This is a genomic window from Thermomonospora catenispora (genome assembly GCF_006363815.1).
Lineage (GTDB): Bacteria > Actinomycetota > Actinomycetes > Streptosporangiales > Streptosporangiaceae > Thermomonospora > Thermomonospora catenispora.
Genome location: NZ_RRYT01000030.1, coordinates 1 through 55,084, shown reverse-complemented (window position 1 = coordinate 55,084; position 55,084 = coordinate 1). Strand labels below are relative to the sequence as shown.

The 55,084-nt window shown below is 71.3% G+C and carries 42 protein-coding genes and 1 pseudogene; 14 read left to right on the top strand and 29 right to left on the bottom strand.

Annotation, left to right across the window (positions count from 1 at the left end):
- Positions 1-289 (bottom strand): annotated as a pseudogene (locus EIO00_RS24860) (hypothetical protein); the annotation flags it as partial.
- Positions 290-512: 223 nt separating this feature from the next.
- Between EIO00_RS24860 and lexA the strand changes: the two are divergent.
- Positions 513-1,214 (top strand): transcriptional repressor LexA, encoded by a 702-nt coding sequence (lexA, locus tag EIO00_RS19690; protein ID WP_175596285.1) that lies wholly within the window; start codon positions 513-515, stop codon positions 1,212-1,214.
- A 303-nt stretch (positions 1,215-1,517) separates the two neighbouring features.
- Here lexA and EIO00_RS19685 read toward each other — a convergent pair whose 3' ends face one another.
- Both EIO00_RS19685 and leuS read right to left on the bottom strand, forming a co-directional pair.
- Entirely contained in the window at positions 1,518-3,107 is a 1,590-nt protein-coding gene (locus tag EIO00_RS19685) for an amidohydrolase family protein (protein ID WP_140181112.1), read from the bottom strand.
- Positions 3,108-3,440: 333 nt separating this feature from the next.
- A complete protein-coding gene (leuS, locus tag EIO00_RS19680) occupies positions 3,441-5,945 on the bottom strand; it encodes a leucine--tRNA ligase (RefSeq protein WP_140181110.1) in 2,505 nt (834 codons plus the stop codon).
- Between the two features lie 421 nt (positions 5,946-6,366).
- Here leuS and EIO00_RS19675 point away from each other — a divergent pair, with 421 nt between their 5' ends.
- Positions 6,367-7,923 (top strand): long-chain-fatty-acid--CoA ligase, encoded by a 1,557-nt coding sequence (locus tag EIO00_RS19675; RefSeq protein ID WP_140181108.1) that lies wholly within the window; start codon positions 6,367-6,369, stop codon positions 7,921-7,923.
- Between the two features lie 537 nt (positions 7,924-8,460).
- Here EIO00_RS19675 and EIO00_RS19670 read toward each other — a convergent pair.
- The 3 genes from EIO00_RS19670 to EIO00_RS19660 all read right to left on the bottom strand — a co-directional run bounded on the left by EIO00_RS19670 (position 8,461) and on the right by EIO00_RS19660 (position 11,695).
- A complete protein-coding gene (locus EIO00_RS19670) occupies positions 8,461-9,705 on the bottom strand; it encodes a cytochrome P450 (protein WP_175596284.1) in 1,245 nt (414 codons plus the stop codon).
- 108 nt (positions 9,706-9,813) lie between these two features.
- Positions 9,814-10,674, bottom strand: coding sequence for an alpha/beta fold hydrolase (locus EIO00_RS19665; RefSeq protein ID WP_140181106.1), 861 nt, complete (start codon positions 10,672-10,674; stop codon positions 9,814-9,816).
- Positions 10,675-10,855: 181 nt separating this feature from the next.
- Entirely contained in the window at positions 10,856-11,695 is an 840-nt protein-coding gene (locus EIO00_RS19660) for a class I SAM-dependent methyltransferase (protein ID WP_161602758.1), read from the bottom strand.
- A gap of 198 nt (positions 11,696-11,893) precedes the next feature.
- Here EIO00_RS19660 and EIO00_RS19655 point away from each other — a divergent pair, with 198 nt between their 5' ends.
- The 3 genes from EIO00_RS19655 (at position 11,894) to EIO00_RS19645 (ending at position 14,355) form a co-directional block, all read left to right on the top strand.
- Complete coding sequence (locus EIO00_RS19655; RefSeq protein ID WP_140181103.1) at positions 11,894-12,313, top strand: CBS domain-containing protein; 420 nt, start codon at positions 11,894-11,896, stop codon at positions 12,311-12,313.
- Between the two features lie 450 nt (positions 12,314-12,763).
- On the top strand, positions 12,764-13,462 hold the full coding sequence (locus tag EIO00_RS19650; protein ID WP_140181101.1) for an RNA polymerase sigma factor: 699 nt from the start codon (positions 12,764-12,766) through the stop codon (positions 13,460-13,462).
- On the top strand, positions 13,459-14,355 hold the full coding sequence (locus EIO00_RS19645; protein WP_140181099.1) for a hypothetical protein: 897 nt from the start codon (positions 13,459-13,461) through the stop codon (positions 14,353-14,355). Before EIO00_RS19650 ends, EIO00_RS19645 begins: the two co-directional genes overlap by 4 nt.
- A gap of 280 nt (positions 14,356-14,635) precedes the next feature.
- Here the strand turns inward: EIO00_RS19645 and EIO00_RS19640 are convergent, their stop codons facing one another.
- The 3 genes from EIO00_RS19640 to EIO00_RS19630 form a co-directional block, all read right to left on the bottom strand.
- Positions 14,636-15,898, bottom strand: a complete 1,263-nt coding sequence (locus tag EIO00_RS19640) for a class I SAM-dependent methyltransferase (RefSeq protein WP_140181097.1) — start codon at positions 15,896-15,898, stop codon at positions 14,636-14,638.
- Positions 15,899-15,950: 52 nt separating this feature from the next.
- Entirely contained in the window at positions 15,951-17,318 is a 1,368-nt protein-coding gene (locus tag EIO00_RS19635; protein WP_140181095.1) for an FAD-binding oxidoreductase, read from the bottom strand.
- Positions 17,319-17,671: 353 nt separating this feature from the next.
- A complete protein-coding gene (locus EIO00_RS19630; protein ID WP_140181093.1) occupies positions 17,672-18,199 on the bottom strand; it encodes a DUF1707 and DUF4870 domain-containing protein in 528 nt (175 codons plus the stop codon).
- Positions 18,200-18,622: 423 nt separating this feature from the next.
- Between EIO00_RS19630 and EIO00_RS19625 the strand changes: the two genes are divergently transcribed.
- Entirely contained in the window at positions 18,623-18,991 is a 369-nt protein-coding gene (locus tag EIO00_RS19625) for a hypothetical protein (RefSeq protein ID WP_140181091.1), read from the top strand.
- Between the two features lie 345 nt (positions 18,992-19,336).
- Here the strand turns inward: EIO00_RS19625 and EIO00_RS19620 are convergent, their stop codons facing one another.
- Together EIO00_RS19620 and EIO00_RS19615 are read right to left on the bottom strand one after the other, a co-directional pair.
- Positions 19,337-20,398: a DUF4192 domain-containing protein gene (locus EIO00_RS19620; protein WP_140181089.1), complete on the bottom strand. Its 1,062-nt coding sequence runs from the start codon at positions 20,396-20,398 to the stop codon at positions 19,337-19,339.
- A gap of 495 nt (positions 20,399-20,893) precedes the next feature.
- Entirely contained in the window at positions 20,894-23,338 is a 2,445-nt protein-coding gene (locus EIO00_RS19615) for a penicillin acylase family protein (RefSeq protein ID WP_241661475.1), read from the bottom strand.
- A gap of 356 nt (positions 23,339-23,694) precedes the next feature.
- On the opposite strand from EIO00_RS19615, the gene EIO00_RS19610 reads away from it, so the two are divergent.
- Together EIO00_RS19610 and EIO00_RS19605 are read left to right on the top strand one after the other, a co-directional pair.
- The gene (locus tag EIO00_RS19610) at positions 23,695-25,899 is read left to right on the top strand and encodes an ATP-dependent DNA helicase (protein ID WP_241661474.1); all 2,205 of its coding nucleotides are present in this window, start codon (positions 23,695-23,697) and stop codon (positions 25,897-25,899) included.
- Positions 25,900-26,112: 213 nt separating this feature from the next.
- Positions 26,113-27,327: a pyridoxal phosphate-dependent aminotransferase gene (locus tag EIO00_RS19605; protein ID WP_140181086.1), complete on the top strand. Its 1,215-nt coding sequence runs from the start codon at positions 26,113-26,115 to the stop codon at positions 27,325-27,327.
- A gap of 27 nt (positions 27,328-27,354) precedes the next feature.
- Here EIO00_RS19605 and EIO00_RS19600 read toward each other — a convergent pair whose 3' ends face one another.
- Genes EIO00_RS19600 through EIO00_RS19540 form a run of 13 tightly spaced genes read right to left on the bottom strand, consistent with a single transcriptional unit; the run spans position 27,355 to position 40,081 of the window.
- Entirely contained in the window at positions 27,355-28,095 is a 741-nt protein-coding gene (locus EIO00_RS19600; RefSeq protein ID WP_140181084.1) for a hypothetical protein, read from the bottom strand.
- Between the two features lie 21 nt (positions 28,096-28,116).
- Positions 28,117-28,671, bottom strand: a complete 555-nt coding sequence (locus EIO00_RS19595) for a hypothetical protein (RefSeq protein WP_241661473.1) — start codon at positions 28,669-28,671, stop codon at positions 28,117-28,119.
- 21 nt (positions 28,672-28,692) lie between these two features.
- Positions 28,693-29,634 carry a hypothetical protein gene (locus EIO00_RS25395; protein ID WP_140181082.1) on the bottom strand — a complete coding sequence of 314 codons (942 nt, stop codon included), beginning with the start codon at positions 29,632-29,634 and terminating at the stop codon, positions 28,693-28,695.
- A 17-nt stretch (positions 29,635-29,651) separates the two neighbouring features.
- Positions 29,652-30,188, bottom strand: a complete 537-nt coding sequence (locus EIO00_RS19585; protein ID WP_140181080.1) for a hypothetical protein — start codon at positions 30,186-30,188, stop codon at positions 29,652-29,654.
- On the bottom strand, positions 30,185-31,438 hold the full coding sequence (locus EIO00_RS19580) for an MCE family protein (RefSeq protein ID WP_140181078.1): 1,254 nt from the start codon (positions 31,436-31,438) through the stop codon (positions 30,185-30,187). Before EIO00_RS19580 ends, EIO00_RS19585 begins: the two co-directional genes overlap by 4 nt.
- Positions 31,438-32,757, bottom strand: a complete 1,320-nt coding sequence (locus EIO00_RS19575; RefSeq protein WP_175596283.1) for an MCE family protein — start codon at positions 32,755-32,757, stop codon at positions 31,438-31,440. Before EIO00_RS19575 ends, EIO00_RS19580 begins: the two co-directional genes overlap by 1 nt.
- The gene (locus EIO00_RS19570) at positions 32,754-33,926 is read right to left on the bottom strand and encodes an MCE family protein (RefSeq protein WP_140181076.1); all 1,173 of its coding nucleotides are present in this window, start codon (positions 33,924-33,926) and stop codon (positions 32,754-32,756) included. The genes EIO00_RS19575 and EIO00_RS19570 overlap by 4 nt, the downstream gene beginning before the upstream one ends.
- 8 nt (positions 33,927-33,934) lie before the next feature.
- Positions 33,935-34,963 carry an MCE family protein gene (locus tag EIO00_RS19565; protein ID WP_140181074.1) on the bottom strand — a complete coding sequence of 343 codons (1,029 nt, stop codon included), beginning with the start codon at positions 34,961-34,963 and terminating at the stop codon, positions 33,935-33,937.
- Positions 34,963-36,033 (bottom strand): MCE family protein, encoded by a 1,071-nt coding sequence (locus tag EIO00_RS19560; RefSeq protein ID WP_140181072.1) that lies wholly within the window; start codon positions 36,031-36,033, stop codon positions 34,963-34,965. The genes EIO00_RS19565 and EIO00_RS19560 overlap by 1 nt, the downstream gene beginning before the upstream one ends.
- Positions 36,030-37,313, bottom strand: coding sequence for an MCE family protein (locus EIO00_RS19555; protein ID WP_140181070.1), 1,284 nt, complete (start codon positions 37,311-37,313; stop codon positions 36,030-36,032). The genes EIO00_RS19560 and EIO00_RS19555 overlap by 4 nt, the downstream gene beginning before the upstream one ends.
- A complete protein-coding gene (locus tag EIO00_RS19550) occupies positions 37,313-38,152 on the bottom strand; it encodes an MlaE family ABC transporter permease (RefSeq protein WP_140181068.1) in 840 nt (279 codons plus the stop codon). The genes EIO00_RS19555 and EIO00_RS19550 overlap by 1 nt, the downstream gene beginning before the upstream one ends.
- Before the next feature lie 7 nt (positions 38,153-38,159).
- Positions 38,160-38,948, bottom strand: coding sequence for an MlaE family ABC transporter permease (locus EIO00_RS19545; protein ID WP_140181066.1), 789 nt, complete (start codon positions 38,946-38,948; stop codon positions 38,160-38,162).
- On the bottom strand, positions 38,945-40,081 hold the full coding sequence (locus EIO00_RS19540; RefSeq protein ID WP_140181064.1) for an ABC transporter ATP-binding protein: 1,137 nt from the start codon (positions 40,079-40,081) through the stop codon (positions 38,945-38,947). The genes EIO00_RS19545 and EIO00_RS19540 overlap by 4 nt, the downstream gene beginning before the upstream one ends.
- 544 nt (positions 40,082-40,625) lie before the next feature.
- Between EIO00_RS19540 and EIO00_RS19535 the strand changes: the two genes are divergently transcribed.
- Positions 40,626-40,832: a DUF397 domain-containing protein gene (locus EIO00_RS19535; RefSeq protein ID WP_140181062.1), complete on the top strand. Its 207-nt coding sequence runs from the start codon at positions 40,626-40,628 to the stop codon at positions 40,830-40,832.
- Between the two features lie 185 nt (positions 40,833-41,017).
- Here EIO00_RS19535 and EIO00_RS19530 read toward each other — a convergent pair whose 3' ends face one another.
- From EIO00_RS19530 to EIO00_RS19510, 5 genes are all read right to left on the bottom strand, one after another.
- Positions 41,018-41,656, bottom strand: a complete 639-nt coding sequence (locus tag EIO00_RS19530) for a hypothetical protein (RefSeq protein WP_206664196.1) — start codon at positions 41,654-41,656, stop codon at positions 41,018-41,020.
- Positions 41,657-42,071: 415 nt separating this feature from the next.
- The gene (locus EIO00_RS19525) at positions 42,072-44,135 is read right to left on the bottom strand and encodes a DUF6801 domain-containing protein (protein WP_140181060.1); all 2,064 of its coding nucleotides are present in this window, start codon (positions 44,133-44,135) and stop codon (positions 42,072-42,074) included.
- Positions 44,136-45,074: 939 nt separating this feature from the next.
- Positions 45,075-45,338, bottom strand: a complete 264-nt coding sequence (locus EIO00_RS19520) for a hypothetical protein (RefSeq protein ID WP_140181058.1) — start codon at positions 45,336-45,338, stop codon at positions 45,075-45,077.
- Positions 45,339-45,648: 310 nt separating this feature from the next.
- Entirely contained in the window at positions 45,649-46,230 is a 582-nt protein-coding gene (locus EIO00_RS19515; RefSeq protein ID WP_140181056.1) for a hypothetical protein, read from the bottom strand.
- A 318-nt stretch (positions 46,231-46,548) separates the two neighbouring features.
- A complete protein-coding gene (locus EIO00_RS19510; protein WP_140181054.1) occupies positions 46,549-47,130 on the bottom strand; it encodes a hypothetical protein in 582 nt (193 codons plus the stop codon).
- A 1,486-nt stretch (positions 47,131-48,616) separates the two neighbouring features.
- On the opposite strand from EIO00_RS19510, the gene EIO00_RS19505 reads away from it, so the two are divergent.
- The 5 genes from EIO00_RS19505 to EIO00_RS19485 all read left to right on the top strand — a co-directional run bounded on the left by EIO00_RS19505 (position 48,617) and on the right by EIO00_RS19485 (position 54,980).
- On the top strand, positions 48,617-49,855 hold the full coding sequence (locus EIO00_RS19505) for a PucR family transcriptional regulator (protein ID WP_140181052.1): 1,239 nt from the start codon (positions 48,617-48,619) through the stop codon (positions 49,853-49,855).
- A gap of 310 nt (positions 49,856-50,165) precedes the next feature.
- Positions 50,166-51,395: a PucR-like N-terminal domain-containing protein gene (locus tag EIO00_RS25690; protein ID WP_140181050.1), complete on the top strand. Its 1,230-nt coding sequence runs from the start codon at positions 50,166-50,168 to the stop codon at positions 51,393-51,395.
- 151 nt (positions 51,396-51,546) lie between these two features.
- On the top strand, positions 51,547-52,782 hold the full coding sequence (locus EIO00_RS19495; protein ID WP_140181048.1) for a COG1361 family protein: 1,236 nt from the start codon (positions 51,547-51,549) through the stop codon (positions 52,780-52,782).
- 561 nt (positions 52,783-53,343) lie between these two features.
- Entirely contained in the window at positions 53,344-53,994 is a 651-nt protein-coding gene (locus EIO00_RS19490) for a TetR/AcrR family transcriptional regulator (protein ID WP_241661472.1), read from the top strand.
- Positions 53,991-54,980 (top strand): AurF N-oxygenase family protein, encoded by a 990-nt coding sequence (locus EIO00_RS19485; protein WP_140181046.1) that lies wholly within the window; start codon positions 53,991-53,993, stop codon positions 54,978-54,980. Before EIO00_RS19490 ends, EIO00_RS19485 begins: the two co-directional genes overlap by 4 nt.
- Positions 54,981-55,084: the final 104 nt, after the last annotated feature.

Below are 55,084 nucleotides of genomic sequence, written 5' to 3'. Positions count from 1 at the left end.
CGCACGAGCCGCGGGCGCCGGCGCCCTCCCCGTCGCGGGCGGGGGGCGGCGTCGGCGCCGCATGGGGCGCGGCGGGGCGACGGCGCGGCGACGCCTGGTCCGGGCCGCCCTGGGACGCGGCGGGGTCGGCGCCGCGTGGGGCGCGGCGGGAGGGGGCGCAGCTCTGGGAGGAGGAGGAAGAAGAGGAGGAAGAGGCGGAAGAGGCGGCGTCGCCGCCGGGGAGGAGGACGAGGTGCTTGCGGGTGCGCATCGAACGGCCGGTGGGCGTGATCCGGGTCAGGCTCGCCATGCGTGGCCTCCGATCGAGGGATTCGAATGCCAGTTCGATCGAACGGATGTACGATATGTAGCGCAGGGCGTCGAAAGAGGCGAGAGGAACACGCCGGTTTCTTCGAACAATTGTTTGATCATCAGCGGGATCCGCGCTAACGTGCCTGCCAGGAGCGAGGTCCCCGTACGGGTGGCGTGCCGGTCAGTCGGGCACGCCCGGCGCCCAGGAGGCGGTCAGAGCGATGAGCAAGGTCCGGGAGATGCCCGACGGGCCGATGGACGAGAGCGGTCTCACCCCGCGCCAGCGGATGGTGCTCGAGGTGATCCGGGACTCGGTGCAGCGGCGCGGCTATCCCCCGTCGATGCGGGAGATCGGTGAAGCCGTCGGGCTGACCAGCACCTCCAGCGTGTCCCACCAGCTGCGGACCCTGCAGCGCAAGGGCTTCCTGCGGCGCGATCCCAACCGCCCGCGCGCCGTGGAGGTCCGCATGCCCGGTGCCGCACCGGACCGTTTCCGGGGCACCGCTTCGCAGTCCGTAGAGGACTCTACCGGGCGGGAGGAGGTTCCCGCCCCCGCCTTGGTGCCCTTGGTGGGGCGGATCGCCGCCGGCGGGCCCATCTTGGCCGAGGAGAGCGTGGAGGACGTGTTCACCCTCCCCCGGCAGCTGGTCGGCGAGGGCACCCACTTCCTGCTCAAGGTCTCCGGCGACTCGATGATCGACGCCGCCATCGCCGACGGCGACTGGGTGGTGGTGCGGCAGCAGCCGGTCGCCGAGAACGGCGACATCGTCGCCGCCATGATCGACGGCGAGGCCACCGTCAAGACCTTCAAGCGCAAGGACGGCCACGTCTGGCTGATGCCGCAGAACGCCGCCTACGACCCCATCCCCGGGGACGAGGCCTCCATCCTGGGCCGCGTGGTCGCCGTCCTCCGCAAGATCTGACCCCGCCGCCCCGGCGCTCCGGGCGGGCCGTGGAGGGCGCGGATCCGCCCCTCGCGCATCGCCCCGCCCCGGCCGCTTCCGGCCCCGGCCCCCGACCCGGCCGCTTCCGAGAACGGACCCCGGCGGGGGCCTGAGGCCGTCGCTCACGCGTCCGCCGCCCCGGCGCGCCCAAGGCGTCCGGCCCGGCGGATGCGAGTCCGCCCTTCGCGCCGTCGCCGCGCATCGCCCGCGCCCCAGAGGGCGGGATCCGGGCGATGCGCGGCGGCGAGGGACGTCGCCGCGCCGGCGGCGCGGCGGTGACGGTCAGGAGGCGGGCGGGGCCTCCCAGGCCCGCAGGTAGGCCTCGGCGGCCCAGGCCAGGTCGTCGACGATCTCCCGGCCGGCGAGGATGCGCATGTCCTCGATCCAGTCCGGGATCAGCCCGTAGTTGGCGACGCCGTCCACATTGACGTCCCAGGTGCGCTCCCCGGTGCGCAGCCGGTCCAGCGTCACGCTGCCGTCATGGCTGGTGAACGGGTAGCGGACGGGGTTGGCCGCGTTGCCGGCGCGCGGCGGCGGCAGGGGTCCCAGCCCGTTGGCGTCCATGCCGTAGCCGTAGCCGAACAGGCGGGAGGGGTCGCGGACGGCCTTGGCGGCTCGCCAGTTCCGCACGAACTCCTCCGAGCCGTGCCCGTAGGAGGCGACCATGCCGCCCAGCCGGTAGATGCGCGGATAGAAGCCGGGGTCGGTCCAGCTGTGGGAGGAGATGACGCGGGGGTAGCCGGCCTGCTCGAGGATGTCGAGGGTGCGGGCGACCGCGCGCACGCTCATGTGGTCGATCTCGATCCACATGTTCCGCCGCATCATGCCGCGGAGCATGTGCTCGCCCAGGTCGGTCAGTCCCAGCTTGTTGCAGTGGGGGGCGGGCGGATAGAGGGGGAACGCGCCGCCGGGGTCGATCCAGCTCAGCTCCTTGGGGAGGGTGCCGCCGGTGACGGTGTTGTCGTGTTCGGCGGTGGTGCAGGTCTCGGCCTGCCAGAACTTCCCGGTGCCGAGCTTGTTCCCGGCGTTGACGATCAGTCCCTGCACGCCTCCGTCGAAACGCACCCCGCACAGCGCGTTGTCGAACTTGTGGCACAGGAACATGCTGCGCACGCCGAGCGCGTGCAGCTCGTCGAGGCCCCGGTCGATGTCGGCCTCGGTGCATCCGGGAGTCCCGTTCACGATGCGGCAGCCGAACGGCTCGGAGGTCTCCACGCCGAGCACCATCGCCAGCTTGCCCTGGGCGATCGCCTGACGGGCCTCCTCGGGCGAGCGGACGATCCGCAGCCAGCCCTTTCCGGGTCCGCCGTGCAGGGAGTCGATGTAGTCCTGGAGCTCGTGGGCGCGGCGGATCTGCAACCGGATGCTGGTCATCTCGTCGCAGGAGGTGCGCTTGAGCGGATAGACCTCGCACAGCTGCCGGTTGGCGACCATGTGGTTGACCAGGATGCGCTGGCCGCCGCGCCAGGCCCGCTCGACCCACTCGTGGTAGGCGGTCTGGTGGGTGAGGGAGTTCCAGGCGGGCCAGTCCTTGAAGGTCGGCCAGCCCTTGGGGTCGTGGGTGCCGAACGGCGAGCCGTTGCGCAGGAAGTTCTCAAAGAACGCCAGCTCGCCGCCCGGGTAATGGTCGATGCAGTCGTGCAGGGCCTTCTGGATGCCGTCCGGGTCGAACGGCTTGCCGCACAGCAGCATGCCGCCGAAGGACTCGTGCGAGTGCAGATGACTGTGCGCGTCGAGGAATCCGCGCACCGGCCCGGGGCCGTCCTGGGCGGCGGTCGGGCGGGACGCGGCGGCCTCGGCCGCGATGATGAGGGAACACAGCAGCAGGGCGACGGCTCCGAGCCGGGCCGCCGCCGTGCGGGGAACGGGCATGATCACCTCCGCGGGCCTCTGCCGCGATGGTGACTCCGATCACACCGCCGACCCATGGCCGCCGCGGACAATGATCGTCCCTCGCATTGGCCGTTGCGGCCACCGGGGCCGAGCGCACGCTCCGCCGCCCGAGACTTCCGCCCCGCCCGGCCCCGCAGCCCGGACAGGCGCCCCTCACGCGGGCCTGAGAACGCCGACGGACCCGCCGCCGGGAAGGACGGCCCAAGAAGCACGCCGACGGCCCCTCAGCCCGGACAGGCGCCCCTCATGCGGACCTGAGAACGCCGACGGGCCCCCCGCGCGCCGCGGCGGGCCCGTCCGGGACGCGTCCGGTCAGGCCGGGACGATGTTGACGATCTTGGGGGCGCGGACGATGACCTTGCGGATGTCCGCCCCGCCCAGCGCCGCCTTCACCTTCTCCGAGGCCAGCGCCAGCTTCTCCAGCTCCTCCTCGGTGACGTCCGGGGAGACCTGCAGCCGGTCGCGGACCTTGCCGGCGACCTGGACCACGCAGGTGACCTGCTCCTCCACCAGCAGGGACGGGTCGGCCGACGGCCAGCCGGCGCGGATCACCGGGGCCTGGCGGCCCAGCAGCTCCCACGCCTCCTCGGCGGTGTAGGGGGCGAACAGCGACAGCAGGATCGCGATGGTCTCGGCCGCCTCCCGCACGGCCGGGTCGGCGGGGCCGGGGCCGGAGTCGATGGCCTTGCGGGTGGCCGACACCAGTTCCATGATCCGGGCGATGGCGACGTTGAAGCGCTGCGCCTCCACCATCGCGGTGGTCTCGTGGATGACCCGGTGGGTGATGCGGCGCAGGGCCGCGTCGCCGGTCGTCGGGTCGGCGCCGACCGGGGCGGCGGTCTCCACGGCGATCCGGTGCACCCGGGCCAGGAACTTGGTCATCGCCTGCGGGGAGACGTCGGCCCAGTCGATGTCGTCCTCGGGCGGCCCGGAGAACAGCATCGCCAGCCGCACCACGTCCACGCCGTACTCGGCGATCTGGTCGCCCAGGTCGACCAGGTTGCCGGTGGACTTCGACATCGCCTTGCCGTTCAGGATCACCTGGCCCTGGTTCAGCAGCCGGCGGAACGGCTCGGTGAAGTCCACCATCCCCATGTCGTGGAGCACCTTGGTGAAGAACCGGCTGTACAGCAGGTGCAGGATGGCGTGCTCGACACCGCCGGTGTACTGGTCGACCGGCATCCACTTGCGGACCTGCTCGGGGTCGAACGGCCCCTCGGTGTAGTCCGGCGAGCAGTACCGGAAGTAGTACCAGGAGGAGTCGACGAACGTGTCCATGGTGTCGGTGTCGCGCCTGGCGGCGCCGCCGCACTTGGGGCAGGACACCTTCACCCAGTCCTCGGCGGCGGCCAGCGGCGAGGTTCCCTTGGGGGCCAGGTCCGCGCCGCGCAGGTCGGGCAGCCGCACCGGCAGGTCCTCGTCGGGGACGGGGACCTCCCCGCAGGAGGGGCAGTGGATGATCGGGATCGGGCAGCCCCAGAACCGCTGCCGGGACACCAGCCAGTCGCGCAGCCGGTAGTTGACCGCGGCCTTGCCCAGGCCCTTCTCCTCCAGGATCTCGATGGCCTTGGCGATGGCGTCGGCCTTGTTCAGCCCGTTCAGCGGACCGGAGTTGATCAGGCGGCCGTCGCCGGTGGTGGCGACGCCGGTCTCGGCCGGATCCCCCTCGCCGGTGTCGACCACGACCCGCACCGGCAGCCCGAAGGCGCGGGCGAAGTCCAGGTCGCGCTGGTCGTGCGCGGGCACCGCCATGATCGCGCCGTGCCCGTACTCGGCCAGCACGTAGTCCGACGCCCACACCGGGATGCGCTCGCCGTTCAGCGGGTTGATCGCGTACCGGCCCAGGAAGACGCCGGTCTTCTCCTTCTCGGTGGACAGCCGGTCGATCTCGCTCTCGCGGGAGACCTGCTCGCGGTAGGCCTCGAACGCCGCCCGCTGCTCGGGGGCGCAGATCTCATCGGCCAGCGGCGCGTCCGCGGCGACCACGAAGAACGTGGCCCCGTACAGGGTGTCGGGCCGGGTGGTGAAGACGGTGACCGGCTCCTTGCGCCCCTCGATGGTGAACTGCACGTCGGCGCCGGTGGAGCGGCCGATCCAGTTGCGCTGCATCAGCAGCACCCGGTCCGGCCAGTTGCCCTCCAGCTGCTCCATGTCGTCCAGCAGCCGGTCGGCGTAGGCGGTGATGCGGAAGTACCACTGGGTCAGGGAGCGCCGCTCGACCAGGGCGCCGCAGCGCTCGCAGTGCCCGCCGACGACCTGCTCGTTGGCCAGCACGGTCTGATCGTTGGGGCACCAGTTGACCCGGCCGTCCTTACGGTAGGCCAGCCCCCGCTCGTAGAAGCGCAGGAACAGCCACTGCGTCCACTTGTAGTACTCCGGGTCGGAGGTGTGCAGCCGCCGCGACCAGTCGAAGGAGGGGGCGTAGCGCCGGAACGACTCGGCCTGGGTCTCGATGTTGGCGTAGGTCCAGGTGGCCGGGTGCTCGTTGCGCTTGATGGCGGCGTTCTCGGCGGGCAGGCCGAAGGAGTCCCAGCCGATGGGGTGCAGCACGTTGTAGCCGCGCTGGAACCAGTAGCGGGCCGGCACGTCGCCGATGGCGAACGCCTCGGCGTGCCCCATGTGGAGGTCACCGGAGGGGTAGGGGAACATGTCGAGCGCATAGCGCCGCTCGCGGGGATCGTCGTCGGACTCCTCGGCCCGGTAGGGGTCCATCTCCGCCCAGCGGGCCTGCCACTTGTCCTGCACCGCCCGCGGGTCGTAGGAGTCGGGGGCCGTGACCCCGCCTCCGGCCTCGCGGGTGCTCTCGTCGGTGCTCACGTTCACCAACTCCGGTCTTCGAGATATGGACGTAGGAACGTCGTGCGGAACTGCCTGGGGATCGCCGCCGATCCGGCCCCTTACATGACAAGACCCCTCACGCAGGAGGGGTCGCCGCGCAGACTCGTGGAGTCAGCGCGGCGGGCCGAGAAGCAGGCGCGCTCGCATAGCAACAAGGGTAGCGCAGCGGCAAGCCGGGCGCTCAAGACTCGTCCGCGGCGACCGGCGGCCGGATTGTGCCGCCGTCACGTCCCGCCCGCCCCGCGGCGGGAATCCTGCACAAGGAGGGGCGAGGAAGTGGTCTGGGTCACCAACAGAGGACTATGTGCAGGTAGCGTCAATATCACCCGGTAGGTCAGGATGTTCCCCACATTCGCCGTGTGAGCCCACGCACATGGCGGGCCATTTCGCGAGGAGTACCATGCTCAACCTCTCCATCCTTCTCGAGGACGCCGCACGGGAGACCCCGGACCGGGAGGCCGTGGTCTTCGGCGACATGCGGCTGTCGTACGCGTTCATCGACGCCGTGGCCAACCAGGTGGCGAACCTGCTGGTCTCGCGGGGCATCAAGCCGGGCGACAAGGTCGCGCTCTCCTCGCCCAACCTCCCCTACTTCCCGATGGTGTACTACGGGGCGCTCAAGGCGGGCGCCGTGCTGGTCCCGCTGAACGTGCTGCTCAAGCCGCGCGAGATCGCCTACCACCTGAACGACTCGGAGGCCAAGGCGTACTTCTGCTTCCAGGGCACGCCCGAGCTGCCCCTGGGCGAGCGGGGATGGGCCGGTTTCCAGGAGGCGGAGGGCTGCGAGCACTTCTTCCTGCTGCCGGCCGGGCTGGACGTCACCGAGTCGCCCATCGAGGGCGCCGAGCTGTTCTGGGCGGCCCTGCAGGGTCAGCCGAACACCTTCGAGACGGTGGTGACCCGCCCCGAGGACACCGCCGTGGTGCTCTACACCAGCGGCACGACCGGTCAGCCCAAGGGCGCGGAGCTGACGCACAGCAACCTGCTGACCAACATCATGGTCGCCGACACGCTGTTCGAGCGGTACCCGCACGACGTCTTCATGGCCACGCTGCCGCTGTTCCACATCTTCGGGCAGACGTGCGTGATGAACGTCGGCTTCTACCGGCGGGCCACGCTGGTGCTGATGCCGCGCTTCGAGCCCAAGGCGGCCATCGAGCTGATGGTCAAGGAGAAGATCAACCACTTCGCCGGCGTGCCCACCATGTGGTGGTCGCTGCTGACCGACGACACCTCCCCCGAGGACGTGGCGACGATCCGGGAGAACCTGCGGGTGGCGGTGTCCGGCGGCGCGTCGCTGCCGATGGAGGTCCTCAAGGGGGTCAAGGAGAAGTTCGGCGTCGACGTCCTGGAGGGCTACGGCCTGTCGGAGACCTCCCCGGTCTGCTCCTTCAACCGTCCCGACCGGCCCACCAAGCCGGGCTCGATCGGCCTGCCGGTCTGGGGCGTGGAGATGAAGCTCATCGACCCCGAGTCCGAGGACGAGTGGAAGTTCATCGAGGGCGAGGGGCCCGGGGAGATCGTGGTGCGCGGCCCCAACGTGATGAAGGGCTACTACAAGCGCCCCGACGCCACCGCGTGGGCCATCAAGAACGGCTGGTTCCGCACCGGGGACATCGCCCGCCGCGACGAGGAGGGCTACTACTACATCATCGACCGGTCGAAGGACATGATCATCCGCGGCGGGTACAACGTGTACCCGCGGGAGATCGAAGAGGTCCTCATGACCCACCCCGACGTGTCGCTGGCCGCGGTGGTGGGCGTGCCGCACGAGTCCCACGGCGAGGAGATCAAGGCGTTCATCATCCGCAAGCCCGGCGCCACCGTGACCGAGGAGGAGCTGGTGGAGTGGGGCAAGAAGCAGTTCGCCAGCTACAAGTACCCGCGGATCGTGGAGTTCCGCGACGAGCTGCCGATGACCGCCACCGGCAAGATCCTCAAGCGCGAGCTGCGCTGACCCGCCGGTCCTCCGCGGCGCGGCCCCGGCGGGCCCGGGGAGCCGCTCGCCGGCCGCGCCGCGGCGCCGCTCCGGTGGGACGGCCACGAGGAACATGAGGAAGCGGCGGGCGAGGGTCGGCCTCGCCCGCCGCTTCGCCTTCTCACGCCCCGTCCCCCTCCGCGGGGTCGGCGCTGCACGCGGCCTCCGGCGCACCGCGGCGCCGGGACCGGCCGGACACGGCCGGGAGCGATCGGGACCGGTCGGGCGACGCCGATCGTTCCCGGGGTTCTCGACGCTCTCGGTCGGTCGCCCTCGACCGGACCGGCGTCCCCGGAGGGCATCGCCCGGCCCGGTGCCGCCCGCCCGGCGCCGGGCGACGCCCGGGCGCGCCCGCCGGTGCACCGCCGAGAGCGGGGAGGCGGAGGCGGCGCGGGGGCGTTCCCGTCCACGGCGCCCGGCCCGCGGGACGTCTGGAACGTTCCCGGGCCGGGCGCCCGTCCGCCGGTGGGCGGACCCGGTGGGACTCGGGACGGGGCGCGTCCCACCGGGAGCCGGTCACAAGTCGTACGGCAGGCGCTTGATGCCGTTGACGAAGTTGGACAGCAGCCGCTCCGGCTCCCCGGTCGCGCGGATGCCGGGCACCTGCTTGAACAGCTCCCGGAACATCACGGTGATCTCGCGGCGGGCCAGGTGGGCGCCCAGGCAGAAGTGCGGGCCGGGGCCGCCGAAGCCCACGTGCGGGTTGGGCGAGCGGAGGATGTCGAACTTCTCGGGGTCGTCGAAGACCGACTCGTCGCGGTTGGCCGACCAGTAGTACAGCAGCAGCTTGTCGCCGGCCTTGATCTCGTGCCCGTTGAGGGTGGTGTCGCGGGTGGCGGTGCGGCGCATCCAGATGACCGGGGAGGCGTAGCGGACGATCTCCTCGACCGCCCCGGCGATGCGCCCCTCGAAGTCCTCGGTCAGCAGCGCCCGCTGGTCGGGGTGGGTGGTGAACAGGTGCAGGCCGTGCGCGATGGCGTTGCGCGTGGTCTCGTTGCCGGCCACCACCAGCAGGATGAAGAACGAGCCCAGCTCCTGGTCGGTCAGCGACTCGCCGTCGATGTTGGCGTTGACCAGGGCGGAGGTGAGGTCGCCGGTGGGGTTGGCGCGGCGCTGCCGGCCGAGCTCCTCGACGATGTCCTTGAGCGTCTGCCCGGCGTTCAGCAGCCCGGCGGCGACGGACTCGAAGTCGTCGATGTTCACGAACTCCGGGTCGGCGCCGGCCAGGATGACGTTGCTGCAGTCCAGCACCGTCTGGTAGTGCTCGTCGGGGATGCCCATCAGCTCGCAGATGATGGTGAGCGGGAGCCGGGCGGCGATGTCGGAGACGAAGTCCCCGGTCCCCTCGCCGTCGCGGACGCGGCCGACGATCCGCGCGGCGACCTCCTCCACGTGGTCTTGGAACCGCTGGATCATCCGCGGGGAGAAGGCCCGCGAGACGATCCGGCGGATCTTGGCGTGCCGGGGATCGTCCATGTTGATCATGGAGCCGAAGTACTCGTTCAGGTCGTCCGGCATGTCGGGGATGCTGATCGCGCCGCGCCCGGAGCAGAAGTCCTGCGGGCGGCGGGACGCCTCGACCACGTCGGCGTGCCGGGTGAGCGCGTAGTAGCCGGGCCCGGGCTCCATGATCGTGACGGGCTCGTCGTAGTGCGGCAGGTCGGGCTCGTGCCGCAGGGCGCGGAACGCCTCGGCCCGCCACTCCAGCGGACGCTCCCAGAACTCCCAGCTGGTGAGGTTGATGTCGGCTGCCTTGATCACGCGGAGACCCCCACTAGAACCCAATTCGGTTTACACGAAGTGTGCCAAAGTAAAGCACCGCGCACCACCCTTCGCCCGCCCTCCGTCCGCTTTCCGCCCGTCTTCCGCTCACCCGAGCCACCGCAGGACGCGTTCGCCGACCTCCTCGGGCCGCTCCAGGTGCAGGAAGTGGCCCGCGTCCTCGATCAGCTCAACGCGCGACCCCGGCGGCAGGTGCCGCAGCAGATCGGCCTCCTCCCCGAGGATCTCGACGCCCAGGCAGCCGTCGTCAGTCCCGTGCAGGTACAGGATCGGCCGCGCCGCGACCTTCTCGGCCGCCGCCTGCGCCGCCGCGTAGGCGGGCAGGTGCCGGGAGGGGTCCAGCATGGCGCGGTAGTAGCCCACCGCGGCGGCGACGTTGGCGGGGCCGGCCAGGCAGTTCATGGCGTACGCCACGTCCTCGGCGGCGTCGTAGCCGGGCGACCAGTCCCGCCACAGCCCCGCCACGAAGGCCCGGTCGAGCGCGGCCTCGGCCAGCGGCGTCTGGAACAGGAAGATGTAGAACGACCGCTTGAGCTGCGCGTAGGAGAGGAACCCCGCGGCCAGCGCCGGGATCGGGGGCAGCGCCAGCGTCACCGCCCGCCGCCAGCGCTCCGGCTGCTGGGCCAGGGCGGCGTACGCGGCGGCGGCGCCCCAGTCGTGTCCGATGAGCACCGCGTCCGGGCCGCCGCCGAGCGCCTCGTGCAGCGCGTTGACGTCCGTCCCCAGCGCCCCGGTCTGGTACGCCCCGTCCGCCGGCACCGAGGTGGGGGCATAGCCGCGCATGAAGGGGGCGACCGCGCGGTATCCGGCCTCGGCCAGCCTCGGCAGCAGGTGCCGCCAGGTGTGCGCCGAGTCGGGGAATCCGTGCAGGCACAGCGCCAGCGGGCCGTCCTGCGGCCCCTCGGCCAGGTATCCGAACTCCAGGCCGTTCGCGGTGATGGTGTGCACGCTCGCCTCCCGTCGGTGGTCGGTCGGAGCCGACGGTACGCCGACCGAGCGCCGTTCGGTAGATGTCGGCGACGCGGTCGGCCCCACCCTGAACGGATCAGGCCGGCCGCTTCGCGACCGGTCGGCGACGCGGACGCGTCGGCGCGGTCGCCGGCTCCGCCCCGATGCGTGCGATCACGGCCTAGGACGGGCTCTGGGGAAGGCGGGCGGTGGTGAACCTGGCCTCGGTGTGGAGCACGAGCGCGCCGTCGGAGGCGCGCGCCGTCTCCATGACCTCGTAGGCGGCGGCGCGGGCCTCTTCGAGACGGTCTGCGGGGAGCCGTTCGAGCGCTGCGCGTCCCCCGTGCGAGCCGATCCACCGCCACCACTGGTCGGGTCCGGTGAATCGGGTCCGGAAGGTGACGTTGCGGTGCTCGATGCCGGTGAAGCCGCCCTCGACGAGCACCGCGGTGAGGGCCTCGGCGGAGCGGAACCGCTCGACCCGGCGTTTGGGCCCGTCGCCCCCGTCGCGAGGGATGAACCGCCCGATCGTCTTCATCACCTGCTCGTGCACGCCCTGGGCGACGAACGTGCTGATCGCCAGCCTGCCGCCGGGGCGCAGCGCGCGGGCCCAGGCGGCGACCCCGGCGGCCGGGTCGGGCAGGAAGAAGATCACGAACCCGGCGGTGACCAGGTCGAACGAACCGGGCTCGACCTCCGGGTCGGCGGCGTCGCCGATCCGCACCTTCACCTGGCTCAGGCCCCGAGCGCGGGCCTGGGCGGCGGTGGCCTCGACCATCGCCGGGGCCAGGTCCAGGCCGAGCGCCTCGCCCTGCGGGCCGACCGCCTCCGCCAGCGGGAACAGGCAGTGCCCGCGTCCGCAGCCGACGTCCAGGGCCCGTTCGCCCGCCCGGGGCGCCGCGCGTCGTACCAGCTCCCGACCCATCGGGGCGAAGAACTCCGGCCCGATCTGCTCATAGTCGGCGGCGGACCGGCCGAAGATCCCGGCGATGGCCGCCTTCGCGTCCTGGGGGGTTGTCATGATCGCAGCATGACACGCCGTCTCGGCCGGCGGCGACGGCGATTGCCACCGGCGGACGCCGGGGCCCATGCGGGTGATCGCGCGGCCGAGACCGGCCATCGGCCGGCAAGCACATCACCACAAATGTCCAAAACAGTGAATTACGCCCTATTTGCCGGGAACGCTCGCCGCGACCATCGACCCAGGGGGGTTTCATCGATGACCAAGGCACGCGAAGTGATGCACACCGGAGTGGAGTGCATCCCCATCCACGAGACGCTCGACCGCGCCGCCCAGAAGATGCGCGACCTGGACGTCGGCGCCCTGCCCATCTGTGGCGACGACGACAGGCTGCACGGCATCATCACCGACCGGGACATCGTGGTGAAGTGCATCGCGGCCGGCCACGACCCCTCCCGGGTGACCGCCGGCGAGCTCGCCGAGGGCACCCCGCGGTGGGTCGACGCCGACGCCGACGTCGAGCAGGTGCTCGACGAGATGTCCTCCCACCAGATCAAGCGCATCCCGGTGATCGAGAACAAGCGGCTGGTCGGCATGATCAGCGAGGCCGACCTGGGCCGGACGCTGTCCGACGAGCAGATCGCCAGGTTCGTGGAGAAGGTCTACACCCGTCGCTGACCCCCTCCACCCGAGGGCCGGGATCACGCCTCCCAGCGGACCCCTCCCGGCCCTCCCTCCTGTCCGCCCCGCCCCGGTCCCGGCGCGCCCGGGCGATCATCGGCGCCGTCGCGGGCGATCCGCACGGGCGGACTCCGCAGGACCCCACGGGTGATCCGCACGGGCGGGCTCCGCAGGCCTCCCGGGCGGACTCCGCAGGCGACCCGCGCAGGCGGTCTGCGCGAAGGGACGACGGCCGACCCCGAGGCCCGCGGCCGGCGGTCCGCGGTCCTGTCAAGCCGTCGCCCTCTTCGCGCGCGAACGACGGTCAAATGCACGGTAATGGCACTGCGCGCCAATACTCGACATCGCCGATAAAAATCGGAACATAAACCACAAAAAGTGATTCAGGCTGCGCGGATCAATCGAATGATCACCCCACGCTCCGCCGCAGCCTGCATCATCTACCTCATGGACGGCGCGCGGGACCGCTTTCCTGTGGCCGAGCCTTCCCGAGAACGCCCCGCGCCCTCCGGAGCGTCGCGCCCCGGGGCCGAGCCCGAGGCCCTCGAGGAGGCCCTGCAGGCGGCGCTCAAGGGAGACGAGCTGGCGTTCCGTGCCGTCTATCGGGACATGCAGCCGCGGCTGCTGCGGTATCTGCGGGCGCTGGTGGGCGAGGACGCCGACGACGTCGCCTCCGACGCGTGGCTGCAGATCGCCCGCGACCTGGGATCGTTCCGCGGCGACTACGACCGGTTCCGCGGCTGGAGCACCCGGATCGCCCGCAACCGGGCGTTGGACCATCTGCGCAGGGCCGGCCGGCGGCCCGGGACGAGCCTGCCGATGGAGGAGCTGCCCGAGCCGGCCAGCGAGCACGACACCGAGAGCGCGGCGCTGGAGCGGCTGTCCACCGAGGACGCCGTCGCGATGATCGCCCGGCTGCCGCAGGACCAGGCCGAGGCGGTGCTGCTGCGGGTGGTGATCGGGCTGGACGCCAAAGGGGCCGGCCGGGTGCTGGGCAAGCGCGCCGGGAGCGTGCGGACCGCCGCCTACCGGGGGCTGCGCCGGCTGGCCGAGCATTTGGAGCAGATGAGCGGAGGTGAACGAGCGGCGAACGGACCCGAAAAGTGCGATGCGAATCGGGCACACGACGCAGAAGGAACAAAATGAATGCACACGGCCGCCGGATCGACCGCGGGAGCGCCGAGGAGCTGCTCGACGCCGTGACGGCGTGCGCGCGCGGCGGTCCGCGGGCCGATGACGCCGGGGAGGAGGCCGCCGACCCGCTGCGCCGGCTGCTGCTGGCGGCCGCCGCCGGCGACGACCGGGTCGACCCGGCCGGGGAGGAGGCCGCCGTGCGGGCGTTCCGGGAGGCGACCGCCGCCCGCGCCGCCGCCAGGGCGAGCCGCCGCCGCGTCACGGTGCGTTCCCTGCTGTCGGTGAAGGTCGGAGTCGTGTTGTTCGTCGCCTCGGTGGGGGTCGGCTGGACGGCGGGCGCCCCGGGACTGCCGTTGATCGACGACGGTCCCGCCGCGCCCGTCACGACCGTCTCGGCGTCCGCGTCCACGAGCCCGCGCCGCGACCGAGACCGGCCGACGCCCACGACGTTCCGAAGCCCCCTCCCGCCCCGGACGGTGCGGTTGTGCCGCGCCTACACGGCCGCCGCCGCGACCGACCCGCGGGCCGCCCACGACCCCCGGTTCGCCCCGCTGGCCGCCCAGGCCGGCGGGCCCGACCGGATCGCCGCGTTCTGCGCCGGCGCGCTGGAGGCCGCCTCCCGCGGCCCCGTCCCGTCCGGCGCCTCCCCGAGCGGCGGCCCTCCGACCGCGGACTCCCCGTCCGATCATCCCGGGCCGGCCTCCGGCCGGGCGCGGGGCCGGCCCGGCTCCCCCACCGCCCGGCCGCACACCCCCGTCCTCCCGTCTCAGGCGAACCGGCCGCCCGACCGTCCGGGGCGTCCCCAGGGCCCGCCGCACTCCGTCGGGGGCGCCGCCGCCGGCGACGAGGATCCCCCGCCCGTGCACGACACCGCCACCCTCCCGGAGGAGGACCCCGGCCCGTGACGCCCGCCCCACCGCGTCCGCACTCCGCGGGAGCCCCGGTCGGGCCGGCCGAGAACCGGGCCGAGGCGAGAGGCGGACCAGGCGGGACCGGGGCGCAGGCCGGGCTGGACCTGGACGGGCCCGGCCCGGGCGGGACCGGGGCGGCGTCTCCGCCCGGAGAACGGCCGCGGACCACGGGCGCACGGCGCCCGCGGAACGGGCCGGTGCCGGTCCCCCGGCCGGCGGGACCGGCACCGGCCCGAGCTGATCAGACCCTCCTCACCGGGTCGGCGCCCCGTGCTCAGGAGCCCCAGTCGGGGCGCAGCGGCATCCGGGCGTCGCCGTCGTCGGTGAGCTTGACGCCGAGGATCTGGTGGAGCTGGATCCAGTTGCGCTCGAACCCCAGCCGGCAGCCGGCCATGTACAGCCGCCAGACCCGGGCGGTGCCCTCGCCGACCTCGGCGACCGCCTCGTCCCAGTGCTCGTCGAGGTTGCGGCACCAGGCCGCCAGGGTGCGGGCGTAGTGCTCGCGCAGGTTCTCCTGGTGGCGGATCTCGAAACCGGCGTCGTTCATCTGGGTCTGGATGTAGCCGGGGCCCTCCAGCTCCCCGTCGGGGAAGACGTACCGGTTGATGAACCCGCCCTTCTTCATGGCCGGCTGGGTGTTGTCGGGCCGGGTGATGCAGTGGTTGAGCATCCGCCCGCCCGGCTTGAGCTTGTCGTACAGGAACGAGAAGTACGACGGCAGGTTGGCCTTGCCGATGTGCTCGGTCAGGCCGATGGAGCTGATGGCGTCGAAGCCGCTCTCGGTCACGTCCCGATAGTCCATGTGCCGGACCTCGGCCAGGTCCGACAGCCCGGCCTCGGCGATCGCCTTCTGCGCCCACTCGGCCTGCTGCTTGGAGAGGGTGACGCCCAGCGCCCGCACGCCGTAGTGCTTGGCGGCGTGCATCACCATGCCGCCCCAACCGCAGCCCACGTCCAGCAGCCGCATGCCGGGCTCAAGACCCAGCTTCTTGGCGACCAGCTCGTGCTTGTGCTCCTGCGCCTCCTCCAGCGTGGCGTCCTCACTCGGGAAGCAGGCGCAGGTGTAGGTCATCGACGGTCCCAGCACCCACTCGTAGAAGGTGTTGGACACGTCGTAGTGGTGCGAGATCGCCTTGGCGTCGCGCCGTTTGGTGTGCCGGAACCAGGAGGTGCGGCCGGTGCGGACCTCCTGCGGCGGCGGGTCCAGGCGGCGGGAGGCGGCCCCGCGCAGCAGCGGGTCGTCCAGGACGGCGCCCAGCAGCCGCAGCCGGTCCAGGGCCGTCAGCGAGTCCATCAGGTGCGACATCTCACGCAGCAGCGTGTACATGTCGCCGTGGGCGTCCAGATGGCCCGCCACATAGGCGCGGGCCAGCCCCAGCGCGCCCGGGGAGTGCACCAGGTACGAGATCGCGTACGGGGATCTGACGTGGATCTTCAGTTCGGCGTCGGGGAGGCCGGCCCGGGATCCGTCGTAGGCGGTCAGCTCCACGGGAGAGCCCTCCCCCACCAGCCGCTCGAAGATCTTCGCCAGCGTCATCGCCTCTCTCCTCTCCGGCCCCGGCGCGGGACCACACCCCCTGATGTGCGGTTCAGCGTCCCCGCACGCACTTGTCGTAGAGATCGAGCAGGCGCGCGTCGGGGTCGTAGGTGCTCTTCAGCCGCCGATAGGTTTCCCCGTCGTAGTGCCGCCAGAACTCCTCACGCGAATAGAACGCCGTCGAATACAGCGACTTGTGACCGTCCAAAGCGGCCACCTTCCGCTCGATCAGGCGGTTGTGGTATTCGGGCATCTGACCGGGGGCCAGCGGAACGGTGCCCCAGAATCCGACGTTGACGTAGGTCTCGCCGGGCTTGAGCGGGTACAGCGGCCACCGCTCCTTCGCCCGCAGCGGGCACAGCCAGATCGGCCGCATCCGGATCTTCTCGTGGAAGAAGTCCAGGAATTCCGGAAGTCGGTCGACCGGGACCTCGATGTCCTGGATGACGTCCTCGCGGGGCGGCCGGCCGGTCCACCGGTCGAACCGGGCCTTGAAGCCGTACCGCTTCTCATAGGCCACGAGCCTGCGGTACACGTCGGACCGCTTGGCGCGGGCGGGCCACAGCCGGCGGATCAGGGGGTGCTGCACGCCGAGCGCGGCCGAGCACCAGAACCAGTCGGTGTCCCACCGCCAGATGTAGTCGCGGACGGTGAGGAAGTCGATCGACCGCTGCTGGATGGAGCGGTAGTAGATCAGCCGGCCGGTGTAGTCCGACACGTACGGGGCGGTGTCGGTGAACGTGCCGATCGTCAGGTACATCTCGCGCGGCCCGAACACCGTGCCGTCCAGGAAGTCGACCGGGTCGTCCTCGTGGACGCGGCTCTCGCACAGCTCGGCGATCGCGGAGGCGCACTTCTCGGCATCGTCGAACCGCAGGTGCCGCAACCGCACGTACGGCTTGACCGGCTCCAGCTCGATCGTGAGCTTGAGGGTGTAGCCGAGCGTCCCGTAGGAGTTGGGGAAGCCCCAGTACAGGTCGGCGTGCTCGTTGTCCCTGCGGACGGTGATCACCTCGCCCGCGCCGGTGATGACCTGCATCTCCCGCACCGACTCGTGCGGCAGGCCGTTGCGGAACGAGGTGGACTCGATGCCCAGGCCGGTGACCGCCCCGCCCAGCGTGATCGTCTTGAGCTGCGGCACCACCAGCGGCATCAGCCCGTGCGGCAGGGTGGCGTCGACCAGGTCCTCGTAGGTGGTCATGCCCTGCACTTCGGCGACGCGTTCCTCGGGGTCCACCGACAGCACCCGGTTGAAGCCGGACACGTCCAGGCCCGGCGTGGAGACGGGTTCGCGGAAACGAAAGAGATTGGACGTTCGTTTGGCGAGGCGTATCGGGGTGCCCGGTGGGATGCTCCGGTAGGACCTCTGCAGTGCTTCGACCGCTCGGTCGTGGTCGTCGTGGACCGCCAGGTTCGTCATCGCGCCCCTTCCCGTGACCAAGTAAACCGATCATCCCATGTCTGTTCCAGACGTCCCACCCGTTGCGGTCGTCACAGCGGCGGCGCCGGGATGCTTGGAGAAAGCTTGGCCGGCGGCCGGTCGAGGCCGGAGGGAGCGGTCGGAGACCGGGGTCGTGGGCGCGATCGGGCGGGGGGCGCCGACCGCGTTCAGGAGCGTCCGGGAGTGTTCGGGAGTGTTCGGGGACATTCAGGGGCGGCCCGGCTGCGCCGCGCCGGGCCGCGTGCGCGGACGATCGTCCGGGGCGCCTGATCGGGGTCGCCCGCCTCGGGGCGTCCGGCCCGGGGCACCTGGTCGGGGCCGCCCGGCCCGGGTCACTTGACCAGGCGCAAGATCCACGGGTAGCAGAAGTCCCGGCCGCCGAGGGCGAAGACCGCCCCGATCACCGCCGGGATCCAGGCCACCGTGTAGAGGATGCCGCCCAGCCCGAACGTCACGAGCGTCACCAGGAACAGCGTCAGCTGGAAGTTGACCGCCTCGGCCGCCTGGCGGCGCACGTACTCCGACCGCCGCCCGGCCAGCAGCATGATCACCAGCGGCGGGATGATCACCGGCGCGAGCCCCGTGCCGTGCGCGGCCGCCGCCCACAGCCGGGCCTCCTCGTCGGGGAGCCGCTCGGGCGCCTGCCGCGGCGAGGTCTGCGGCTGCGGCGCGTTCAAGTCCGCCGTCACCGCCGCCAGATCGCCCCGGGTCTTGGCGGTCATCGCCAGATGCATCCGCATCTCGAATTCGTCGTGCTCCAGCCGCCCTTCCGCGTACGCCTCCTTGAGCAGCTCGAGCACCGGGTCCCGCTCCGAGTCCGCGACTCTCAGCTGGACGCCCCCGCGTTCACCGTCATCCATGCCTCCATCCTCCGTCCCCCTCTTCCGCGCCGCCATCAGGGAAGTCCCTGACCCGTCCCCCATTTCCCCCGTGCCGGGGATACACCCGATCCCCGCCTCTTTCTCCGTCCGCCGCCCGCCCGTCCCCCGCCCGTCGCCCGTCCGCTCACCGGGGCCCGCCGGCGGCGCCGCGGCGTGTTCCGCGACCCCGGGCCGGTGCGCGGCCCGCTCCCGCTCGGAACTCTTCTCCGAGGTCGGGAAGGAGTGCGGAACGCGCGTCGGCCGGGCGTCACCGGGTGCCGGCGGAGCGCCGACGAGCTGTCGGCGGCTGTCGGCGGAGCGCGGGAACCCGACGGCGGGGGCGGTCGTTGACGGGGGTACCGGACAGTGCACACCCCCTACGGGGGATCGGGGTCACCCCCGTACGAACGGCAGGGCAGTCGGATGAGGTTCCGTGACCGATTCGGCCTCCGCAAGTTGCGCGGCCCCAGGATCAACCGGCTCGACCGGGAGGCGACGGACGCCGACATCGAGGCGCTGATCGAGTTCGCGCGCAGCCGGCAGGGAGTGGAGTTCTTCGTCGAGCCGGAGACCTTCGCCACCGCCACCACCGCGGTCGCGGTCGCCGCCGACGGCGAGTGGACCCGCCGCCGCGTGGGATCCCCGCAGGTCATCCACAAGGTCGCCCGTGATCTGCGGCTCCCGGTGTACGACGTGCAGCTCGTCGGTTATCCGGCGCGGATGCGGGCCTGGAACGAACGCAACCGCGACCGGCGGCTCGATCCCGGCACGCCCGGCGAAGCCGTCTCCTGACCCGTCCGTGCTCGCGCGGACGGGTCCCGCCCGTGAGAGCGCGGCGCTCGGACCGGACCGGCGCGGCCCGGAGGTCCATGGTGCGTCCGCGTCGCCCCCCGGTCGACGCGGACGCACCGGTCCCCGCATCGGCTTCGTGCGGCCCTGTGCCGGCATCGCGTCGGCGCCGCGTCGGCACTGTGCAGGCTCTGCACCGCCCCTGTGCCGGCCCCGTGCCGGCTCTGCTCGGCTCCGATCCGGGGCTCCGCGCCGGCTCTCTCTGCTCCCGGTCGGCTCCGGTCCGGCTCCATGCCGGTTCCGCACCGGCCCCGTGCCTGGGATCCGCCGCCCGGTCGGCGGCCGGGCTCAGGGCGGGGCGGGCTCCTCCTGGTCGGCGTAGGCGGCGGCGAGCTGCTCGGGGGTCATGTGCAGGCGGGCACGGCCCGGCGGGATGGCCGCATGGACCACCTGGCGGAACAGCAGGGCCAGGGAGTAGCCGGGGTCGGCCTCCAACGCCCGGTCGAGGGCCACGTTGGCCAGCCCGCCGTCGCCCCGGCAGTAGGCCGCGTACGCCAGCAGGCAGGCGGGGGCCGGGACGTAGGGGGTCTCCACGCGCTGAACGACGTGGCGCCACAGGGCGATGTCGCCGGTCGGGTCCTCGACGTTCACGCGGACCCAGACCTCGTCGCGCACCCGCAGGTCGGTCAGCAGGACCCCCAGCCGGGCGGTCTCCTCGTCGGTGGGGGGCGCGCCCGCCGGAGCGGCGGTCAGCCGGGAGGTCAGGGAGACGGCCTCGGCGATCAGGTCGGCGCGGACCTTGGCGAGCGGGCGGCCGGCGGTCATCTGGCCGATGAGCCGCCGCTCGGCTCGGTCGGTGGCGGCGCGGATGCGGCCGTCGGCGTCGGGGAGGCGGCGGACGCTCCGTGCCAGGGCGTCGCGGTCGGGGTGGGCGACGCGGCCGGCGTAGGCGGCCTGGGCGGCCACGACGCTGGAGGAGATGTCGTAGGGGGTGCCGTCCGGCGAGCAGCAGGCGGGGTCGTCGCACAGATACGACCACCAGCGGCCGTCGTGGACCCGCAGGGCCTCCCGGACGGAGACGCCGCGGGCGTGGAGGACGCGCCGGGTGCGGTCCATGACCGGGGTGACGTGGGCGGCGTCGCCGTAGCCGAGGAGCAGGGCGTCCCGGTAGGCGTTCCGGGTGAGCGCCTCGGCCACGCGGTCCGCGACGGCCTGCGCCAGGTCGGGGTCGCCGGGCCGCGGTAAATCGAGCCGGAGGGCGCAGGTGTCCCGGTCGGGGCCAGCGCAGCCCACGGCGACGAGGCTGTGCGCCGGATGGAAGCCCAGCAGGTAGGGCACGGCGGAGACGGCGTCCTGGGGCGACCGGATCGTCAGGGTGAGCCGGTCGGCGCGTGCGGTGGAGTCGTTCATGCCCTCGAGCCTGGCAACGCCGGCCGCAGAGCAGAACACATGCGGTCGATTGTGGACGACCGTTCACCACTGCGGTCGATCCGCCGCGACTCCGCCGCGACCCGCCTGCCCGGCGTCTCCGTGGTCCGCTGCCCGGCGCCCACCGCAGAGCAGCACCCGACGCCGCGGCGATCCGCCGGCCGACCCGTCGCGCCGCTCCCCGCACTCCCCGCCCCGCCCGTCAGGCCCCGTGCCCGGCGGCGTCCGGGGAGCGCCCGCGCCTGCGGGGCCGACGGTGCGTCGAGGGGCCGCCCTCGGCGTCCGGGGCGTGCCGCGCGGCGGCGGTGTCGAGCAGGTCGGTCAGCTTGTCCGCCCCGGCGCCCGGAGTGTGCCGCGGTTCCGCACTGGATCCGTGCAGGTTGGAAGGGATCCGCCCTCGGCGTCCGGGGCGTGCCGGCGTTCGCCGCCGTGCACGCCCCGGACGCGTTCGCGGGCCTCAAGGGGCGGGACGTGCGGTCACGGCGTCAGCGTGAGGGTGTGCTCGGCCGCGCGGCGCACCGATGCGGGATCGGAGCGCATCGGGATCGTGCGGCCGGTGGCCCACAGCTCCGCCTGGTCGTGGTAGTTGCCGTGGAAGGCGTGTCCCGACGCCCCGGTCAGGTTGATCCACCGCGAGCGGTCCATGTCGGCCAGGTCCACCACCATCCGCATGGACGGCACCCAGGTGACCTCGTACCCCTTCTGGGCGTCCCAGCCGGTGGCGTTCACGATCGACGAGCCGCCCGACAGCTTCAGCGGGCCGCGGTTGAACAGCCACTCGATGGGCGCGATCCCCGAGGTGCCGAACGTGCTGTTGGTGAGCGTCAGCGTGTGCAGCTCGCCCCACTTCCATTCGCGCGCCCGGGAGCCCAGCCGCTCGGTCAGCTCGGCGTGGGCGTCGGCCACGGCGCGGCGCAGGATGTCGTCCCGGGTCTCCTTGGCCGGGGTGCGCACGTCGTCCCACCAGGGGTCCTCGGGCCGGTCCAGCAGCGCCCGGACGACCTCGAACCACCGATCGCCGCCGTCGGGGCGCGCCCCCTCGGGCAGCTCGTCGTTGAACGTCCGCAGCAGCAGGTGCCGCCAGACGGCGTTGAAGTACGCCGCGGGCGCCGAGTCCCGCCCCTGCCGGTGGTCCCAGTCCCGCAGGAGGGAGATGTCGGGGCCGCCCACCCGCAGCAGGTGCGGCACCAGCACGGGCGCGAACCCGTTGCGGTCGTCCATCTGGATCCGCCCCATCGCGGCCGCGTCCAGGCCGGTCGCCGAGCGCAGCAGCTCATCGATCCGCTGGGCGCGGTACCCGTACGACCAGTCCTTGGTCAGCAGGTGCCGGTACTGGGGGCCGATGACGGAGTTGTTGGCGGTGACGATGTAGCCGCTCCGCGGGTTGTAGACGCTGGGCAGCTCCTCGAACGGGATGTAGCCCTCCCATTCGTGCTCTCCCGTCCAGCCGGGCACCGGCCAGGTGCCGTCGCCCTTGGCGCGCACCGGGATGCGTCCGGGCGCCTGGTAGCCGATGTTGCCGTCGACGTCGGCGTACACCAGGTTCTGCGCCGGCACCTCGAGCTTGGCCGCCGCCGCGCGGAACTGCTCCCAGTTCTGCGCCGTGTTCATGGCCACGATGGCGTCGGCGACGGGACGGGGCTCCAGCGCCGTCCACCGCAGCGCCACGGCCATGCCGCGGCCGGCGGTCTCGGCGTCCTTCAGCACGTCGGAGATCAGCGGACCGTGGCGGGTGGAGCGCACGGTGATCCGCACCGGGTCGCCTCCGGCCACCTTGATCTCCTCGACCCGGGTCTGCAGCGGGAGCCGCTCGCCCTTGTACTCGTAGGTGGAGCCGGTCACCTTCTCCAGGTACAGGTCGGTGACGTCGGGACCGAGGTTGGTGAATCCCCAGGCGATCCGCCCGTTGTGCCCGATGACCACGCCGGGCAGGCCGGAGAAGGTGAACCCGGTGACGTCGAACGGGCACTCCCGCGACACCCGGGTGCAATGCAGGCCGGCCTGGTACCAGATGGAGGGGATGCTGGGCGCCAGGTGCGGGTCGTTGGCCAGCAGCGGCTTGCCGGTGGCGGTGCGGGAGCCGGCGACCACCCAGGAGTTGGAGCCGATGCCGGGCGCGCCGTTGCCCATCATCGTGGGCATCGCCTCGGCCGCACGCCGCACTCCCTCCAGGGCGTCGCGGAGGGAGGAGCTGAGCACCCGGGCGCGGGCGGCCTCCCCGGCGGGCCGGAACTCGCCGTCGTCGACCTTCCCGCCGGTGACGATCGACGGCCAGCGCGAGTGGTCGTAGTCGGGGTAGAGCTGGGCCACCCGTTCGGCGGGGACCTTGGTGGCGGCCAGGGCGCGGCCGAGCTCGTCCTCCATGTTGGAGCGCAGGTCCCAGGCCATCGCCTTCAGCCAGGCCACCGAGTCGGCGGGGGTCCACGGCTCGGGCTCATAGCCGGAGCGCTGGAAGCCCAGCACGGCGTACTCCAGGCTCTGGGCGGCGGTCTTGGGGTGCCGTCGCAGCCAGGCGTTCACGCCCTCGGCGTAGGCCTCCAGGTAGCGCCGGGTGTCGGGGGCCAGCAGCGCGATCTCCTGTTCGGCGATCCGCCGCCATCCCATGGTGCGGACGACCTTGTCGGTCTCCAGGGTGGTCTCGCCGAACAGCTCCGACAGCCGTCCGGCGGTGATGTGCCGCCGCAGGTCCATCTCCCAGAACCGGTCCTGGGCGTGCACGTACCCCTGCGCCCGCATCAGGTCCTCGCCGGTCTCGGCGTAGATGTGCGGGATCCCCCATCGGTCGCGGTGCACGGTGACCGCGGCCGTCAGGCCCGGCAGCCGGATCTCGCCCTCCAGGGAGGGGAAGGAGCGGCGCACCGTCCACACCCCCCACAGCGTCGCCACCAGGACCAGCGCCAGCAGCGCCGCGAGGACGCGCACCGCCCAGCGCGCCGGCCCGGGCAGCCTGCGTCGGGGGGTTCTCCCCGTTCCTTCCTCCCGCGGCCCCTCCGGGCCCTTCTCCCGGCCTTCTTCCGGGTCCGTCCCCGGCTCCGTGCCTTCCTCCGGACCCGCGGCCGGGTCCTTGTCCGGGCGTGCGCCGGCGGGTTCGCCGGGCTCGTCCGGTCCGGGGCGGCCGGTGCCCTCCTCCGCCGGTTCCGCGGCCGGATCAGGGCGGCGGCGACGTTGGAAAAGACTCACTCGGGGCTCCTTCCACGCGGGGGATTTCCGCAGCTTAGGACAGGAGATCCCGATTCGGTGCGCACACGAGGACACCCGGGCGGGTAGCGTTGGCCGACGTGTCCTCCGCAGATCTGTCGAGCCCGGGTGAGGACCGCGTTCCCGACACGGCCACGCTGCTGGCCGCCGCGGTCGCGGCGATCGGGGGCGTGGAACGCCCCGGTCAGGTGAAGATGGCCGAGGCCGTCGACCGCGCCATCGCCACCGGGGAGCATCTGGCCGCGCAGGCCGGGACGGGCACCGGCAAGTCGCTGGCCTATCTGGTGCCCGCGATCCGGCATGCGGTGGAGAGCGGCTCCACGGTGGTGGTGTCCACCGCGACGATCGCGTTGCAGCGTCAGCTGGTGGACCGCGACCTGCCGCGGCTGGCGGAGGCGTTGACGCCGCTGCTGGGCAGGGAGCCCCGGTACGCGATCCTCAAGGGCCGCCGCAACTATCTGTGCCTGCACCGGGTGCAGGCCGGGGTCCCGGACGAGCCGGAGGAGGCGGGGCTGTTCGACCCGCAGCAGTTGTCGGCGCTGGGCCGGCAGGTCAAGCGGCTGCACGAGTGGGCGGAGGAGACCGTCACCGGCGACCGGGACGAGCTGGTGCCGGGGGTGAGCGAGCAGGCGTGGCGGCAGGTCTCCGTGACCGCCCGCGAGTGCCTGGGGGCCCACCGCTGTCCGCACAGCGCGTCCTGTTTCGCCGAGCTGGCGCGGGCCGAGGCGGGCGAGGCCGACATCGTGGTCACCAATCACGCGCTGCTGGCGATCGACGCGTTGGAGGAGTTCTCGGTGCTGCCCGAGCACGACGTGGTGATCGTCGACGAGGCGCACGAGCTGGTGGACCGGGTCACCTCGGTCGCCACCGGCGCGCTCAGCGGCCCCGCCGGGGAGGCCGCGGCCCGCCGCTGCGGCAGGCTCATCGAAGAAGGGCTGGCCGACCGGCTCAAGGAGGCCGCCGAAGGGCTGGCGGTCCTGCTGGAGGATCTCCCGGCGGGCCGGATGGACGTGCTCTCCCCCGCCCTGGGGGGTGCTCTGGCGGCGGTGCGGGACGCCGCCCACACCTGCCTGACCGCGTTGGGCTCGGACCGTCAGACGGGGGCGGGGGACGGTGAGGATCCAGCCGGTCTGGCCGCCCGGCGTGCCGCCCGGGCCGCCGTGGAGGAGCTGCACGACACCGCCGTCCGGGTCCTGGAGTCGTTCGAGCCGGAGATCTCCGCCCGCCAGGACGTGGTCTGGCTCGACAAGCCCGGCCCGGGGGCGCCCGCCGACCGGGCTCCGCGTCCGCCCACGCTGTACATCGCCCCCATCGGCGTGGGCGGGCTGCTGCGCGAGGCGCTGTTCCAGTCCCGCACCACGATCCTGACCTCCGCCACGCTGACGCTGGGCGGCTCCTTCGAGCCGCTGGCCCGGCAGTGGGGCCTCCCCCCGCTGTCGGCCGGGACCGGCCGCGCCGCGCCCCGCGGCGCCGCGAACGCCGCGAAGCACGCGACCGGCCCGAACGACGCGACCGCCGCGGACGCCGCGGACGGCACGGCCGCGGCGCAGGCCGCGAACGGCGTGGACACCGCGGGCGACGCCGACGGCGCGGAGAGGCCGATCCGGTGGACGTGCCTGGACGCGGGCTCGCCGTTCGACCACGCCCGGTCGGGGATCCTGTACGTGGCGCGGCATCTGCCGCAGCCGGGGCGGGACGGGCTGCCGAAGGAGTACCTGACGGAGATCAGGGAGCTGATCGAGGCGGCGGGCGGACGGACGCTGGGGCTGTTCTCGTCGATGCGGGCGGCCCGACAGGCCGCCGAGGAGCTGCGGGAGCTGCTGCCGCATCCGCTGCTGTGCCAGGGGGACGACGCGACCCCGCTCTTGGTGAAGCAGTTCGCCGCCGAGGAACGGACCTCGCTGTTCGGGACGCTGTCGCTGTGGCAGGGGGTGGACGTGCCGGGCCCCTCCCTGCAACTGGTGATCATAGACCGGATCCCCTTCCCCCGGCCCGACGACCCGGTGGCGTCGGCGCGGCAGCGGGCGGTGGCGGCGCGGGGCGGCAACGGGTTCATGGCGGTGGCGGCCACGCACGCGGCGCTGCTGCTGGCGCAGGGGGCGGGGCGGCTGCTGCGGTCGATGGACGACCGGGGGGTGGTGGCGGTGCTGGATCCGCGGCTGGCCACCGCCCGCTACGGGGCGTTCCTGAAGTCCTCGCTGCCGCCGTTCTGGGCGACCACCGACCCGGAGGTGGTGCGGGGGGCGCTGCGCCGGCTGGACGCGGCGGTGACCGCCGGGACGTGAGCACCATGACGCGACCCGCCGGGAGCGATCGCCGGGACGCGACCGCCGAGGAGTGATCGTCACGACGCGACCACCGGGGCGCGATCACCGGGGAGTGACCGCCGGGACGCGGGCCGGGGCGGGAGCGCGACACGCCGAGCACGGCGGAGGTTTCCCGCCTATGGCCTCGGCCGCCGTGAATCGCATTTCGCGCGCTGGTTAGGCTTGACTGCCATGCAGGTCACCCAGTCGGAGAAGCTCAGGAACGTCTGCTACGACATCCGCGGGCCGGTCCTCAAGCGGGCCAGCCAGCTCGAGGCCGAGGGCCACAAGATCCTCAAGCTGAACATCGGCAACCCGGCCCCGTTCGGCTTCGAGGCTCCGCCGGAGATCCTGCAGGACATGATCCGGAACCTGCCGGTGGCGCACGGCTACAGCGATTCCAAGGGGATCCTCCCGGCCCGCCGCGCCATCGTGCAGCACTATGAGCGGATCGGCATCGAGGGCCTGGACGTGGAGGACGTCTACCTCGGCAACGGCGTCTCCGAGCTGATCCAGATGACCTTGCAGGCGCTGCTGGACAACGGCGACGAGGTGCTGATCCCGGCGCCGGACTATCCGCTGTGGACCGCCTGCGTGAGCCTGGCCGGCGGCACCCCGGTGCACTACCTGTGCGATGAGGCGGCCGACTGGTCCCCCGACCTGGACGACATCGAATCCAAGATCACCGACCGCACCAAGGCGCTGGTGATCATCAATCCGAACAACCCCACCGGCGCGGTCTACTCCCGCGAGGTGCTGACCCGGATCACCGAGATCGCCCGCCGGCACGGCCTGATCATCTTCTCCGACGAGATCTACGACCGGGTGCTCTACGACGGCACCGAGCACGTGCCGATCGCCACCCTGGCCCCCGACCTGCTGTGCCTGACCTTCGGCGGGCTGTCGAAGAACTACCGGGTGGCGGGGTTCCGTTCCGGCTGGGTGGTGCTGTCGGGCCCCAAGGACCACGCCGAGTCCTACATCGAGGGCCTGGACATCCTGGCCAACATGCGGCTGTGCGCGAACGTGCCCGCCCAGTACGCGATCCAGGCGGCGCTCGGCGGCAACCAGAGCATCGAGGAGCTGGTGCTGCCCACCGGCCGGCTCGGCGAGCAGCGCGACCGGGCGTGGAAGCTGCTGAACGAGATCCCCGGGGTGAGCTGCGTCAAGCCTAAGGGCGCGCTGTATGCGTTCCCGCGCCTGGACCCGGAGGTCTACCCGATCGAGGACGACCAGCGGCTCATCTTGGACCTGCTGGAGGAGGAGAAGATCCTCCTGGTGCAGGGCACCGGCTTCAACTGGCCGCGGCCGGACCACTTCCGGATCGTGACCCTGCAGTGGGCCGCCGAGCTGGAGGACGCCATCACCCGCATCGGAACGTTCCTGACCCGCCGCTGGCCGAGCTGACCGGCCGGCCGCCGGCCCGGCGGCGGGTCAGCGGGGGACGTCGAGCGTGTCGATGTTGCTGATCTTCCAGGCGTCGCCGACCTTGACCGCGTCCACCGCCAGCATCGCCCCCGCGTAGGTGGTCTCCTCCTTCGCGGTGCGGGTGCTGCGCTGGTCCACGAAGAACAGCACCCGGGCGCGGTCTTCGGACAGCATCCGCACGCCGCTGTCGGTGACGGTGGTGGTGAGCACCAGCTTCTGCTCGGCGGCCTGCTGCCGGATCGGCGCCATCATGTTCTGGTACTGCTGCACGGCCTTGCCGGTGAGCAGCCGTTTGGCGGCCTGCTCGGTCTTGGCCATGTCGGTGTAGCGGTAGGAGAACAGCTCGTTCACCGCGTCCCCGAGCTGGCCCTTGACCTCGCTGGTGAGGGCGGTGTCGGTGAGCGCGACGTTCTCGGCGACCGATCCGCTGCGCAGCCGGTCGGCCTGCACCGCCGACCAGGCGGCCACCGCCCCGAGCAGCACCGTGGCGACCCCGAGGGCGACCGGCCGGTCCAGCAGCGCCCGCAGCCGGGCGACCCGCCCGGGGGCGGTCTCCTTCTTCTCTTCCGTCTCCTCCCGTCCCGGCGCGGAGGCCGCGGCGGGCTTCTTCTCCTCGGCCTCCCCGGCGCTCTCGGCGTCCGCGGGGCGGATCGGCTCCTCCGGCTCGGCGGCCTCCCTGCGGGCGTCCCGGCCGAGCGTCGCGCCGCCGCGCCGCCGCTGCTGGAGGACGTGGTGGGGAATGGGCATCGGTGTCGTCCTCTCCAGGGGTCACTGGGCGGGTGCGCCGCCGGTGTCGCCGACCGAGGCCGGCTCCAGCGCGCTGAGCTTCCAGCCGGCGCGGGTGCGGGTCAGCTCACCCAGCATCCGGCTCTGCTTGGTGACCGCTTTTCCCTCCTGCGGGGTGACGGTGATCTGCAACGCCACCATGATGACCGCTTTGCCCGACCGGGTGTCCAGTTCGGTCAGCGCGCTCTCCAGCACCCGGGCGCTGGTGACGGTCCGCGCCTGCCGGACCTTGTCGGCGAAGCTCGTCCGGCTCCCGCTGATCTGCTTGTTCAGGTCGCCGGTGGAGGAGTCCAGCCAGACCTTCAGGCCGGCGTCGATGTTGCGGTAGTCCAGCGTGTTGAGGTTCTGGACCGCCTGCTCCCCGGTCCGGAGCACCTCCTCGCGGGTGCGTGAGTAGGCCAGCTCCTCGTCGTGCGCGGCGCTGTACCAGGACCAGCCGAACCACGCCGCGCACAGGGCCGCGATGACCAGCAGGGTCAGCGCCGTCGTCCGGACCGGGTCGTCCGGGCGGGGCAGCCGGGCGATGATGCGTGCCAAGGTGTGCTCCTCGTTCGGGCTTCAGCGTGCCCGGATGTCGACGATGCGCCACTGCTCGTCGGCGAACCGGGCGGTGACCACGAGCTGGGCGGCGGCGGTGGTGCCGGCGGGCTTGTCGCGGCGCCGCACCGTCTGGTCCAGGAAGATCAGCAGCCGGGCCTCCCGGTCGGTCATGCTGATCACCCCGGCCCGCACGACCCGGCTGGTCAGGGTGAGCCGCTGCTTGCCCGCCTGCTGCTTCACCTGGGCGTACAGGGTGCGGTACTGGTCGGCCGCCCGCCCGGCCAGCACTTCGCGGGCGGCCTGCTCGGTGGTGGCGGTGTCGGCGTAGGTGTAGGAGAAGATCCGGGCGATGTCGTTGCTGATGTCGCCGATCACCCGTTCGGTGCGTTCGACGTCGGTCAGCGCCCGGTTCTGGGCGGCGTCGCTGCCGCGCAGCTGGGCGGCCCGCACCATCAGCGCCGTCCCGGCCACCACCAGCACCAGCGCGATCACCAGCGGGTTCCGCACCCACGCCAGGCGCGACCGCTTCCCGCCCGCGGCCTTGCCGCCCGCCGAGTCCTCCGCCGGGTCCTTCTCCTCCGCGGACCCGTCCTCGCCGCCCTCGGGGTCCTCGGAGCCCCCGGATTCCTCCGCGTCCGCGGCGGCGTCCGCGGCCCGCCCGCCCTTCGCGCCCTCCGCGCTCTCGTCGGTCTTCGCGGCCCGCCCGGTCTCCGCCGGCTCCCCGGCGCCCGTGCTCTCCGCGGACCTTCCGGACCCCCCGGACTCCGCGTTCTCCTCGGCCTCCGCCGCCGTCTCGCCGGTCTCGCCGGCCCGCCCGGTCTCCTGGGGCCTCTCGGCGCTCACGGTCTTCTCCGCGTCCTTCTCCGCGTCCGCGGCCCGCTCGGCGGTCTCGGCGGCGTCGGAGGTCTCGGCCCGGGGGTCGGACACGGCGGTGCCCGCCGGGCCGTCGTCGGTGCTCACGTTCCTGTTCTCCATGGTCAGCTCGTGTTGACCGGGATCGCGGTGAGCGACTGGAGCTTCCAGCCCTCAGAGGTACGGGACAGGCCCGCCTCGAAGCGTTTGCGTTCAATGGTGGCACCGCCGCCGGAGGCCGGCGTCACCTCGATGCGGACCATCGCGATCATCCGGGCGGTGCCGGCCCGCGTGTCCAGCTGGGTGACGGCGGCGTCGGTGACGGTGCCGCGGGTGCTGGTCTTCATCTGCTGCACCCGCTGCAGGTGCTGCGGGCGGGCGCGTTCCAGCTCGGTGCGCAGCGAGCCGGTGGAGGCCTCCAGCCAGGCCCGCAGATCCCGTTCGGCCTGCGCGGAGTCGATGGTGTTGAGCACCGCGACGGCCTGTTTGCCGGCCTCCAGCACCCGGTCGCGTTCGGCGCCGAAGTTGATCGCCTCGTCCTGGGAGGCCCGCCAGTACGACCAGCCGCCGCAGGCGGCGAACACCACCGCGACCGCGAGGACGATCCGCCCGACGGCCCGGCCGCGGAGCGCCTTCAGCACCGTGGACAGCGTCTCCTTCATCGGACCGCCCATCCGCTCAGCCCGAGCAGCCCGCTCATGTCGGTCGCCCCCGTCTCCACCGACGGCAGCCCCAGGGCGCCCGGCAGGCCGCTGGAGGTGACCCGGGCGTCCACCGGGTTGGGGACGCGCGCCGGCGGCACCGGTCCGCGCGGGGCGTTGGCGGAGCCGCGGACGTTCTTGCCGCTGGAGGCCGGCTCGGTGCAGCGGGCGGCGGTGTTGAACGCCGGCCCGGCGGTGATGTTGTTGCCGTTGCGGTAGACGGTCCCCTCATAGCCGCGCACGCACGGCAGCGGGGAGAAGAACGTCAACGCCATCCCGAAGTTGGCGCCGCGCGGGGTGATCGCCGTGGAGCCGACCGCCACCGCCTGCGGCAGCCGCACCATCAGCTCCTCGATCCCCCGCTGGCGGGTCAGCGCCAGGTCGGAGGTCGTCAGCAGGTTGGCGACCAGCACGCTGAACTCCGGATCCAGCTCCCGGAGCAGCTCGGTGTAACGAGTGGCGGCCTCCGGGGCGGTGACGATGAGCCGACGCAGGTCGGCGTCGGCGCGGCCGAGCCGGTCGGCCAGCAGCCGGGCGTTGGCGGCGAACGACTTGAGCGCGTCGCTCTGGGCGCTCTGCGTCCGCAGCACCGTCTCCCCGTCGATGATCAGCCGGCTGGTGGTGGGCAGCGCGGTGTCGGCGGCGTTGATGAACTCCCGGCTGGTGTCCAGCAGCGCCTGCAGGTTGGGGCCCTGTCCCTCGAAGGCCCTGCCGAATTCGTCGACCACCACCCGCAGCGACTCCAGCGGCACCGAGGCGGCGAAGTCGTTCAGGCTGGTCAGCAGGTTGGTGACCGGGGCGGGGGTGGCGGTCATCGCCTGCGGGATCACCGACCCCTCGCGCAGGTAGGGGCCTTCGGAGGTCTCCGGCCGCAGGTCGATGTACTGCTCGCCGACCGCCGAGAGGTTGGAGACCACGGCGCGCAGCCGGGCGGGGATCTTCGGCGCGGACCGCCGGATGCGCAGTTCCGCGCGCAGCCCCTGGTCGGTCAGCTCCATCGGCCCGACCCGGCCGACCGACACTCCCCGATAGGTGACGTCGGCGTTGGTGTACAGGCCGCCGGTCTCGGCGAGCTCGACCTTGACCACGTAGTAGTCGCGGATCCCGACGTAGCGGGACAGGTCGGCGTACCGGATCCCCACGTAGGAGATCACCACGATGCTCAGCACGAGGAACGCGTAGTTCTTCAGCCTGGTGCCGAGGGTCAGCATCAGTTGCCTCCAGCGTGGGGGGTGGCCGCCGGCGGCGCGCTGGGCGACGTTCCCGCCGGGGAGGTCGGCGTGGCGGTGCCCGTCCCGGGCGCCGTGCCGGCCGGCGTGGTGGGCGAGGAGGTCCGCCGCGGCGTGGCGGTGCCCTCGGGCGAGGACGCGGTGGTGGTCGGGACGCCGACGGAGGGCAGCGGCAGCGGGGCGTGCTTGAGCTTCATGGTCTTCGCCCGGCCGCCGGCGGCCGGGCCGTCCTTGCAGCCCTCGTGCCGGTCGGCGAAGTCGTCATTGTCGCCGACCTGTCCGCAGGTGATGAACGGGATGATCGAGAAGCCGTCGATCGCGGTCGTCGACAGGTACACGTTGAGGTAGTCGCCCTTGACGGCGTTCAGCACCTGGTCGGTGAACGGGTAGGTCAGCAGCACCTCCAGCGACTTGGGCAGGGCGCTGCCGGCGTCGGCCAGCCGCTGCAGGATCGGCGCCAGCGCCCGCAGGTCGGCGACGATGTCGTCCTTGCTCTTCTCGATCACGTCGACGGCGACCTCGCCGAGGTCCTCCAGCGCCCGCAGCATCGTCATCAGCTGGCCGCGCTGGTCCTCCAGCACGTCCAGGCCGGGTGCGATGTCGCCCAATGCCACGTTGATCTGCTGTTTGCGGGACGCCAGGGTGGCCGAGAGCCGGTCGATGGCGTCCAGCGCGGCGGTGATGTCGTCGGCGTGGTCGTTCAGCGTGGAGGTCAGCTCGTTGACCCGCTTGAGCATGGAGCGGATCTGCGGCTCGTTGCCCTCCAGCGCCCGGTTCAGCTCCCGGGTGATGGTCTGGAGCTGGGCGATCCCGCCTCCGTTGAGCAGCATCGACAGCGCGCCGAAGACCTCTTCGACCTCCGGGTAGCGGTTGGTGCGGTCTTCGGGGATCACCGCGCCGTCGCGCAGGGTGCCCTGGGCGGTGCCGTCGGGCGGCGGCATGAGCTGGATGTACTTCTCGCCCAGCAGGCTGGACTGCTCCAGCCGGGCGATGGCGTTGGCGGGCAGCCGGACCTTCCGGTTGATCACCATGGTGACCTCGGCCTGCCAGCCGTCCTTGGGCAGGGTGATGTCGGTGACCCGGCCGACCGCCACGTCGTTGACCCGTACCGCCGCGTGGGGGACGAGGCTGAGCACGTTGTCGAAGCGCGCCTTCACCGTGTAGGGGTCGTCGCCCACGTCGGCGCCGCCGGGCAGCGGCAGGTCGTAGATGCCGCGGTAGCCGCCGTCTCCGGTGCTGCATCCGGCGGCCAGCGCCAACGCCAGCCCGGCCACGATCGTCTTGACGATGGGACGTCTCACCGGCGGTCCCCCTTCTGCCCGTACACGTCGCCGGCCGCCGGCAGCGGCAGCGGCGGAGCGTTGCGCGCCTGCTCGCGTGACAGCGGCACCAGGTCCTGCGGCCCGAGCCGGTGCTTGGCGCACAGCTCGCCGAGCGCGGAGTCGGCGTCGACGTCGCCGCACAGCTGCCGGCCGAGCGGGGCGGAGGTGGTGGTGGCGCGGGTGCCGCCGAGGCTGATCTCGTTGAGGTTGCCTCGGCCGAGGATGGAGCGGGTCACCGGGTCGTAGGCGTTCACCAGGTTCCCGGCGGCCAGCGGGGCGACGTCCATCATCTCCGCCAGCGAGGCCCGCTGCTTGACCAGCACCTGGGTGATGTCGGCGAGCTTGTCGACGTTCTTGTGCAGCAGCGTCCGGTTCTCCCGCACGAACCGCTCCAGCTCGCGCAGCGCGACGGCCAGTTCGCGCAGCGCCCCCACCAGCTCCTCGCGGTCGGCGGCCAGGAACTCGTTGACCTCCGCCAGTTGCCGCTCGGCCCGGCTGACCTGGGCGTCGTTGTTCTTCAGCATGGTGGTGAACTTCTGCAGGCTCTCCAGCGTGCCGAAGAACTGGTCGCTGGTGCCCGACAGGGTCCGGGTGGCCTGCCCGACCTCGCGGATCAGGTCGGCGATGGCCTCGCCGTTGCTGCGGAGGTTGGCCTCGCCCGTGCGCAGCGCGTCCGACAGCGCCCCGGTGGAGTTGACCCCGTCGGGGCCGAGCGAGTCGGTGAGCCGGGTGAGGCTCTCATAGAGCTGGTCGATCTCGACCGGGACGGCGGTGCGGGAGGCGGGGATGACCGCGCCGTCGCGCATCTGGGGCCCGCCGGTGTAGGCGGGGGTGAGCTGCACGTACCGGTCGGCGACCACGCTGGGGGCGACCACCACGGCGCGGGCGTCGGCGGGCACCTCGACGCCCTCGTCGACCCGCAGGGTGATCTTGACCTCCTTGCCGATCGGGTCGATCGACTCGATCTCGCCGACCCGCACCCCCAGCACCCGCACGTCCGAGCCCTCGTAGACGCCGACCGCCCGGGGGAAGAAGGCCTCGATCCGGATGCCGCCCTCGGGCGCCACGATGAACGCGATCACCACCAGCGCCGCCAGCAGCGCCACGCCCGCCGCGAGCGTCCGTCCGACCAGGCGTTCTCGTCCCATGTTCGCCATCAGCCCTCGCCTCCGACCTTGGGCGGCATGCAGCCCTCAGGCGGCGTGTTGCCCTCGTACGGGGTGTCCCGCAGCAGTTCCGGGGTGATCAGGCCGCACAGGTAGCTGTCGGTCCAGCGGCCGTTGCCCAGCGCGTTGTTGGCCAGCCGGAAGTACGGCCCGACGGTGGCCAGCGCCTTGTCCAGGCTCTGCTGGTTGGCCTTGAGGATGTCGGTGACCCGGTCCAGCGACTGCAGCATCGGCCGGATGCGGTTCTTCTCGGCGTCCTCGACCAGCCCGATGATCTGGCGGGACAGCTCCCGGGTGGCCACCAGCAGCCGGTGGATGGCCTCGCGCCGCAGCCGCAGCTCCTCCAGCAGCAGGTTGCCGTCCTTCAGCAACGCCTCGAACTGCGCGTTCTGGTTGGCCAGGGTGCCGGTGAGCCGGTCGGAGCCCTGCAGCAGCCGGGCCAGCCGGTCGTCGCGGGAGGAGATCGTCTTCGACAGCGCGGTCATCCCGTCGAGCGCCTTGCGCACGTCGGCCGGGGTGTCCTTGAAGGTGTCGGAGATCACCCGCAGGCTCTCGGCGACCTTCTCGGTGTCCAACTGCCCGGCCGTGCGGCCCAGCTCCTGGAACGCCTCGGTGACGTCGTAGGGGGCGCGGGTCCGCTCCAGCGGGATGGTCTTGCGGGGGTCCTGGGGGGCGCCGCCGAGCGGGGTGATCGCCAGGTACTTGTCGCCGAGCAGGGTCTGGATGGAGATCGCCGCCAGGCTCTGGTCGCCGATCCACACGTCCTTGACCCGGAAGCTGACCTTGACCTTGCCGCGGTCGAGTTCGACCCCGGTGACCTTGCCGACCTTCACTCCGGCGACGCGGACCTCGCTGCTGGTGTTCAGTCCGGCGGCCTCGGAGAAGTGGGCGGTGTAGGTGGTGCCGCCGCCGATCACCGGCAGGTCGTCGGCGCGGTAGGCCACCAGGCCCAGGATCAGCAGCAGCACCAGCCCGATCACCGCGATCGGAACCGGGTTGCGTTCGGTGATCGGCTTCATCACTTGCACCTCGGGTGGTCGACCAGCGGGAGCCCGGTGGGCGGCGGGCCGGACGGGGTGGGCGCCAGCAGGCCGGTGTCGTCGGTGTTCCACTCCGCGCCCGTCACCTTGGCCTCGCACAGGTAGAAGTTGAGCCACGAGCCGTAGGAGGCGACCCGCCCGATCGTCTGCAGCTTCACCGGCAGGCGCTGCAGGAAGGTCTCCACGGTGGCCTCGTGGTCGAGGAGGTTCCGCGACAGCCGGTCCAGTTGCCGGATGTCCTGGGCGATCGGGTGGCGGGAGTCGCGCAGCAGGCCGGCGGTGGTGTCGGCCAGGTCGCCGAGCGCGGTGATGGCCTCGCCGAACGCCTTCCGGTCGGCCGCGAAGCCGTGCACCAGCCGCCGCAGCGTGGTGATCAGCTGGACGAACTGGCCCTCACGGTCGTTGATCGTCTCGATCACCGTGGTGAGGTTGTCGATGACCTGCCCGATGACCTGGTCCTTGTTGGCCAGCGTGGTGGTCAGCGAGCCGACCGTGGCGATCAGCGACTCCACGGTGGCGCCTTCGCCCTGGAAGACCGCGATCAGTTCGCCGGCCAGCTTGTTGACCTCGTTGGGCGACAGCGCCTGGAACAGCGGCTGGAACCCGTTGAACAGCACGGTCAGGTCCAGCGCGGGGGTGGTGCGCTGTTCGGGGATGGTGTCGCCGGGCCTCATGAAGGCGGTGGTCCCGCTGGCTTGCCCCTCACCGCGGCCCAGTTCGATGAACCGCTGCCCGACCATGTTCAGGTACTTGATCGTGGCGGTGGTGGTGGCCGGCAGCTTGCGGTCGCGTTCGACGCTGAAGGTGACCTCGGCGAGCCTGCGGTCCACCACCCGGATCTTCTCGACCTGGCCGACCCGCACGCCCGCGATCCGGACGCTGTCGCCGACGATCAGGCCGGTGGTGTCGGTGAACCGCGCCTTGTAGGAGACGGTGTTCCCGACGCCGGTGTTGGCGATGCTGACCGCCAGCACGGCGGTGGCCACCACGGTCACCACGATGAACACGATCGACTTGGTCAGCGGGCCGGCGATGCTTCGGCGTCTCACTTCAGCCGCACCTCCGTTCCGCGGTAGACGGGGCCGACCAGCACGCTGCTCCAGTCGGGGAGCTCGTCGTGGGGCTTGCCGACCTGCGGGGCCAGCAGTTCATTGAGGATCTGGTTCTCCTCCGGGGAGTTGGGGGGGCCGAGCCGCTGCCGGTCGACGCCGGCGGGGTCGGCGGCGGAGGCCGAGGTGAGCTGGTTCCCGGCGGGGACGGTGCCGACGCCGTCGTAGGGGACCGAGTAGCAGCGCGGTCCACCGGAGGCGTTGTAGACGGGACGGTCCCGTCCGGGCAGGTAGCGGCCGCGGGAGGGGGCGACCTTGACGGTGACCGACAGGCCGGGCCTGTCGGTGCCCTTGCCCAGGGCCCGGTCCATGGCGGGCACGAAGTCCCGCAGCATCCGCAGCGTGCAGGGGAACGCCGGCGAGTAGCGGGCCAGCAGCTCCAGCGTCGGCCGGCTGTGGTCCGACAGCAGGATCAGGTGGTCCCGGTGGGCGATCAGCCAGTCCCGCAGGTAGCGGGAGGTGGAGGTGACCGTCCCGTACAGCTCGCTCAGCTCGGCGCGCTGGTCGACCAGGGTGCGGCTGGTGATCGCGAAGTCCTCCAGCGCGTCGAGGATGTCGGGGGCGGCCTCGGCGTAGGCGTGTCCGACCCGCACCAGCTCCTTCAGGTCGCGGTTCATCTGCGGGAGGTGGGGGTTGAACTTCTTCAGGTGCGCGTCCAGCGTCACCAGTGTCTCGCCGAGCTCCTCGCCCCGTCCCTCCAGCGCGTCGGCCAGGGCGGTGAGGGTGGCCGCCAGCCGTTCCGGCTTGACCGCGGTCAGCAGCGGCAGCACGTTCTCCAGGACCTGTTCCAGCTCGATGGCGTTCTGGCTGCGGTCCTGGGTGATCACGGCGCCGGGCCGCAGCGGCTCGGGAGAGGGCTGGGCCGGCGGGATCAGCGCCACGTACCGCTGGCCGAACAGCGTGGTCGGCAGCATCTGGGCGGTGACGTTGGCGGGGACGTGCCGGAGCATCCCGGGTTTGAACGCCAGCGTCAGCCGCGCCCCGTCGCCGGTGGATTCGATCTCGCGGACCTGGCCGACCACCACGCCGCGCAGCTTGACGTCGGCGTTGCGGTGCATCTCGTTGCCGGTCGCCCCGGTGCGCAGGGTGACCAGGTCCGCCGGGGAGAACTTCTTGTTGTAGATCGCCACCGACAGCCACAGCAGCAGCGCCAGCACCAGCAGGAACACCAGTCCCAGCAGCCTGCGGCCGACGGTGGTCATGGTCGTGCTCCGCGCCATCAGCCCGCCACCTTCACGGTCGTGGTCGCGCCCCAGATCGCCAGGCTCAGGAAGAAGTCGGTCACGCTGATCAGCACGATCGCGGTGCGGACCGCGCGGCCGACCGCCACGCCCACCCCGGCCGGTCCGCCGACCGCCCGGTAGCCGTAGTAGCAGTGCGCCAGGATCACCATCACGCTGAACACCAGCACCTTGCCGAACGACCAGACCACGTCCACCGGCGAGAGGAACAGCCCGAAGTAGTGGTCGTAGGTGCCGGCCGACTGCCCGTTGTAGACGGTGGTGACGAACCGGGAGGCGAAGTAGGACGACAGCAGCCCCATCCCGTACAGCGGGATGATCGCCACGAAGCCCGCCACGATGCGGGTGGTGACCAGGTAGGGGATGCTGGAGACGCCCATGCCCTCCAGCGCGTCGACCTCTTCGTTGATCCGCATCGCGCCGAGCTGGGCGGTGAACCCGGCGCCGACGGTGGCGCTGAGCGCCAGCCCGGCCACAAGCGGGGCGATCTCCCGGGTGTTGAAGTAGGCCGACACGAACCCGGTGAAGGCGCTGGTGCCGATCTGGTTGAGCGCCGCGTACCCCTGCAGGCCCACCACGGTGCCGGTGAACAGGGTCATCGCCACCATCACGCCGATGGTGCCGCCGATGATGCCGAGCGCGCCGCTGCCGAAGCTGACCTCGGCCAGCAGCCGGCGGATCTCGCGGGTGTAGCGCAGCACCGCCCGGGGGGTCCAGGCCAGTGCCCGCAGATAGAACAGGAGCTGGTCGCCCAGCGTGTCCAACCAGCTCAGCCGGCGGTCGAGCTGCCGGCCGAGCCTGCCGTTGATGACGGTCATCGGCCCCTCAGCTTCCCTTGGGCGGCACGACCTGCAGGTAGATGGCCGTGAGCACCAGGTTGACGAAGAACAGCAGCAGGAACGCGATCACCACCGACTGGTTGACCGCGTCCCCGACCCCCTTGGGACCGCCGCGCGGGTTCAGCCCTCGGTGAGCGGCCACCACCCCGGCGATGAAGCCGAAGATCAGCGCCTTGATCTCGCTGATGTACAGGTCGGGGAGCTGGGCCAGGGCCGAGAAGCTGGCCAGGTAGGCGCCCGGCGTGCCGTCCTGCATGATCACGTTGAAGAAGTAGCCGCCGGCCACGCCGACCACCGAGACCAGCCCGTTGAGCAGCACGGCGACGCCCATGCAGGCCAGCACCCGGGGGACGATGAGCCGCTGGATGGGCGAGACGCCCATCACGGTCATCGCGTCGATCTCCTCGCGGATCTTGCGGGAGCCGATGTCGGCGCAGATCGCCGAGCCGCCCGCCCCGGAGATCAGCAGCGCCACGATCAGCGGGCTGGCCTGCTGGATGACCGCCAGCACGCTGGCGGCGCCGGTGAAGGACTGGGCGCCGAGCTGCTGGGTGAGCGAGCCGACCTGCAGGGCGATGACCGCGCCGAAGGGGATGGACACCAGCGCGGTCGGCAGGATGGTGACGCTGGCGATGAACCAGAACTGCTCGATCAGCTCGCGGACCTGGAACGGCCGCTTGAACATGCCGGAGAGCACGGCCCCGGCCAGCGCGAACAGCTTGCCGGTCTCGCGCAGCGCCCCGGTGCCGGGGACGGCGGGGGCGGGGGCGGTCATCGCGGCCCCCCGGCGGCCGGTCCGGCCGGTCCCCCGGGCGGCTGCATCCCCTGCGGCGGGAGGGGACCGCCCGGCGGCGGGACGATCTGCGGCTGCTGCGCCCCCTGCGGCGGCGCCGCGGCCTGCCCGGCCTGGCCCGCCGGCGCTCCGGCCGGGAGGCCGGCGTCGTACTTCAGGCTCTCCAGGACCGCCTGCTGGGCCTGCGGCGGCAGGGTGTGCAGCATCGACAGGACCCGTTCGCGGCGGCGGGCCACGGCCTTGCGCGGCGGCATGCCGGGGCTGGGCCGCAGCTGCCGGGGGATCCTGAACGGCTCATCGTCCTCGTCCCCGGGGAGCGGGGAGGCGGCCTCGGCGGCCAGGGTGGCCGCGTCCTTCTCCTCCGACATCCCGATCGGCCCGCGCCGCCGTCCGCGCAAAAACTGCGCCACCACCGGCTCCTCGCTGGTCAGCAGCATCTCGCGAGGGCCGAACATCACCAGGTTGCGGCGGAACAACATGCCCATGTTGTCCGGCACCTTGGAGGCGATGTCGATGTTGTGGGTGACGATCAGCATGGTCGCGTCGATCTGCGCGTTCAGATCGATGAGCAGTTGCGACAGGTAGGCGGTGCGGACCGGGTCCAGCCCGGAGTCCGGCTCGTCGCACAGGATGATCTCCGGGTCGAGCACCAGCGCCCGGGCCAGGCCGGCCCGTTTGCGCATACCGCCGGAGATCTCGCCGGGCAGCTTGTCCTCGGCCCCGGCGAGGCCGACCATCTCCATCTTCTCCAGCACGATCCGGCGGATCTCGTGCTCTTTCTTCTTGGTGTGCTCCCGGAGCGGGAACGCCACGTTCTCGAAGAGGTTGAGCGAGCCGAACAACGCGCCGTCTTGGAACATGACCCCGAACATCTTGCGGATCTCGTTGATCCGCCGTTCGGGGCTGTTGACCATGTCGACGCCATTGATCAGCACCCGGCCGCGTTCCGGCTTGATCAGCCCGATCAGTGACTTGAGGAATACGGTCTTGCCGGTGCCCGAGGGGCCCAGCATCACGCTGACCTCGCCGGCCGGCAGGGTGAGCGTGACATCCTGCCAGATCTGCTGCTGGCCGAAGGACTTGGACAGCCCTTCGACGACCACTTCGACGCCCATCTCACCCGCTTGCGATTCGCTGCCGCGCCGCGCCTGATGGCCCCCGAATATGTAGTGCGGCGACGCGCACCCTATGATCACTACTGGCGGGTACGCTACTTGCGCGACGGCCGCGGCTCAAGCAGATGGACTAACCAAAATAGCAGGCCGGATTTTATTGTCATCGAGTGATAAGCGGCTCTGCGGCGTTGTTCTCGGGTGCGCAGATCCAGGTCGCGGAACGGTCACGATCAGGTCGTCGACAGGTCGCGACCGCCCGCGCCCACACGGCCTTTCCCCCGCCGGGCGACCGGCGCGCTTCCATCGGGCTTGACCGAACCAGTTACCGAATGCTACGAATTGTTCACTCAGCATCACCGCCCCCGCGCATCACTGAGCCTTCGGGCAGGGCTTCGGAGCCCGGTGAAACGCTTCGGAGCCGGCGCGCCTTGACGGCACATGAGGAGGGCGAGCCTGCGGCCGTCGACGAGCACCACGACCTGAAAGATCAAGCCCTGCCGGTCAAGTCAGAGAAACTCATCCGTCCCGTCCTGGAGGACCTGTGATGGCCCCTGACTTCTCATCGACCCGCTGGCGGAAGAGCAGCCACAGCTCGATGGACGAGAACTCCACATGCGTCGAGGCCGCGGCGGTGAGCGCCGTCATCGCCGTACGGGACGGCAAGGATCCGAACGGCCCCTGCCTGACCTTCGCTCCCGAGGACTGGCGCTCCCTCCTCGCCCGCATCAAGCACAGCGCCCTCGACATCTGACCCACCCCCTATGCCCTGGTCCGCCGGACACGCCGTGAACTCATGAAACGGCGCCTGGGGGCCGCCGTGAACGCCGGCATCCGGCGGGGGCGTGCTCGGCGACCCGGCCGGAGGGGTGAAAGGCGTGAGGCGGGACCGGCAGAAGCGGTCCCGCCTCAAGCGGCCGGAGTCGGACGGGAAGGTGATCAGGAAGAGGGAACGGTGGGGGTGCCGAGCTTGAGGGTGATGGTGTTGCCGCCGCCCGGGACGATCAGGTTGATCAGCGGGGTGGCCAGCAGGCAGTGCTCGAACTTGGGGATGGAGTAGGTGCCGGTGAGGGTGCCGCCGGTGAGGACGTTCCAATCATCACCGGACGTCACCGTGATCGTCACCGGCTCCTTGGTCTTGCACTTGTCGCCCACCGGCGTCGGGATGCCGGCCACCTTGAGGTTGCTGAGCTTCAACGTGACCTTCGAGGTGGAGGTCACCTTGCCGGTGGCCTGATCGATCTTGCCGACCGTCTTGCCCTCGGGGATGAACGTCGTGGTGACGCTGACCGGGATGACCCCGAACTGCTTGAACTCCCCGTGCGCCGGCGGCAGCTCCAGGTCGGCGGTCAGATCAGCGGTGGTCAGGTCCAGCTCCGACTTCAGCACGCCGGGCCCCAGCGACATGGTCGAGTTGACCGAGGCCAGGTGGGTCGTGCCGGTCACCGGATAGTCCACCCGCAGGGTGGCCGCATGCGCGGTCCCCGACATGGCGACGACCCCGGCGGTGGCCGCCAGCCCGACGGCCGCCGCGGCCGCCGTCCTGCGCATCCACGATGAGCCGGTCTGGTGGGGCATCGGTTCCTCCTTGGAAATCCGCCAAGCGGAATTCAGCGGACAGCGGCGAATATCCGCACCCGGCAAGCCCCCGAACCGGGTCCGCCGAACGTCCTCCGCAATTACCCCGGAAACTACCCCCGCCCACACGGCGAGGACAAGACACACCGCCCGCACATCTGACCGCCGGCCCAGAAATCCCGATTATTTATCACCAGAGAATGATCTCGGCACCCCCAATTGTCGCCCGTTGAGTCCATGACGGGACCACACCCTGCTCCACCTGGGAACCCTTCCACCACCGCCGGTGAACGGCCCCGGCACACTCCGAGGGACCGGCGCAGTGAAGGCTCCAGACGCACCGAATCCCGGCGCGCCCGGGAGCCCTCGCGAGAGCCCTCCGGGCGCACCGGACAGAACGGTCACCCAGCGGCGACTACGGCTTGGTTATCTTGATCCGCTTGTCCGGAACGAAGGTGCCGTACAGTTTGAGCTCATCGCCGTTCGCGTGCGGAATACCGCACTCTTTTTTCCAGCCGAACTGGAGCGGCAGCGCATTTTTTCCTGCCAAAACTTCTGGATTAAGCTCGAATCTGCCAGTCACGTTGTCGTAGCTCAATCCAATTGACAACGTGGTCAGCAGATCGAACGAGCAGGTGTCGCTGATAGACACCCCTTCCGAGAAGACATTGCCCAGCCTACTACGAACCCATCGTCCGTCAGGCGACAAGGTGAGCAGATCAATGGAGCCAGCCCTGATGTCGATGCTGAACGGCGTGCTCAGCTCACCTTCACCCGTGCATCCTGACCCAGTGAAGTTCACACCTTGGAAAAAGTTGGCACCACTAGCAGCAAATTCTCTCATACTTGCGCGCATTACGGCAGACGCGCAAGTGATAGAGGTCTTGTCACCGACCAGCCGCAGACCGTCCACCGCCGTGGCGGTGAACTCCCCGGCCGGCTCCGCCTTCCAGCCGAACCGCTGCATCGGACACGGCATCTGCGCTTCGTCCTGCGGGTATTCAGGGAACCCACTGGTGTTACAAACCGGCCCCTGGACCAGTCGCACGTAGTTGCGCTTCCCCGACACCGATGACGTCAACAGCGGATCCAGGTCCTCCCCGACCCCGCATCCGGTGAACTCAGGGATGTCGATGAATCCCTGCATAACACCCCCACCCTGCACCGTGTAGGAGGGGTTGGTGTCGCTCCGGCCTTCCAGCTTCAGGTCGATCACCCGCGCGGTGCGACAGTTGTCACCCACATCCAGCGGAGTCCCATTGACCTCGACATCCTTCAAGCGGATCATGACCTTGCTGTAGGCGACCGTCTTCTGCGGTCGCGCACCGGGCGCCTGCTCATTGAATGCACCCACTCCCAGGATGTCCACTTCCCCTACGGGGATGATCTCCATGGTGGCCGTGCTCGGCATGAACCCATACGTCAGGAACGAGGCCCGGGAAGTCTGCGGATAGAACTTTCCAATCGAGTATTGGCTAACGTAGTTGATATCTGGGAGGCCGTTGAACACAAAGCGTATCACGAGACGGAGATAAGCCGTCCCGTTCACCGGCGCCGCCCCACCAGGCTTGTTGGCGTTGGAGTAACCATAGAGCAGGGCACACCCGTGATCGCCTCTGTCGTTGAAGAACTCCGTCCAGCCGGGGTGGTTGACCGGGTCAGCACGATCACCGACGTACTCGATGTCCGGGAAGTCCTCGGTCGGTGGGAGGTACTCAGGCTTGGGAGGGCGAAGGTCGATCGGATCCGGGCAGAAGTCACTCAGCTCGTCGGGCTTTTCTGGGAACGGTCCTCCGGATGTGGGCTGTGCCCGTGTCCCGGTCTCAGGCTGCGAGGCGCCGGGCTGTGGCGTCGTCTGCCGCTTCGGCGTCTGCCCCGCACCCTCCACGAAGACCGTCCCCAAAGTGGCGTTCTGCCCCAGAGCCGGAGAACAGGTCAACGACACGGAAGCAGGAGCGGTGGCGGCCCCATCGCTCTTGCGCCCCCGCAGCTCGATCGCCAACTGCCCCGCGGAGAAGACCAGCGGACCACCGGCCTGAGGGGTCACCGTCGGCAACGCACCGGACGCCGTCACCGTCAGATCCTCGCCCTCACGCAACGCCGCCGACGCGATCTCCAAACTCGGCTGATCGACCCTGCCGGTCGGCGAGGGGTCGAGCAGCAGGGTCGGGCTCATGGAGCCGGTCACGGTGGCCGCTCCGGCCTTGGCCAGCTCCGCCAGGGCGCCCGCCGGAATGGTGGCGGTGACGGTCGCCTTGCCCGGCGTGATCGGCTTTCCCGCGGCGGCCGTCTCCGGGAGGCTGGAACGGACCCGCAGAGTGACCACCTGGAGTTCATCGCCCCGAGGGCACTGGTAGCGCAGGCTGACGTCGATGTCCCGCGCGGCGGCCACCGCGCCGGACCCCGACAGCAGTCCCGCCGTCAGCACGAGCCCACCGATCGCAGCAGGCCACGCCCGCCGGCGGGCCGCCCAGTTCACGCTTATTTTCATTTGCGACTACCTGTTCTGAGCCGGCCGGTGACCGTCCGATGCCGTTGTCCGGAAACCCTCACGCATACCGGCGGCAGGCCGCCCGATCCGTTCCCCCGCCGAACCGAGCCGCCTGTTCCACACCGGTATCCCACCGAGGCGCGACGGGACCATGATTCTTACTGGCCGGTACGCTACGTCCGCACCCCCCACCGTGCAAGCAATCCCGAACATCGAACCGCGAACCGATCGACCCGCTATCACCAGTTGACAATCCCGCCTCGGCACCTGCTCAGTCCATGCGTACTCCACGACAGCTCCACCGTCACTCCTGGCGCTCTGCCCCGCACTGCTCCGGCCCCATCCCGCCTAGCCCGGGCTCGACGCTTCTTCCCCCATGCCGGGATTCTGTTGGGCATGAGATCGGCCGGGGAACCGCCTCCGAGTTCAGACGACCGCTGTCGCTGCAACCGAGAAGAACCCGACGTCCCGGTCGCCGTGCTCCGCGCAGGCAGGAGGTGTTGCCCCAAACCAGCCTCGCTGGCACCCTGCATACGGTGACCACCTCTCTGGTCATCCACGCACTTCAGCTCTGTGTGGACGACCGGGTTTGCACGGCGGGGCTCTACCGCCGTGCAAACCCGGTCAGAGACACCAAAGCGGCGTTTTAGATCAGGCGGGGGTAACGACGATGGACGGGGTCATCGTGAGGGTGACGGAGAGACCCGGTCGGTCACCGGAGTTAAAGATGCCCCAGCAGCTGGCGGAAGTGACCATCAGGTTGCCGCCCTCGGGCTCGTTGATCGTAAGCGTGCCGGTGTTGTCGTAGGTGCCGCAGAGTGTGCCGGTCAGCGTGACGTCGCAGAATGGGCCACTGATGGTCGCGTTGACGTTGCGGATCTCAACGTCGATCCCACCGCTAGCGTTGGGGTTGTTCGCGTTGACGGTCTAGGTGCCGATCTGCACTATATTGCAGGCTAGGCCGAGCCACCATTCGCAGCGGTTCCAGTTGCTGCTGGTGATGTTACCGACGTGGTTGGAGTCGCTGCTGAAGACGCCGCCGCTGGCGGTGACCGTCTCGCAGTGCGTTATGGCACTGCGGTTGATCATCTCTGGGTCGGCACCGACGGCCGTGAAGGGATCCTCGGGGCTGACGTTCCAGCCGGCATCGGCGTTGGCCGGAGTTCCAGCCAGACCGATGGCGGCGGCCACAACCGCGCCGACGGCCAGAACACGTCACAAAAATCTACGCATGACACTCCTCTCCGAGAAATCCCTTGAACTTCCGGCTTCCTGGGGAAACGACGATGCACAGGTCGGCCATACTCACTCATCAGCCTCGGGAACGCACATCACCCGGCCCGAGCACCGGCCTCCCCACACGAACTCTCCTGCTTTCCATTCCGGATCGACCCCACCGAGGTCACCTTCACGCTCATGAGCCCGGGCCACCGAAGGACACCAGGCCCATGAGCGTCTCCCGAGACGGCTCCTCCATGAGGAGACGGGGTCGTTCCCTCGATCAGGCGGGAGTGATAGTGAGGTCTGGAGAGACCGTGAAGGTGGCGGAGTAGCCTGGCCGGTCACCGGGGTTCAGGCGGCCCAGGCAGCTGGCGCTGGAGATCACCAGGTTGCCACCCGGGGGCTCGTAGAGCCTGAGCGTACCGGCGTTGTCGTAGGTGCCGCGGACCGAGCCGGTCACCGTGGCGTAGCACAGCGGGCTGCTGATGGTCGCATTGACACTGCGGATCTCGACGTCGACCCAGCCGCTGGAGTTGATGCCGAGCGCATGGATGGTCCAGGTACCCGCCGGCTGCACGCTGAAAACGAAGCCGAATGTCGCGCTGCAGTTGCTCCAGGCGTTGTCAGTGACGGTACCGACCTGGCTATCGGTGCTGCTGGCGACGTGGCCCGAGGCGATGACCATGGCGCACTGCAACATGCCACTGCCGTTGATCAGCCTGGAGTCGGTGCTGATAGCCGCGTAGGAGCCCTCAGGGCTGACGTTCCAGCCGGCATCGGCGTTGGCCGGAGTTCCAGCCAGACCGATGGCGGCGGCCACAACCGCAACGAGGGTCAGAACACGTCGTAGAAACTTGCGCATGGCGCTCCTCTCCGGGAGGTCCCCTGAGTTTCCGGGTTTCCTGGAGAGACGACGGCACGCAGGTCGGTCACCCTCGCTCATCAGCCTCGGGAGCACCCATCACCCGGCCCGAGCATCGGCCTCCCCGTACGAACTCTCTTGCTTTCCTCTCCGGGCCGGCCCCGCTCCGATCACCCTCACACCCATGAGCCCAAGCCACCGGAGGGCACCGGACTCCAGAGCCTCTCCCGGGACGACTTCTCCATAGCCAGATGAGGCTGTGCGGCGGAGGGGTTCCGCCGCACAGCCCCGATCAGTTGGTCAGGCCCGTGCCCTCGGTCAGGCGGGGGTGGCGACGAAGGCCGGGCTGACCGCGAAGGTGGCGGTGAAGCTCGGCCGGTCACCGGGGTTCAGGACGCCGAGGCAGCTGGCGCTGGTGACCACCAGGTCGCCGCCCGCAGGCTCGTTGATCGTGAGCGTGCCGGCGTTGTCGTAGGTGCCGTGGGCCTTGCCGGTCACCGTGGCCGTGCACAGCGGACCGCTGATGTTCGCGGTGATGTTGCCGATCTCGCCGTCGATCCCGCCGCTGGAGTTGGGGTTGTTCGCGTTGATGGTCCAGACACCGACCTGCTGCACACCGAAGGTGAGGCCGAACGGTCCGGTGCAGTTTTCCCAAGTGCTGCTGGTGATGTTGCCGACGTGGTTGGAGTCGCTGCTGAAGACCTGGCCCTTGGCGGTGACCTTGGCGCACTGCAGTGTGGCGCTGCCGTTGGTCAGCTTGGAGTCGGTGCTGACGGCCGTGAAGTCACCCTCGGGGGTGATGATCCAGCCGGCGTCGGCGCTGGCCGGGGCGGCGGCCAGGGCGACGGCGGCAGCGGCGGTCGCGCCGGTGACCAGGGCGTTTCTCACGAGCTTGCGCATTGTGACATTCCCTTTCAAAGGATGCTCGGGGTTGGAGCGGAGGTGGACAGTTCGTGGTTCGAGCGCGGAGAGCGGAGGTCGTGCCGGACCGGCTCTCCGCCTCGACCGTTGGAGCGGAATCCGGGGGTGTTCTGCGTTCTTCCTTCGGCGGCCTTTCCTCCCGCGACACTCCCACTGACCTGGTCCGCCGCCGGCCGGCAGAGTGTTTCGGCGGACATCGGCGAGGCGGATCGCATGGTTTTCACCACACGATCGGAGTGTTCGCGGGACATCACTAGTCGGTGTGCGATAGCCTTTTCCTGGGCCATCGCGGCTTACGCTCGAGTAGGTTAGATCGCCACTAGAGGCCCGACAAGACCCGTATGACCGAATTTCCCGAATTCGTGCAGAATTTGTCATCGGTCGCGCATTACACGTCCCGATCTTGTCTGCGGCTCAGCAAATTTTCGTGATCTTCGCCCGTCCGGATGCCGGATCGGATACAGGGCGCCCGCATCCCCTTCGTCTCATCCGTCACACCTTTCACTGCCGCCGATCTTCCGGTCCCCCGCCCGCCGTCCGGCGACGACGGTCATCTGTTTTCTGCGTCGCCTGAGCGATCCGCCGCGCAATCGCGCGGAAACTGCTGCGATCGGCGTCTTGACAACAGCGCTGTCATGTGAAAGCCGTGCCCGTTCCGCTTTGCGGATCGGCCCGCGCCGGCGGATGGACGGCCCCGGCATGTCCCCGCTCCCCGTACCCGCGGTCTCGCCGGCTCCGGCGCGGCGCCGGGTCGCCGCGTTCACCGGGCCGCCCCGCAGGGGCGGCCGTCACGGCGAACGCCGCGACGGGAACCCGCCGCGGCGGCGCATCGATCAGATGAGCGCCCCACCACCCCGTGAAGATCCGCGAGGGCGCATGCAAAGCCCGGTCCCGGCGGCGGCCGTCGCCCCGGTCAGAAGGAGTCGCCGAAGGCGGCGCGCCGGCGCCGTCGCAGCGGACGGGACGGGCCGTCGGCACGGCCCCTCGCCTCCGCTCCGCCGGAACGGTCCCCGCACGTCCGGAGGGATCCGACCGGAGGAGAACGGCCCTGTGGAATTCCGGTTCGCTTGCGAAGACACGCCCCCAGGTCACCCGTCGTCGTGACCCGAGCCCACCAGATTTGTCAGAAGCTGAGCAAAAACCGTCCCAGGTGACCGGTGTTCGCCTCACCGGAGGCGTTCCGTCGTATCACCGCTGAGCCGACCTCGGCGGATGCACCATTCGTGCACGCACATGTCCGCAGCGCAACATTTCCGCACATCGGTGCACTGGGCGACGTCTTAAATTACCTTTAATGTGTCCTGGGTCACCAACTACCACCCCACCCCACCCACCCCACGAGACCCTCCGGCTCGTGATCCTCGGCGACCCCGGTGGAAACGGAGCCGGCCGCAGCGGCCGGCCACCGGGCCGCCTTCCGTGGGATGGCCGTCAGGGCGGGCGCTACGACGAGGAGGCCTCAGCGATGACCTACCGCACCGCGCATCACGGCACGGCGGCGCCGCCTGCGTGTCCGCCGCCCAGGTTGGCGGCCGTGCTGCGCCCCGAGCTGCCCGGTCTGGCCCGGACGATCGAGGCCGAGATCCGCCGCTCGTTCCCCGAGTACGCGGACGTGGACTCCTGCGAGGGCTCCATGGGGCTGCGGGGCGCCGTCCAGGAGATCCTGGAGGCGTTCGTGGACCGGATCGCCAACCCCGGCCGCGCCGACGACGAGCGCGTGCAGAAGATTTGTGAGGAGCTCGGCCGGTACGAGGCCCACCAGGGCCGCAGCCTGGACACCCTGCTGGCCGCCTACCGGGCGGGCACCCAGCTCGCCTGGCGGCGGGTGATGGCGCTGGCGCGGCGGCACCGCTTCTCGGCGGGGGTGATGCTGGTGCTGGCGGACGCGGCGTTCGCCTACATGGACATGCTGTCGGACCGGTCGCGCCGCGGCTACCAGGACGCGATGGCCCGGTTCGAGGGCGAGCTGGAGGAGCGGCGGCGCCGGCTGCTGGGGCTGATCCTGGAGCGTCCGCCCGTGCCGCGCGCCGCGATCGCCGAGCTGGCCGCCGCGGCCCGCTGGAAGGTGCCCGAGGAGGTCACCATGGCGGCCCTGTCGGGGGAGGCGCCGGAGATCCGCTCGGCGCTGGATGAGGACCTGCTGGTGGAGCTGGGCGGGCCCGAGCCGCATCTGCTGATCCCCGGCCCGTTCACCGAGGAGCGGCGGGCGATGCTGGAGCGGGCCACCGCGCAGCATCTGGTCGCGGTGGGGCTGACCGTCCCGCTCGCCGAGGCGGCCGACTCGCTGCGCTGGGCGCGGCAGGCGCTGTCGCTGACCCGCTCCGGGATCATCGCCGACGGGCGGCTGGTGTCGTGCGAGGACCATCTGATGACGCTGTGGCTGCTGGCCGACACGGCGCTCATCGACGAGCTGACCATGGGGCTGATCGAGCAGGCCGGGCTGTCGCAGGGGCATCGGCTGCTGGAGACGCTGGGGATGTGGCTGGAGAGCCGGGGCACCGCCGCCGAGATCGCCGATCGGCTGCACGTCCATCCGCAGACCGTGCGGTATCGGATCCGCCGGATCAAGGAGATCATGGGCGATCGGCTCGAGGATCCCGACACCCGGCTGGCGTTGGAAGTTGCGTTGCGCGCGATGCGGCTACGGGAAGGTCTTTATCAGGCCGGTGAGCAGCGGCCTGCGGTGACGTTCCGCGCGTCCTGACAGGTCGGCAACTGGCGGACCGGAACCTTGCTGACAACCGTCCCAATAGCGGTCCCCCCGGTGACCGGCGAGTAACCGGGGGCCCGTTTATCAGAAAATGAGCAAAAAAGTCTTCTTTACCCTTTCTTTACCATGACCGATCGGGTCATGGTTTAACGTTCGTGTGTCCCGGATCACGTCGGGGTCGGTCCGCATCCGACGTGGTCCGACGCACGACCGCCACGCCGCCGTGGTGCCCGCCCCGGGACGTTCCCCGCCGCCTCCGCCCGAGGAAGGGCCCGCGCCGGGGTGCACACGGAGGTAACAGCCGATGACGGAAGGTCTCAGCCCGGAGACCTTGGAGGAGCCGTTCTCGCTGCCCCCGAACCTGGCCCGGCTGATGCGGCCCGAGCTCCCCAGCCTCACCAACGAGATCATCGCGCAGATCCGCCGTTCCATCCCCGAGTACGCCCGGCCCATCGAAGGCCCCTACGGGCAGACCCTGCGGCTGGGCGTGGAGCGGGCGCTGAGCGCGTTCGTCGACCAGATCTCCGGGGTCACCGACGACCTGGAGCGGCGGGACGAGCTGTGCCGGAGGCTCGGGCAGTTCGAGGCCCTGGAGGGCCGCAGCCTCGACAGCCTCCAGGCCGCCTACCGGATCGGCGCGCAGGTCGCCTGGCGGCGGGTGATGAAGATCGGCAGCCGCTACAACGTGTCCGCGGCGATCATCTCCAAGCTGGCCGACCGGTTGTTCAACTACATCGACGAGCTGTCGTCGCTGTCGCTGGAAGGCTACCTGGAGGCCAAGGCCCGCCCGGCCGGGGCGATGGAGGAGCGCCGCCGCCGGCTGCTGCGACTCATCCTGGCCCGCCCCGCGGTGCCCGAGGCGGCCATCGCCGAGCTGGCGCACTTCGCCGAATGGCCGGTGCCGGAGAAGGTCACCATGGTGGCGATGCCGCCCGGCGCCCAGCCGGCCCGCACCATCCTCGACGAGGACATCCTCTACGACCTGGCCGCCGACGAGCCGCACCTGCTGATCCCCGGCCCGCTGGACGACAGCCGCCGGGCGATGCTGGAGGCGGCGCTGCCGCAGACCCGCCTGGCGGTGGGGCTGACCGTGGACCCGGCCCAGGCCGCCGACTCGCTGCGCTGGGCGCGGCAGGCCCTGGAGCTGGCCGTCACCGGCGTCATCGAGGGCGGACGCATCGTCTACTGCCACGACCACCTGCTGACGCTGTGGCTGCTGGCCGACCCGGCGCTGACCGAGCAGCTCGCCCGGCGCCGGCTGGGCCCCATGCAGGCGCTCACCGTCAATCAGCGGGAACGGCTCACCGAGACGCTGCGGACCTGGCTGACCACCCGCGGCACCGCCGCGCAGATCGCCGAACGCCTGCACATCCACCCGCAAACGGTGCGCTATCGGATCCGCAAACTGGAACAGATCCTCGGCGACCAGTTGAACGACCCCGATGCGCGTTTCGCCATCGAAGTGGTGCTGCGCGCGCAGTGGCTGCGGGAACAGGCTCGGGCGGCCCGGGAGGAAGCCTCACGGAATGTGTGATCGCTGATAAATGCGCCGCACCCGCGGGGCGGCGCATGCGCGGCCTCCGATAACAATTACCGACGGGGTTGCCCCGTCGCATCCGTTCATGTTCGATCGCTGGTTGACGGACCGGCCGAGTTCCCGACGAAGTCGGTAAGGCGGTGATGACGTGGCGAATCGATCGGCGGGAACCCCGATCATGCTGGGGCTCGGCGTTGCGGTGATCCTTGGGACGAACGCGGCGCTCCCGGCGGCGGCGTTCGCCGACGACCCTTCGGCCTCGCCCAGCGAGACCAGCGCCGAGCCGACCTCCGAGCCCTCGCCTCCGGAGGAGCCGACCCCCACCGACCCGGAGCCCACCACTCCTCCGCCCGACCCGGACCCGGACCCGACCACTCCGTCGCCCGACCCCACCGACCCCGACCCCGATCCGGAGCCCACCACGCCGGATCCGGACCCGACCAGCCCCGGGCCCGACCCGACCAGCCCGGACCCCTCCCCCACCACGCCCGGCCCCAGCCCGACCACCCCGGGCACCACGCCGCCGCCGACGGGCACCGACCCCACCGACCCGGGCGCCCCGCCCCCCGGCTCCACGGTCGCGATCAAGCTGTCGCTGTCCGGCACCGTCGCCTCCCCCGGCGGCACGCTCACCGCCACCACCCACATCCGCGCCGGCAAGACCGCCGCCCGCGACGTGCGGCTGACCCTGTCGGGCAGCGGGTTCACCGTCAAGCAGTGCACCCTCTGGGTCCCGTGCAAGCTCGGCACGGTCACCTCCAAGGGCCGGTCGGTGCCGGTCACCGTGCACGTGCCGGCCGACGCCCGCCCCGGCAGCCAGATCACCGTCTACGCCACCGTCACCGCGGCGCAGAGCAAGCCGCAGACCGCCTCGGTGGCGTTCGGCGTGGTCGACGCCACGGCGCTGCCGACCTCGCTGCCGCCGGCGCTGCCCGACGAGGCCCTGCCCGCCGCCGCGGCGAACCTCCCCCAGGTGGCGCTGCCCCCGGTGGCGTCCCCGCAGCTCGCCCCCACCCTCATGGTCGTCAGCCCGGTCGCCGCGCTGCGCCACGGATCCGGCGACGGCGGTGAGCGCACGGTCCTGCTGCGCATCGCCGCCGTGCAGGCCGGCTGGCTGGCCGCCCTGCTGACCTCGACCTCCCTGGTGCTCCTCACGCTGCGGCTGTCCCCGTACCGGCGGACCGGCACGGTGGTCCTCGGGCGCGCCCTGCGGGTGGACCGCGACGTCCGCGCCCGGCTGAACGGCAAGCGGCCCACCGCCGCCCGGCTGCGCACCCTGCCGCCGCTGCCCGCCCAGCCGGCCGGGTCGCGCCCGCGGTTCCGGCTGGCGTGGCTGCCGCCCCGCCCGAACCCGCAGGTCCGCCACGGCGCCGTCGGGACCTGACCCCGACGCACCGCGCAGAGCGGTCCCCGCCCCGGGACCGCGCCGCGGTCGCCTCCAGACCCCGGAGGCCGGCGCGCCCGTCCACGCGCCGGCCTCCGGCCTCCACCTCCTCGCCCCGGTCCCGGCCGGCTCCCCGCCGCCCCGCGCAGCGGAGCCGTCCCCTTCGAAGCCTCTCCCCGGCCCGCCGGAGGCCCCCTCGCAGGCCCCGTCGACGGCCTCTTCCTTCCCGCAGGACCATCGAGACCCTGTCGCAGGCTCCTCGAAGGCCCTCCCGCGTCCTTCGAGGGCCTTCTCCGCAGGCCCGCAGGCCCCCCGCGAAGTCCCCTCGCGCAGGCCCGTGAAAGGCCCCCGTCGCAGACCCGCCGAAGCCCCTCCCGCAGACCGTCGAAGGTCCCCTCGCCGGGCTCTCGAAGGGGCGCCGACCCCTCGTGAGCAGGCCGAAGAGGCCGTCGCGACGGGGGCGGCCCGCATCCCCCCGCCTCCGGCGCGCCGCCGACGATGTGACTCGAGCAACATACAAGCAGGCTTGCTTGCTTGTAAGTGCGGGCCTACGGTCGAGGTGTGACCGTCAACGGAAGCAGGCGACAACGCAGCTCGACCGGCAGCCGCACCCAGCAGGAGCGGCGGTCGGCCACCCAGGCCCGGCTCCTGGAGGCCACCGCCGAGGCGCTGGCCGACCTCGGCTGGGCGGGCCTGTCCACCACCGAGGTGTCCCGGCGCGCCGGCGTCTCCCGGGGCGCCCAGCAGCACCACTACCCGACCAAGATGGCGCTGGTGGCCGCCGCGCTGGAGCACCTGCTCGACCGGCTCCGCCAGGAGTACGAGCAGGCCTACGCCGCGCTCCCGGACGACCGGCGCAACGTGGCGGGCGCATTGGACCTGTTCTGGGAGATGCTGCGGGAGCCCCCCGCCCGGGCGCTGCTGGAGCTGGCGCTGGCCGGACGCACCGACGAGTCCCTCCGCGAGCTCAGCGCCGACCTCAATGAGCGCGTCGTGGCGATCATCAAAGAGGTCTTCCACGAGCTGTTCCCCGAGAGCCTGCCGCCGGAGACGGTCGACATCGCCATTCGGGCGCTGTTCGCCCTGCTGGTCGGACTCTCCCTGCAGAACGCGCTCGACAACGACGTCAACGGGCATCAGGCGGCCGTGCTGGCCCAGGTCAAGGCCATCGCCAACATGCTCATTCCCGACGACAAGGGAGCATCGTCATGACCGCACCCTCCACCCCCGCCCCGACCAAGGACCGCTCGTCGTACTTCGGCGTCATCAACCGGCTGAGCAAGGCCTCGGTGGACAAGCACTGGGAGGCCTACGCCGACATCCCCTGGGACGACCCCGACTACCAGATCGACCCCGACGACCCGCGCTGGACGCTGTCGCCCTTCCTCGACCCGCTGGCCCGCACCGACTGGTACGCCTCGCAGCCCGAGCACATCCAGGCGCGGATCGGGCTGTGGCGGACGGCCACCGCCATGAAGGTCGGCCTGCAGTTCGAGAACCTGCTCAAGCGGGGTCTGCTCAACTACGCCTACTGGCTGCCCAACGGCCGCCCCGAGTTCCGCTACGTCCTGCACGAGACGACCGAGGAATGTCATCACGCGATGATGTTCCAGGAGTTCGTCAACCGGACCAAGATGCCGATCCGGGGCATGCCGCGCGCGCTCACCGTGATCGCCCAGAGCGCCCCGTGGATCCCGCTGATCAGCACCGAGCTGTTCTTCGTCTTCGTGCTCGGCGGCGAGGACCCGATCGACTACGTGCAGCGCAGGACCCTCAAGGAGGGGTACGCCAAGCACCCGCTGCAGAAGAAGATCATGCAGATCCACATCGCGGAGGAGGCCCGGCACATCTCCTTCGCCCGGCACTTCCTGCGCCACCGCGTGCCCCGGCTCAGCCCGCTGCGCCGCGGCTTCCTGAGCGTCATGACCCCGATCGTGCTCGGGGCGATGGCCCGCATCATGCTGTGCCCGCCGGGCCCGATGGTGCGCTACTTCAACATCCCCCCGGAGGTCGTCAAGGAGGCCTACCGGCACCCCGACTTCCGCGCCGAGCTGCGCAACTGCATCGCCAAGACCCGGGAGCTGGCCCACGAGCTCGGCCTGATCAACCCGGTCAGCAAGCGGGTGTGGCAGGCGCTGGGCATCTGGGACGCCCCCGCCGGGCGCACCGCCGCCCGCCGCGCCGCCCAGGCCGCCTGACCCCTCGGTCCGGCCGGGAGCGCTTCGAAGCCCTCCGGCGCCGGCGCGTCCCCCCGGCGCCGCTCCCGGCCCTCAGGCCGCGCCCGCCCCGCCGGCACACCGCC

What these genes read in the sequence shown, in the direction of transcription:
- EIO00_RS19540 (WP_140181064.1), bottom strand. Translation starts at nt 40,081, where the DNA reads ATGGGCGTCGAAGTGGTCGTCGAAGGGCTGTCCAAGTCCTTCGGCCAG.
- EIO00_RS19530 (WP_206664196.1), bottom strand. Translation starts at nt 41,656, where the DNA reads ATGCCCCACCAGACCGGCTCATCGTGGATGCGCAGGACGGCGGCCGCG.
- EIO00_RS19645 (WP_140181099.1), top strand. Translation starts at nt 13,459, where the DNA reads ATGAATGCACACGGCCGCCGGATCGACCGCGGGAGCGCCGAGGAGCTG.
- EIO00_RS25690 (WP_140181050.1), top strand. Translation starts at nt 50,166, where the DNA reads ATGACGGAAGGTCTCAGCCCGGAGACCTTGGAGGAGCCGTTCTCGCTG.
- EIO00_RS19685 (WP_140181112.1), bottom strand. Translation starts at nt 3,107, where the DNA reads ATGCCCGTTCCCCGCACGGCGGCGGCCCGGCTCGGAGCCGTCGCCCTG.
- EIO00_RS19625 (WP_140181091.1), top strand. Translation starts at nt 18,623, where the DNA reads ATGAGGTTCCGTGACCGATTCGGCCTCCGCAAGTTGCGCGGCCCCAGG.
- lexA (WP_175596285.1), top strand. Translation starts at nt 513, where the DNA reads ATGAGCAAGGTCCGGGAGATGCCCGACGGGCCGATGGACGAGAGCGGT.
- EIO00_RS19485 (WP_140181046.1), top strand. Translation starts at nt 53,991, where the DNA reads ATGACCGCACCCTCCACCCCCGCCCCGACCAAGGACCGCTCGTCGTAC.
- EIO00_RS19605 (WP_140181086.1), top strand. Translation starts at nt 26,113, where the DNA reads ATGCAGGTCACCCAGTCGGAGAAGCTCAGGAACGTCTGCTACGACATC.
- EIO00_RS19545 (WP_140181066.1), bottom strand. Translation starts at nt 38,948, where the DNA reads ATGACCGCCCCCGCCCCCGCCGTCCCCGGCACCGGGGCGCTGCGCGAG.
- EIO00_RS19585 (WP_140181080.1), bottom strand. Translation starts at nt 30,188, where the DNA reads ATGAAGGAGACGCTGTCCACGGTGCTGAAGGCGCTCCGCGGCCGGGCC.
- EIO00_RS19675 (WP_140181108.1), top strand. Translation starts at nt 6,367, where the DNA reads ATGCTCAACCTCTCCATCCTTCTCGAGGACGCCGCACGGGAGACCCCG.
- EIO00_RS19550 (WP_140181068.1), bottom strand. Translation starts at nt 38,152, where the DNA reads ATGACCGTCATCAACGGCAGGCTCGGCCGGCAGCTCGACCGCCGGCTG.
- EIO00_RS19505 (WP_140181052.1), top strand. Translation starts at nt 48,617, where the DNA reads ATGACCTACCGCACCGCGCATCACGGCACGGCGGCGCCGCCTGCGTGT.
- EIO00_RS19650 (WP_140181101.1), top strand. Translation starts at nt 12,764, where the DNA reads ATGGACGGCGCGCGGGACCGCTTTCCTGTGGCCGAGCCTTCCCGAGAA.
- EIO00_RS19660 (WP_161602758.1), bottom strand. Translation starts at nt 11,695, where the DNA reads ATGACAACCCCCCAGGACGCGAAGGCGGCCATCGCCGGGATCTTCGGC.
- EIO00_RS19655 (WP_140181103.1), top strand. Translation starts at nt 11,894, where the DNA reads ATGACCAAGGCACGCGAAGTGATGCACACCGGAGTGGAGTGCATCCCC.
- EIO00_RS19600 (WP_140181084.1), bottom strand. Translation starts at nt 28,095, where the DNA reads ATGCCCATTCCCCACCACGTCCTCCAGCAGCGGCGGCGCGGCGGCGCG.
- EIO00_RS19630 (WP_140181093.1), bottom strand. Translation starts at nt 18,199, where the DNA reads ATGGATGACGGTGAACGCGGGGGCGTCCAGCTGAGAGTCGCGGACTCG.
- EIO00_RS19620 (WP_140181089.1), bottom strand. Translation starts at nt 20,398, where the DNA reads ATGAACGACTCCACCGCACGCGCCGACCGGCTCACCCTGACGATCCGG.
- EIO00_RS19555 (WP_140181070.1), bottom strand. Translation starts at nt 37,313, where the DNA reads ATGGCGCGGAGCACGACCATGACCACCGTCGGCCGCAGGCTGCTGGGA.
- EIO00_RS19640 (WP_140181097.1), bottom strand. Translation starts at nt 15,898, where the DNA reads ATGACGCTGGCGAAGATCTTCGAGCGGCTGGTGGGGGAGGGCTCTCCC.
- EIO00_RS19570 (WP_140181076.1), bottom strand. Translation starts at nt 33,926, where the DNA reads ATGGGACGAGAACGCCTGGTCGGACGGACGCTCGCGGCGGGCGTGGCG.
- EIO00_RS19565 (WP_140181074.1), bottom strand. Translation starts at nt 34,963, where the DNA reads ATGAAGCCGATCACCGAACGCAACCCGGTTCCGATCGCGGTGATCGGG.
- EIO00_RS19515 (WP_140181056.1), bottom strand. Translation starts at nt 46,230, where the DNA reads ATGCGCAAGTTTCTACGACGTGTTCTGACCCTCGTTGCGGTTGTGGCC.
- EIO00_RS19635 (WP_140181095.1), bottom strand. Translation starts at nt 17,318, where the DNA reads ATGACGAACCTGGCGGTCCACGACGACCACGACCGAGCGGTCGAAGCA.
- EIO00_RS19535 (WP_140181062.1), top strand. Translation starts at nt 40,626, where the DNA reads ATGGCCCCTGACTTCTCATCGACCCGCTGGCGGAAGAGCAGCCACAGC.
- EIO00_RS19510 (WP_140181054.1), bottom strand. Translation starts at nt 47,130, where the DNA reads ATGCGCAAGCTCGTGAGAAACGCCCTGGTCACCGGCGCGACCGCCGCT.
- EIO00_RS19580 (WP_140181078.1), bottom strand. Translation starts at nt 31,438, where the DNA reads ATGCTGACCCTCGGCACCAGGCTGAAGAACTACGCGTTCCTCGTGCTG.